Annotated in this window: 62 protein-coding genes and 1 riboswitch (1 of these 63 cut by a window edge); of the genes, 21 read left to right on the forward strand and 41 right to left on the reverse strand. The window is 34.9% G+C overall.

Going from position 1 to position 57,671, the window contains the following annotated elements; all coding sequences use genetic code 11:
- From JG29_RS07205 to JG29_RS07220, 4 genes are all read right to left on the reverse strand, one after another.
- Window positions 1–934, reverse strand: the 5' portion of a protein-coding gene (locus tag JG29_RS07205; RefSeq protein ID WP_045923274.1) for an MFS transporter. The gene continues 248 nt to the left of window position 1, outside the view; 934 of the gene's 1,182 nt are visible here — the first part of the coding sequence; it begins with the start codon at window positions 932–934; its stop codon lies off the left edge, out of view.
- A gap of 166 nt (window positions 935–1,100) precedes the next feature.
- Window positions 1,101–1,640, reverse strand: a complete 540-nt coding sequence (locus JG29_RS07210; protein WP_052696332.1) for an NADPH-dependent FMN reductase — start codon at window positions 1,638–1,640, stop codon at window positions 1,101–1,103.
- A 6-nt stretch (window positions 1,641–1,646) separates the two neighbouring features.
- Window positions 1,647–2,105 (reverse strand): flavodoxin domain-containing protein, encoded by a 459-nt coding sequence (locus tag JG29_RS07215; protein ID WP_045923275.1) that lies wholly within the window; start codon window positions 2,103–2,105, stop codon window positions 1,647–1,649.
- 29 nt (window positions 2,106–2,134) lie between these two features.
- The gene (locus JG29_RS07220; protein WP_045923276.1) at window positions 2,135–2,749 is read right to left on the reverse strand and encodes a histidine phosphatase family protein; all 615 of its coding nucleotides are present in this window, start codon (window positions 2,747–2,749) and stop codon (window positions 2,135–2,137) included.
- Between the two features lie 83 nt (window positions 2,750–2,832).
- Here JG29_RS07220 and JG29_RS07225 point away from each other — a divergent pair, with 83 nt between their 5' ends.
- Window positions 2,833–3,912, forward strand: a complete 1,080-nt coding sequence (locus JG29_RS07225) for a helix-turn-helix domain-containing protein (RefSeq protein ID WP_045923277.1) — start codon at window positions 2,833–2,835, stop codon at window positions 3,910–3,912.
- A 31-nt stretch (window positions 3,913–3,943) separates the two neighbouring features.
- On the opposite strand, the gene JG29_RS07230 is transcribed toward JG29_RS07225, so the two are convergent.
- From JG29_RS07230 to JG29_RS07355, 26 genes are all read right to left on the reverse strand, one after another.
- Window positions 3,944–4,753 (reverse strand): tyrosine-protein phosphatase, encoded by an 810-nt coding sequence (locus tag JG29_RS07230; RefSeq protein ID WP_052696333.1) that lies wholly within the window; start codon window positions 4,751–4,753, stop codon window positions 3,944–3,946.
- An 18-nt stretch (window positions 4,754–4,771) separates the two neighbouring features.
- A complete protein-coding gene (locus JG29_RS07235) occupies window positions 4,772–5,212 on the reverse strand; it encodes a EutP/PduV family microcompartment system protein (protein WP_045923278.1) in 441 nt (146 codons plus the stop codon).
- A 41-nt stretch (window positions 5,213–5,253) separates the two neighbouring features.
- Window positions 5,254–6,102 carry an ethanolamine utilization protein EutJ gene (gene eutJ / locus JG29_RS07240; RefSeq protein ID WP_045923279.1) on the reverse strand — a complete coding sequence of 283 codons (849 nt, stop codon included), beginning with the start codon at window positions 6,100–6,102 and terminating at the stop codon, window positions 5,254–5,256.
- 180 nt (window positions 6,103–6,282) lie between these two features.
- Complete coding sequence (locus JG29_RS07245) at window positions 6,283–6,606, reverse strand: BMC domain-containing protein (RefSeq protein WP_198139905.1); 324 nt, start codon at window positions 6,604–6,606, stop codon at window positions 6,283–6,285.
- A gap of 74 nt (window positions 6,607–6,680) precedes the next feature.
- A complete protein-coding gene (locus JG29_RS07250) occupies window positions 6,681–7,124 on the reverse strand; it encodes a cupin domain-containing protein (RefSeq protein WP_045923281.1) in 444 nt (147 codons plus the stop codon).
- A 19-nt stretch (window positions 7,125–7,143) separates the two neighbouring features.
- The gene (eutH, locus tag JG29_RS07255; RefSeq protein ID WP_045923282.1) at window positions 7,144–8,241 is read right to left on the reverse strand and encodes an ethanolamine utilization protein EutH; all 1,098 of its coding nucleotides are present in this window, start codon (window positions 8,239–8,241) and stop codon (window positions 7,144–7,146) included.
- 34 nt (window positions 8,242–8,275) lie between these two features.
- Entirely contained in the window at window positions 8,276–8,887 is a 612-nt protein-coding gene (locus JG29_RS07260) for a hypothetical protein (RefSeq protein WP_045923283.1), read from the reverse strand.
- Window positions 8,888–8,898: 11 nt separating this feature from the next.
- The gene (pduL, locus tag JG29_RS07265) at window positions 8,899–9,468 is read right to left on the reverse strand and encodes a phosphate propanoyltransferase (protein ID WP_045923284.1); all 570 of its coding nucleotides are present in this window, start codon (window positions 9,466–9,468) and stop codon (window positions 8,899–8,901) included.
- A gap of 53 nt (window positions 9,469–9,521) precedes the next feature.
- On the reverse strand, window positions 9,522–10,172 hold the full coding sequence (locus JG29_RS07270) for a hypothetical protein (protein ID WP_045923285.1): 651 nt from the start codon (window positions 10,170–10,172) through the stop codon (window positions 9,522–9,524).
- A 48-nt stretch (window positions 10,173–10,220) separates the two neighbouring features.
- Window positions 10,221–10,529 (reverse strand): BMC domain-containing protein, encoded by a 309-nt coding sequence (locus tag JG29_RS07275; RefSeq protein ID WP_045923286.1) that lies wholly within the window; start codon window positions 10,527–10,529, stop codon window positions 10,221–10,223.
- A 37-nt stretch (window positions 10,530–10,566) separates the two neighbouring features.
- Window positions 10,567–12,039: an acetaldehyde dehydrogenase (acetylating) gene (locus tag JG29_RS07280; protein WP_052696334.1), complete on the reverse strand. Its 1,473-nt coding sequence runs from the start codon at window positions 12,037–12,039 to the stop codon at window positions 10,567–10,569.
- Entirely contained in the window at window positions 12,036–12,656 is a 621-nt protein-coding gene (locus JG29_RS07285) for a BMC domain-containing protein (protein ID WP_045923287.1), read from the reverse strand. Before JG29_RS07285 ends, JG29_RS07280 begins: the two co-directional genes overlap by 4 nt.
- Window positions 12,657–12,670: 14 nt before the next feature.
- A complete protein-coding gene (eutL, locus tag JG29_RS07290) occupies window positions 12,671–13,324 on the reverse strand; it encodes an ethanolamine utilization microcompartment protein EutL (RefSeq protein ID WP_045923288.1) in 654 nt (217 codons plus the stop codon).
- A 32-nt stretch (window positions 13,325–13,356) separates the two neighbouring features.
- A complete protein-coding gene (gene eutC, locus JG29_RS07295) occupies window positions 13,357–14,274 on the reverse strand; it encodes an ethanolamine ammonia-lyase subunit EutC (protein WP_045923289.1) in 918 nt (305 codons plus the stop codon).
- Window positions 14,275–14,290: 16 nt separating this feature from the next.
- A complete protein-coding gene (locus JG29_RS07300) occupies window positions 14,291–15,655 on the reverse strand; it encodes an ethanolamine ammonia-lyase subunit EutB (protein WP_045923290.1) in 1,365 nt (454 codons plus the stop codon).
- 30 nt (window positions 15,656–15,685) lie between these two features.
- On the reverse strand, window positions 15,686–17,119 hold the full coding sequence (gene eutA / locus JG29_RS07305) for an ethanolamine ammonia-lyase reactivating factor EutA (protein ID WP_232297102.1): 1,434 nt from the start codon (window positions 17,117–17,119) through the stop codon (window positions 15,686–15,688).
- Window positions 17,120–17,225: 106 nt separating this feature from the next.
- The gene (locus JG29_RS07310) at window positions 17,226–18,665 is read right to left on the reverse strand and encodes a histidine kinase N-terminal domain-containing protein (protein ID WP_045923292.1); all 1,440 of its coding nucleotides are present in this window, start codon (window positions 18,663–18,665) and stop codon (window positions 17,226–17,228) included.
- 4 nt (window positions 18,666–18,669) lie between these two features.
- Window positions 18,670–19,239: an ANTAR domain-containing response regulator gene (locus tag JG29_RS07315; protein WP_045923293.1), complete on the reverse strand. Its 570-nt coding sequence runs from the start codon at window positions 19,237–19,239 to the stop codon at window positions 18,670–18,672.
- A 77-nt stretch (window positions 19,240–19,316) separates the two neighbouring features.
- Complete coding sequence (locus JG29_RS07320; RefSeq protein ID WP_045923294.1) at window positions 19,317–20,462, reverse strand: 1-propanol dehydrogenase PduQ; 1,146 nt, start codon at window positions 20,460–20,462, stop codon at window positions 19,317–19,319.
- 477 nt (window positions 20,463–20,939) lie between these two features.
- Window positions 20,940–21,088: riboswitch (adenosylcobalamin (AdoCbl) riboswitch) on the reverse strand.
- A gap of 41 nt (window positions 21,089–21,129) precedes the next feature.
- Window positions 21,130–21,687, reverse strand: a complete 558-nt coding sequence (locus JG29_RS07325) for a cob(I)yrinic acid a,c-diamide adenosyltransferase (protein WP_045923295.1) — start codon at window positions 21,685–21,687, stop codon at window positions 21,130–21,132.
- Between the two features lie 67 nt (window positions 21,688–21,754).
- On the reverse strand, window positions 21,755–22,027 hold the full coding sequence (locus tag JG29_RS07330) for a EutN/CcmL family microcompartment protein (RefSeq protein WP_045923296.1): 273 nt from the start codon (window positions 22,025–22,027) through the stop codon (window positions 21,755–21,757).
- A 29-nt stretch (window positions 22,028–22,056) separates the two neighbouring features.
- The gene (locus JG29_RS07335) at window positions 22,057–22,347 is read right to left on the reverse strand and encodes a BMC domain-containing protein (protein ID WP_045923297.1); all 291 of its coding nucleotides are present in this window, start codon (window positions 22,345–22,347) and stop codon (window positions 22,057–22,059) included.
- A gap of 301 nt (window positions 22,348–22,648) precedes the next feature.
- Window positions 22,649–23,302, reverse strand: coding sequence for an amino acid ABC transporter permease (locus tag JG29_RS07340; RefSeq protein WP_045923298.1), 654 nt, complete (start codon window positions 23,300–23,302; stop codon window positions 22,649–22,651).
- A 12-nt stretch (window positions 23,303–23,314) separates the two neighbouring features.
- A complete protein-coding gene (locus JG29_RS07345) occupies window positions 23,315–23,953 on the reverse strand; it encodes an amino acid ABC transporter permease (RefSeq protein WP_045923299.1) in 639 nt (212 codons plus the stop codon).
- Complete coding sequence (locus tag JG29_RS07350; protein WP_045923300.1) at window positions 23,950–24,765, reverse strand: glutamate ABC transporter substrate-binding protein; 816 nt, start codon at window positions 24,763–24,765, stop codon at window positions 23,950–23,952. Before JG29_RS07350 ends, JG29_RS07345 begins: the two co-directional genes overlap by 4 nt.
- A 13-nt stretch (window positions 24,766–24,778) precedes the next feature.
- The gene (locus tag JG29_RS07355) at window positions 24,779–25,516 is read right to left on the reverse strand and encodes an amino acid ABC transporter ATP-binding protein (RefSeq protein ID WP_045923301.1); all 738 of its coding nucleotides are present in this window, start codon (window positions 25,514–25,516) and stop codon (window positions 24,779–24,781) included.
- A 711-nt stretch (window positions 25,517–26,227) separates the two neighbouring features.
- Between JG29_RS07355 and JG29_RS07360 the strand changes: the two genes are divergently transcribed.
- Window positions 26,228–27,523: a glycosyltransferase family protein gene (locus tag JG29_RS07360; RefSeq protein WP_345787372.1), complete on the forward strand. Its 1,296-nt coding sequence runs from the start codon at window positions 26,228–26,230 to the stop codon at window positions 27,521–27,523.
- On the opposite strand, the gene JG29_RS07365 is transcribed toward JG29_RS07360, so the two are convergent.
- On the reverse strand, window positions 27,520–28,335 hold the full coding sequence (locus JG29_RS07365; protein WP_045923303.1) for a glutamate ABC transporter substrate-binding protein: 816 nt from the start codon (window positions 28,333–28,335) through the stop codon (window positions 27,520–27,522). The genes JG29_RS07360 and JG29_RS07365 overlap by 4 nt on opposite strands.
- A gap of 623 nt (window positions 28,336–28,958) precedes the next feature.
- On the opposite strand from JG29_RS07365, the gene JG29_RS07370 reads away from it, so the two are divergent.
- The 9 genes from JG29_RS07370 (at window position 28,959) to JG29_RS07410 (ending at window position 40,299) form a co-directional block, all read left to right on the forward strand.
- A complete protein-coding gene (locus tag JG29_RS07370) occupies window positions 28,959–30,407 on the forward strand; it encodes an APC family permease (RefSeq protein ID WP_045923304.1) in 1,449 nt (482 codons plus the stop codon).
- A 75-nt stretch (window positions 30,408–30,482) separates the two neighbouring features.
- Window positions 30,483–31,739, forward strand: coding sequence for a GTPase HflX (hflX, locus tag JG29_RS07375; RefSeq protein ID WP_156961647.1), 1,257 nt, complete (start codon window positions 30,483–30,485; stop codon window positions 31,737–31,739).
- A gap of 114 nt (window positions 31,740–31,853) precedes the next feature.
- A complete protein-coding gene (locus tag JG29_RS07380) occupies window positions 31,854–33,500 on the forward strand; it encodes a peptide ABC transporter substrate-binding protein (protein ID WP_045923305.1) in 1,647 nt (548 codons plus the stop codon).
- A 79-nt stretch (window positions 33,501–33,579) separates the two neighbouring features.
- Entirely contained in the window at window positions 33,580–34,512 is a 933-nt protein-coding gene (gene opp3b, locus JG29_RS07385; protein WP_045923306.1) for an oligopeptide ABC transporter permease, read from the forward strand.
- 2 nt (window positions 34,513–34,514) lie between these two features.
- Window positions 34,515–35,534, forward strand: coding sequence for an ABC transporter permease (locus JG29_RS07390; RefSeq protein ID WP_045923307.1), 1,020 nt, complete (start codon window positions 34,515–34,517; stop codon window positions 35,532–35,534).
- Between the two features lie 18 nt (window positions 35,535–35,552).
- Window positions 35,553–36,629: an ABC transporter ATP-binding protein gene (locus JG29_RS07395; RefSeq protein ID WP_045923308.1), complete on the forward strand. Its 1,077-nt coding sequence runs from the start codon at window positions 35,553–35,555 to the stop codon at window positions 36,627–36,629.
- A 1-nt stretch (window position 36,630) separates the two neighbouring features.
- Window positions 36,631–37,578, forward strand: coding sequence for an ABC transporter ATP-binding protein (locus JG29_RS07400; RefSeq protein WP_045923309.1), 948 nt, complete (start codon window positions 36,631–36,633; stop codon window positions 37,576–37,578).
- A gap of 191 nt (window positions 37,579–37,769) precedes the next feature.
- Complete coding sequence (locus JG29_RS07405; RefSeq protein ID WP_045923310.1) at window positions 37,770–39,413, forward strand: peptide ABC transporter substrate-binding protein; 1,644 nt, start codon at window positions 37,770–37,772, stop codon at window positions 39,411–39,413.
- A 130-nt stretch (window positions 39,414–39,543) separates the two neighbouring features.
- Window positions 39,544–40,299: an NAD(P)H-dependent oxidoreductase gene (locus tag JG29_RS07410; RefSeq protein ID WP_052696335.1), complete on the forward strand. Its 756-nt coding sequence runs from the start codon at window positions 39,544–39,546 to the stop codon at window positions 40,297–40,299.
- Here JG29_RS07410 and JG29_RS07415 read toward each other — a convergent pair.
- From JG29_RS07415 to JG29_RS07425, 3 genes are all read right to left on the reverse strand, one after another.
- On the reverse strand, window positions 40,292–41,233 hold the full coding sequence (locus JG29_RS07415) for a DNA/RNA non-specific endonuclease (RefSeq protein WP_045923312.1): 942 nt from the start codon (window positions 41,231–41,233) through the stop codon (window positions 40,292–40,294). The two genes, JG29_RS07410 and JG29_RS07415, sit on opposite strands and share 8 nt — an antisense overlap.
- 205 nt (window positions 41,234–41,438) lie before the next feature.
- Entirely contained in the window at window positions 41,439–42,185 is a 747-nt protein-coding gene (locus JG29_RS07420) for an NADPH-dependent oxidoreductase (protein WP_045923313.1), read from the reverse strand.
- Between the two features lie 15 nt (window positions 42,186–42,200).
- The gene (locus JG29_RS07425) at window positions 42,201–42,776 is read right to left on the reverse strand and encodes an SOS response-associated peptidase (RefSeq protein WP_045923314.1); all 576 of its coding nucleotides are present in this window, start codon (window positions 42,774–42,776) and stop codon (window positions 42,201–42,203) included.
- A gap of 170 nt (window positions 42,777–42,946) precedes the next feature.
- Here JG29_RS07425 and pnuC point away from each other — a divergent pair, with 170 nt between their 5' ends.
- Complete coding sequence (pnuC, locus tag JG29_RS07430) at window positions 42,947–43,684, forward strand: nicotinamide riboside transporter PnuC (RefSeq protein WP_045923315.1); 738 nt, start codon at window positions 42,947–42,949, stop codon at window positions 43,682–43,684.
- A gap of 131 nt (window positions 43,685–43,815) precedes the next feature.
- On the opposite strand, the gene JG29_RS08975 is transcribed toward pnuC, so the two are convergent.
- Complete coding sequence (locus tag JG29_RS08975; RefSeq protein WP_045923316.1) at window positions 43,816–44,505, reverse strand: C40 family peptidase; 690 nt, start codon at window positions 44,503–44,505, stop codon at window positions 43,816–43,818.
- 193 nt (window positions 44,506–44,698) lie between these two features.
- Window positions 44,699–45,253 carry a guanylate kinase gene (locus JG29_RS07440; protein WP_045923317.1) on the reverse strand — a complete coding sequence of 185 codons (555 nt, stop codon included), beginning with the start codon at window positions 45,251–45,253 and terminating at the stop codon, window positions 44,699–44,701.
- A gap of 79 nt (window positions 45,254–45,332) precedes the next feature.
- Between JG29_RS07440 and JG29_RS07445 the strand changes: the two genes are divergently transcribed.
- Entirely contained in the window at window positions 45,333–45,563 is a 231-nt protein-coding gene (locus JG29_RS07445; RefSeq protein ID WP_045923318.1) for a hypothetical protein, read from the forward strand.
- A 92-nt stretch (window positions 45,564–45,655) separates the two neighbouring features.
- Here JG29_RS07445 and JG29_RS07450 read toward each other — a convergent pair whose 3' ends face one another.
- Window positions 45,656–46,288, reverse strand: a complete 633-nt coding sequence (locus JG29_RS07450) for an LVIS_2131 family protein (RefSeq protein WP_045923319.1) — start codon at window positions 46,286–46,288, stop codon at window positions 45,656–45,658.
- 236 nt (window positions 46,289–46,524) lie between these two features.
- Between JG29_RS07450 and nrdH the strand changes: the two genes are divergently transcribed.
- From nrdH to nrdF, 4 genes are read left to right on the forward strand one after another with little or no spacing between them, the layout of a single operon-like run.
- Window positions 46,525–46,755 carry a glutaredoxin-like protein NrdH gene (gene nrdH, locus JG29_RS07455; protein ID WP_045923320.1) on the forward strand — a complete coding sequence of 77 codons (231 nt, stop codon included), beginning with the start codon at window positions 46,525–46,527 and terminating at the stop codon, window positions 46,753–46,755.
- A complete protein-coding gene (gene nrdI, locus JG29_RS07460; RefSeq protein ID WP_045923321.1) occupies window positions 46,756–47,157 on the forward strand; it encodes a class Ib ribonucleoside-diphosphate reductase assembly flavoprotein NrdI in 402 nt (133 codons plus the stop codon).
- On the forward strand, window positions 47,114–49,288 hold the full coding sequence (gene nrdE / locus JG29_RS07465; protein ID WP_045923322.1) for a class 1b ribonucleoside-diphosphate reductase subunit alpha: 2,175 nt from the start codon (window positions 47,114–47,116) through the stop codon (window positions 49,286–49,288). Before nrdI ends, nrdE begins: the two co-directional genes overlap by 44 nt.
- Window positions 49,289–49,303: 15 nt before the next feature.
- The gene (gene nrdF / locus JG29_RS07470) at window positions 49,304–50,278 is read left to right on the forward strand and encodes a class 1b ribonucleoside-diphosphate reductase subunit beta (protein WP_045923323.1); all 975 of its coding nucleotides are present in this window, start codon (window positions 49,304–49,306) and stop codon (window positions 50,276–50,278) included.
- 88 nt (window positions 50,279–50,366) lie between these two features.
- Here nrdF and JG29_RS07475 read toward each other — a convergent pair whose 3' ends face one another.
- From JG29_RS07475 to JG29_RS07490, 4 genes are read right to left on the reverse strand one after another with little or no spacing between them, the layout of a single operon-like run.
- Complete coding sequence (locus JG29_RS07475; protein WP_045923324.1) at window positions 50,367–51,227, reverse strand: exodeoxyribonuclease III; 861 nt, start codon at window positions 51,225–51,227, stop codon at window positions 50,367–50,369.
- Between the two features lie 25 nt (window positions 51,228–51,252).
- Complete coding sequence (locus tag JG29_RS07480) at window positions 51,253–51,618, reverse strand: DUF1634 domain-containing protein (protein ID WP_045923325.1); 366 nt, start codon at window positions 51,616–51,618, stop codon at window positions 51,253–51,255.
- Window positions 51,619–52,476, reverse strand: a complete 858-nt coding sequence (locus JG29_RS07485; protein ID WP_045923326.1) for a sulfite exporter TauE/SafE family protein — start codon at window positions 52,474–52,476, stop codon at window positions 51,619–51,621.
- Window positions 52,473–52,967: a hypothetical protein gene (locus JG29_RS07490; RefSeq protein ID WP_045923327.1), complete on the reverse strand. Its 495-nt coding sequence runs from the start codon at window positions 52,965–52,967 to the stop codon at window positions 52,473–52,475. Before JG29_RS07490 ends, JG29_RS07485 begins: the two co-directional genes overlap by 4 nt.
- 120 nt (window positions 52,968–53,087) lie before the next feature.
- On the opposite strand from JG29_RS07490, the gene dsdA reads away from it, so the two are divergent.
- The 4 genes from dsdA (at window position 53,088) to JG29_RS07510 (ending at window position 57,648) form a co-directional block, all read left to right on the forward strand.
- Complete coding sequence (gene dsdA / locus JG29_RS07495; RefSeq protein WP_045923328.1) at window positions 53,088–54,404, forward strand: D-serine ammonia-lyase; 1,317 nt, start codon at window positions 53,088–53,090, stop codon at window positions 54,402–54,404.
- 169 nt (window positions 54,405–54,573) lie between these two features.
- Entirely contained in the window at window positions 54,574–55,902 is a 1,329-nt protein-coding gene (locus tag JG29_RS07500) for an amino acid permease (RefSeq protein ID WP_045923329.1), read from the forward strand.
- Between the two features lie 228 nt (window positions 55,903–56,130).
- Window positions 56,131–57,189, forward strand: a complete 1,059-nt coding sequence (locus JG29_RS07505; RefSeq protein ID WP_045923330.1) for a 2,3-butanediol dehydrogenase — start codon at window positions 56,131–56,133, stop codon at window positions 57,187–57,189.
- Window positions 57,190–57,327: 138 nt separating this feature from the next.
- Entirely contained in the window at window positions 57,328–57,648 is a 321-nt protein-coding gene (locus JG29_RS07510; protein WP_045923331.1) for a DMT family transporter, read from the forward strand.
- Window positions 57,649–57,671 lie beyond the last annotated feature (23 nt).

Raw genomic sequence — 57,671 nt, forward strand, 5'->3', positions numbered from 1 at the left:
GAACTGCTATTCCGAAACCGCTACCAGCTAAAAACACGCCTATAAAGACCCATAATAAATTGATACTATAGGCAACAACACCTATTCCGATAGTTTGCAGAAATATTCCTAATAATAGCGTTTTTTGGCGCAAATGTTTTTTCATCTTACCATAAATTATTCCTACCGGAATTCCCATGAGCGTGGTAACTCCGGAAATCATTGCTACTTGAGACATATTACCGATTTTTTCACTAAGCACTAATTGAGGTAATTTAAACGAAATTGGCAAGAAAAACAAATGTATGAAAAACATTAGTATGATAATCTCAATTACTGATGAATTAATTCTGAAATTTTTTAAATTGGAATTATGTGGAGCATTACTATTAGTAGCAGGAATCACTATGACAAGACCAAATATTATTAATATGGGTAAAGCACAAATATAAATCCAAAAAACAGAATGCCAGCCAAAATTTATTAAATAGCTCACAGTAAAAGAGAATATTGCTGCACCGATACTACTGGTAGCATTCTGTAATCCTAACATTGTATCTAATTCACTTTTTTGATAGAAACGATAAAGCAGACTAACTGCTAGGGAATTAAATAATCCAATTCCTAATCCTAAAAGAAAGCGCGATAACAAAAGAGGTCCATAAAAATTACAGTAAATTGGAAAAGTTCCAGCTATTAAGACCATCACTAGACCAATAATAACTGTACCTTTTATCTGCAAAATTCTGATTAAAAATTGATTGCCTAACAGACCCACAACAATACCTATATTAGGAATTGTAATTAGAGTTTCTACCGCTGTACGTGAAAAACCAGAAAAAAAGTTATACATCAAAGGTAAGGCTGCAGATACTTGTGAAGAACTCATTAACAATAAAGATAGCGAGAGTAAAGCTAGTTTGAATTTTGGATTATTGGGTTTGATATCTCTCATTAAACATCTCCAATGCATATAATAAAATCTTTTTAGTAATTATTAAGAACACCTACAAATAAAACAACAATAAATATTAGTTAAAAGGCCAAAAATCTGATCTCATTGAGCAGTTTCTTTAATACACTAATACTTTGAAAATCCTTATTTAACAGATAAAAATTTACTAAGTATGCTTAATAAAATCATAAAACTCCGTAACATTAGCAATCAAAAAATCTCGTGAGCTTTGATCGATCAATTCATCTTGATCATTAAACAGTTCTTGCACTTTACTCAACGTCACTTCATTGTTAAATACGCGCATACCAAGCATTCTTAGAACTTGTTGTAATTGCAAGTTAGCAATTAGACCGCCCCGATTTCCTGAAGAATCTGTAATAATCATAGTCGGTTTATCAATTAAAAGATCTTCAGTATCAGCTCCAGATAAAATATCAAGTGCGTTTTTCAAACCTCCAGGAATAGAATAATTATACTCAGGAGTAACAAATAACAAAGCATTAAATTTTCTAATAGCCAGTCGAAATGCCTGCCAATTGATGGGGCAATTAGTAACTTCTAAATCCGGATCATATAAAGATAATTGTCGATAATTTAATTCCATAAAAGCAATATTAGGAAAACTGTTCACAATAAATTGCGCTATTTTACGGCTATAAGATTTCTGACTTAAACTACCAATTAATATACCAATTTTCATCATGCCTACTTACCTCTCAAGGTTATTCGTTACTTTGACGATATTCTTAACTGCTTTATTCAAAATTTCAATATCCGCCTCTGCCGGCTCTAAATTAATTTTAATATTTTTAAATCCTTGAATTGCTCCCTGATGTTTAAAAACATCCGAAAACATATCTACCACTAAGTTATAATATTCACCATAAGATTTGTCACCCGAACCAGCAACGCCAAAAACTTTATTAGTGAGATCGGTCGTTTTTAAATCTTCATAAAAATCTCTACATTCTTCTGGCAAACTGCCTTCATCATAGGTATAAGCACAAACAATTAAAAGATCTGATTTAACAAAATCAAACACATCAGTTTGTGAGATCTCAGTTTCTGTTACCTGTATCTCAGGTCCATCTAATAACTCACTGATAATATCAGCAATTTCTTCATTATTGCCTGTAATCGTGGCAAAAACAACATGTGCCAAAATCATTTATTCAACACCCCATAACTAATTTCGAGTCAAAGAAAAAGGCGATCATAAAATACTAATTTAAAATTATTCTGCTTTCTATCAATTAAAAATTTGGTCAAACTTAAATTTCTAGGATTAAACTGAGCCGCTTTACAATTATCATTCCAATATATTGCAATAAAATTTTTTATAATCCAGCCATGCGTAACCAACAGAACCCGATTATTCGGAAAGCGGAAGGAAATTTCATTAACAAAACTTTTAATCCTCTGTTGTCCCTGCTCAAAAGACTCACCTTGACTGATAGACATCGAACTAGAAGAAACTTCTTGAGTTTTCAAATTAACATAATTACAATAATTATCAATTAAGTAACTCCAGCTTTTTCCATTCCATTTGCCATAGGACAATTCTCTTAAACGTTGATCTATTGTAAATGGTGCGCGATTATCACAAATAATCTCAGTCGTATCAAACGCTCTATTGAGAGGACTTGTATAAACCAGATCAATTCGATATCGACTTAATAATTTTTGTAGTTGTGTAATTTCAACTTTACTTTGAGGAGTTAAAAACGTTTTAGAATTTTCCAAAGTACCTTGAAGTAAATTTAATTTATTCGCATAAGTCAATCCATGACGTAATAAAAAAAGCGCTGTCATTAAAATCCTCTTCAACTTTATTAAATTAACACTATAATAACAGAACATTCAAGCTAGTATTTCAATAGATAGGGGCCTTCACTATGGATTTTATCAATTATCAATTTAACATAAAAGAAATTATTGAAAAAACTATCCAGTCATTCTCATCTATTACTGATATTATATTTATCAACCAAAAATTGGACATCCTATCAAATTCTACCGATATCAAGGCTTTCCAAGATCTTATCCGCTTGGAGCCTAATTTAAAAAATAAATATATTTATGCCTATCCCTTAATTTTTAATTATGGATTAGAGGGAATTTTCATATTATTTGATGAAGAAAAAATAGCAGCAGAGAATTTATATTTATATAGGGGTTACTTAGAAGTCGCTGTTAAAACTTTTCTCAAAGATCACAATCAAGAGGTTTTATTACTTAAGCCACTGTATATAAAAAATCTCCGCAAAATACTCAATTTTATCGTTGAATACCGCTTATTACAAAAAAATGACAACAATCACCCCAAAAATCCACATCACCTAAGTAATCAAAGTAATAATAATGATACTACTCTTGATATTATTAAGCTAGCACGGCAATATATTTTAGAAAATATCACAAACGAGTTATCTCTTAAAAAAGTAGCACAAACCCTCTACATCTCTCCTGATTACTTGAGCAGAATTTTTAAAGAACACCTGCACATTAATTTTATAGATTATATTAATATGAATAAAGTAGCGGTTGCTCAAAGAGAACTGTTATCAGATAATGCCCCCATAAAGTATTTATCCCAAAAATTAGGTTTTAGTCAATCCAGTTATTTTTCAAAAGTTTTTAAACAAAAAACTCATTTATCACCCTTACAATTTCGAAAGCAGAATTCCCGCATCAAAAAAATATACACTATACCCCGAGATTTAACTTGGAATCATCATATATCTGTATATGATATTTCTAAAAAATTTTTTGCAGACAATAACATTGATTTTAAAATACATAATATTAACGGTTACCCTTATGTTTATTCAATTAATTATTTAAAAAATAATCAAATTAACGGAGGCTGGATTTATACTGTGGACTTTCTTCAGCCGATAAAGACATCTAATGAAATTTTTGTTAATGATAAAACTATCATTCAATGGCTGTATACTGATAGAGCTCTTGAATAGGTATCGCAATCGTTCTATTTAGGTGGAATCTTTAAAGATAGGCCTTATCCAATGAAGTAAGATAAATTTTTTGGAGGTCAGATATTTCTTTGGTAGTAATTCCAACTTCGTTACACAGAAATTGACCCACGCCGCCATATTCATCATCAATAATATCTAGGGCTCGCTTTAAATAAGCTTCATGCACCACTGAAAGATCATAGATGGAACGAATAAAATTCTCATTTCCTCCGTTAGCCTTGGCCTCCATAATCCGCGCATATATCCGGTTAATGGACAATTTATTAGTTAATAGATAATCCTCATACACCACTTGCCGATCTACTCCTAAGGCCAATAAGACTAAAGCGCAAACTAATCCGGTGCGATCTTTGCCGGCACTGCAATGAATAATAACAGCTTCGTCTGTTTTATTCTCTAAAAGATATTTAAAAATTTCATAATAAGCTAATTGAGATTTTTTACTAATAACCAGTTGTTCATATGAATTAATCATTTCTATATAACCGCCCCGTGGGGTTTCAGAATAAAATTTTTGTAAAGCATTGATAAAGTTACCATCTTCTAAAACTGAATTATCAGAAAGAGGAATAATTAGATATTTAGTCTGCAATTGTAGACTATCCGGCCATTTTTCAATCTCCGAATAAGAACGTAAATCAATAATTGTTTTAATTCTATGATCACAAAAATAATTATGATCTGCAGAATCTAGTTTATTTAAGAGGCCTGATCTGATTAGTTTACACCATTTAACAATTCGGCCATCTTTAGTAGGATAGCCACCTAAGTCCCGAATATTATTAACATGTGGTGTCCTTTCGCCTTGATCTGCCAACAATAGCTTGTTCTCCCCCTTTTATATAATTTCTAAATATTGGCTTAATTCTTCTATCCCAATGTTGTTTTTTGCTGAAACCTTAAAAATTTTTTCTGCTCCTGCTGACTTTAATTGCTGCGCGGCCCAGTCAATGTCTTCTGGAGTATCACTCAAATCTATTTTTGTAACCACACCGATTTTTTCCTTTGTAAACATACTGCCAAAACCAGGCGCAAAGCTTTGCCGCTTATCAACTACGCTCTGTAAGAAAATCACTACATCAGAGTCTACCGAAGTGGTCATTAAAGCGCTGTATAAATTTCTATGCTCCATAAATTCACCCGGAGTATCAATTAAATTTTTATTTTGGTAGTATTGAATTACTTGCGTTTTATTATAGGTGATCGCTTTTCCTTGTAACCTCTGACATAAGGTTGTCTTCCCACAACCAATGGCCCCAATAAAAATCGGTTTTTTCAAAGAAACATCTCCTTATAAAATTTAATACCCCCGCATATTATTTAACTATCACACATTGCAATTCCTAAGGGAGTTACAAATTGCGGATAAAGGGGCTTTATTGCTGGTATTCCTAGTATCTTACTAAAAGTAGGAATAAAATCTTTAAAATTGATGGCTCCCCCAACTATAATTACCGGTTCATATATTTTATCTTTCATTACATTCTTAGTGATTATAGCCATTTTCTCTACAACGGGTTGAATAATGTGAAAAATCTCATCTTCATTTTTATGTTCACGCTTGATTACTTCCGCTTTATCTGAATTAATCTGATATGCTCCCGCAATAACCAAAGTCATATGAATCCCGCCGGTAGGCTCATCTATAATTTGAACCAATTTATTATTATTAAAAACACTAATCCCCGTTGTACCGCCACCAATATCGACCACTGTACCAGTTTTTATCTGAAGAAATTTAGCTGCTGCTGTGGGCTCTGCTACAACTTGCCGACAGCTAAAACCTGCAGCTTCAATCACGTTAGTCACTACTTTACTGCCACTACCACTATCTACATCCGGTGGAATAGCACCACAGGCAGTTATTAACGGCCTTTCTAAAACTTGTTCGGCCTGCTGCTTTAGATTTTTTAGAATTTTTACTGAGTCCATAAAATCAACAATTATTCCATCGCGAATGGCATTATCATACTCAAAAGTACAATAGAGAGGCTCATTTTGACTATCCAAAACCGTTAAAACAATTGAAGAGGTTCCTAAATCAACTCCGACCCGTAAAGGCTCATCCTTATTCGGCTTTCTTACGGATCGATTTTTATTAACGACTTTAATTAATTGCTGTAACTTCTTATTGGGGCCATTTAAAATATTTTTTTGTTTATAATTCATTACTATTCTCCATTTATTATGATTCTCTTCTATCAATCATTACATATTTAAGCCAATTAAGTAGATTTTCAGATGAAAAACATAAAAAGAAGTCACTTTAGCAGAGAAAAGACGCAAAGCTTAACTACTGACAATAGTTATCACTGAGCGCCTACTAGATAATAAACAATATTACTTACTTTACGTTCTTGTAATATCACAAATAGTAAAGTCCAAAATATCTTTTAATTTGATAACTACTTGTTTTAATGCAGCTTCAACTTCCGAAACCTCACCACTTACAACAACTGAGCCGCTAAAACGATCAATAAACTCTAATTCCACGTTCCCAGACTTAGTAGCAATGTCACTAGCAATCATTGAAGCTTCACTAGGCGTTATTGTTAAAATACCTAATGCTGAATTATGAGAACTCAAACCTAATTTTGTAAAAATATTCTTATCAGGATTGGCAATAATGTGTGCTAAAGTTATTTGTTTACCTGGAACGTATTCTTGAATCATTCTTTCTGGTTCAGTTCTACGAGCATGTTTATTATCTGACATTAGACATACTTCCTTCTATTTAAAGAAAATAATTAAGATTGATTAGCCCAATCAGCTGGATAAGTAATATATATAAATCGTGCCTCCGTAGGGGCAGAGAACTTAATTTTACTACCCTTGGGAATTAAAATGGACTGTCCCGGTTCTGCAGTAACTGTACCTTGAGAGCCAATAACACTCAGTGTTCCTGCGATAACATAGTCAAATTCGTCATAATTTAACTGCCAATCAAAAGTACTGGCTTTCATCACCATTAATCCCGCTCCCAAACGTGGGCTTTGTTTTAAATCAAAAAAGTCCTTAGTATACACATGATCATTGGCATTACCGGTATCCATTCTATCCTGCTCACTTACTTCTAAATCGGGGATATCTACCATCATTAAACCGTCTGCTGTGGAAGTCTTATAGGCCCCTAATTTTTCAGTCAAAATTTGCCTAACAATTTTTTCAACTTCTTCGCGCTCGATATTCATAGGTTTTCCTCACTTTCAATTAACCTTCTTGAGAATTCTTTTTCAAAACACGATCAGCCATAAACATAGCCACAGCAATAGCAGTAATACCAGCAACAAGTTTACTAATGATCATCGGAAATATCATTTGTTTAGCCACACCAGCAACAAAGCCTAAATGATCTCCGAAAACAAAGGCTGCAGATACTGCAAAGGCTACATTAATAATTTTGCCGCGATCATCCATATCTTTCATCATTTCAAACATCGGAATATTATTGGCCAAAGTTGCTACTAGTCCTGCAGCTGCTGTTTCGTTCATTCCTAATAACTTTCCTAATTTTAACAAGGGTTTTTTAAAGACTTTTGTTATTACAAAAACTAAAGTAAAAGCACCAGCTAAAGTCATCGCAATACTTCCCACTGTTTGAATAGCCCCTTTAACATTACCAATACCAGGAATAATTTTGACACCAATCATCGATTGAACAGCACCTAAAGCCAAACCAAAGGTTCCAATGATGACAATTGCTTGACCAAAAACAGAGAATCCTTTAATCATTGCCTCTGGTTTAAACCAAAGACCCAAGGCTATTAATACCGCAAATAATATAATCGGAATTAAATTCATCAAAACTGACATTAAAGGCATACCCATCATAAGACCCCCGACAAAACAACCAATTGGTATTGTAATCATGCCGGATAAAACTCCTGTAGCCAAAAAGCGGTGATCTTTTTTATCTATAATCCCTAGTGCGACTGGTATGGAGAATACAATGGTAGGTCCCATCATTGATCCTAGAATAACACCTGCAAATAATCCAGCTTGTGTATTTATGGCCATTTGCTGTGCTAGTTGAAAGCCTCCCATATCAATAGCAATTAAGCTTGTGGCAAACATCGAAGGATCAGCCCCCAAGGCCCGATAAAGTGGAACAATTAAAGGTGACAAAATCTTTGCTAAAATGGGTGCTAACACAATAATCCCTACCATGGACATAGCTAAGGACCCCATCGACATAATTCCTTCTTCAAATTTGGCTCCTAAGCCAAACTTGTCTCCTAGCATTTTATCTAAGGCACCTAAAGCCATAAAAAATACCATGATATACATAATTATTTCATTTATTCCCATTAGTAGCCCTCCTTTCTAAACTAAACAAACACTCTTATAACCTCAAATCTTTACTACGAGCCCAATCCTTGGCTAAATCTGTCATTTTTTCATTATCTTGCAACAATTGTTGATGATTTTTCAATCTTTCCTGCAATTTAGTCAGTGTGACGTATTTATATTTAGTATTTACAACCTTATTAGTCTTACTTAAAGCTTGCAGGTGCAAATTAAAAGAACTGTTATCATAAATAAAATGAATGTTATAATGTTCTAATTTTTGAAGAGCATCTTGGATTTCTTTCCAAACACCATATCTAGTTTGTCTTTGATATTCTATGATTTGAGGTTTTTTACTAAAAATCCAAACAGGTTTGTCTTGAAGCAAAAAGTCTAATACTTGATCAGTTAACTCATCTGTACTTATCAAATGTGCAAGTGTTACTATTTGCTTAGTTGTTATCTTACTAAGACAAAGCAGGGCAGCATTGCTACCCTGCTTTTTTTCATATATAAGCTCATAATTTTGGGAAAGCACATCAATGTATGAGGCAGGATAATATTTCAGCGGATCTCTTAAAATTATATGGGGTTTAAACTGGCCAAGCTGTTCCATAACCCTATTGGTAACTACTTGAACTAATTGTTCTATTTCGTCAGATTTCATATACAAGACACCTACTTTTTATAAAGAGTTCCACGCATGCCCTTCACAAAACCGCAAGCATTAGCCTCATCAAAATCAATATGCATTCTTGTAGCAAATTTCTCACTAACGCGAATAACCACATCATTAAATATCACGGAACGCTTCCCACTAGTTTTTACACTGACAATATCATTATTCTGAACACCAAAAATTTTAGCATCTTCTGGTGTGATATGAATATGTCTTTGGGCAATGATAACACCACTATTTAAGTTAACACTATTATTTCCATTAATTAATGTGATTCCCGGAGTCTGGTCTAAATGGCCACTTTCTCTAATAGGAGGATCAACGCCCAAGCTCAAAGCATCTGTAATTGATAATTCAACTTGTGAGTGCTCTCTAGCAGGTCCTAAAACTGAAACATTATTAATCTGCCCTTTAGGGCCTTTAAGAATCACTTTCTCTTTGCTAACATATTGACCCGGTTGTGATAGAGGTCGAACTGGTGTCAATTTATAATTAAAACCAAATAACTGAGCAATAGTATCATTTGATAAATGAACGTGACGAGCAGATGCTTCAATTTCAAATGACATTCGCTTTTTCAATTCAGTAATAACATCATCTACAATATTATTTAAATTTTGCGTTATTCTTCACCCTCTTTTAAAATGCTACGAACCCAAGCCTGCATCTCATCTTCTAGATTAACGATTAATTGATAAAAATGTGCTTGCTTAAAATCAGGATATACTATCAAACAATCTGCTAACTGAATAGCCACTCTTTCTAAGCTTAATAACATAAATTGAATAATTATTTCATGTGAACATTTAATTTTTAATTTATTAATTTGTAAATCAACCGTTGCTAAGTTATCTAGTTTATTCAATTGTGCAGGTTCAAGAACTATTAACGTATTAAATAATTCAAGGACATTATTAACAAGATTACGATTTAGCTCAAAATCCTGCTCTTTTAAGATCTTCAAAAACAGTAACGCTTGCTCTCGTAAAGCTGACTGTAATTTGAAGAAAGGTGTTCGATAATTGTCCAATTGTTGAAAATCAATTTCATTTTGTTTGATTGTAAAGGAATCCAGCCATGAGTTATGATTATCGGATCTTAATTTGCCATCTTTCAAGACTGTAGATTTAAATTTTATTTGATGCTCAGCTAAAAAACTTTTAGCAGATGGTGTTAAAATAGTACCTCTTGGCAAAGATATTGAATCTTTATCAAATAGTTCCTTTTGTTTAAACATTTGACGAACATCATCTTCTGTTAGTAGTTTACCCAAGAGGCACCTCCTTTCAATAAAAGACCGCAATCATCACTTGCCTACTTTTTAATCATCCTCCATATTGGCCTTTTCTCCCAACATGTGTGGTAAAATTGCATCCACTTCACTATGCGGACGAGGAATAACATGAACTGAAATTAATTCACCAACTTTTTCACTTGCAGCTGCACCAGCATCAGTAGCTGCTTTTACAGCTCCAACATCACCACGAACCATAACTGTAACTAATCCTGCTCCAATTTGCTCTTTACCAATTAAAGTTACATTCGCAGCTTTAACCATTGCATCAGCAGCTTCGATAGCTCCAACTAATCCTTTAGTTTCAATCATTCCCAAGGCATTTGTATTTGACATAATTCATTTCCTCCTAATAGTATCTCTTCTATTTATTTTATTGAATTTTTTCTAAAACCTGTTTTACTAATTCATCAATTAGTTGTTGTCTATTATCTTCTAAACCTTCAGAAACATTATTCATTCCTGACTGCTTACGGACATCTTCCAATTCACATTTACCAACAGCAATATGTTTAATATTTAACAGATTCATTGGTCCAACATTATCTGATAAGGAACTTCCCCCAATAGCACCACATCCCAGTGTTAAAGCAGGATTCAAACAAGTTGTGGCCCCTATTCCTCCGAGAGCTCCAGGTGAATTAACAATTACTCTTGAAGCCGGGACTAAGGAAGAATATTCACGAATAACTTCTTGGTTTTCCGAATGTAAAATGGCAGTATGACCAGCGCCTTCATTCATTAAAAGTTTTTGTGTGACAGAAGCAGCTTCCTTACAATCTTCAACTTCATAATATGCCAAAATTGGTGTTAATTTCTCACGGGAATACGGATTATTTTGACCAATATTGTTACTATAATCAGGAGCAATTAAGACTTTAGTTCCTGTTGGAATCTTAATATCCGCCATTTTTGCTAATCTATCTGCGGATTTTCCTACAATCTGCGGATTCATTGTGTTATCAGAACGCAAGAGAAACTTCGACAGCTTATCTTTTTCATCATTATCTAAGAAATATGCTCCCTGTTTTACTAGTTCTTCATGAACCGCATCTTTATTAGATCTTTCTACAATAATAGATTGCTCAGAAGCACAAATTGTTCCATTATCAAAAGTTTCTGAATCCATGATTCTTTTTACTGCTAATGCCGGATCAGCACTTCTTTCAATATAAGCAGAACCATTTCCAGGTCCAACACCTATTGCGGGGGTCCCAGAAGAATAGGCCGCGTGAACCATTGCTCCACCACCGGTCGCAATGATCATCTTAGTCTCTTTATTACCCATTAACTCATCTGTTCCTTCTAAGGATAAAATGGTCATACCAGATATTAATCCTTCCGGAGCACCAGCTTTAATGGCAGCTTCATTGGCAATTTTGATAGCTTCTAAAATGCATTTTTTAGCATTGGGGTGTGGAGAAAATACGATGGCATTTCCAGCCTTTAGAGCAATTATTGATTTATAAAACACGGACGATGTAGGATTAGTAGAAGGAATCAGCCCTGCTACAACTCCTACGGGCACTGCCATATCAACAGTTTTATTTTCAACATTTTCATCAATAATTCCTACGGTCTTTAGATTCTTATAACGTTCATTAACGGTTTTAGAGGCAAAGATATTCTTTAAAGTTTTATCCTGCCAATTGCCAAAACCTGTTTCTTCTTGTGCCATCTTGGCCAATTTTTTACTATTAGCTACACCAGCATCGGCAATAGCTTGACAAACTTTATCAATTTGCTCTTGTGAAAAATCACGATAAATTTTTTGTGCTTTCGTTGCCTTATGCAGTAAAATTCGTACTTCCTGCATTGAAAGTAAATCTACATCAGTTAAAGTCAATTATCTTTTCCCTCCTTTAATTCATCTAAAATAGCCTGAATTAGGGTTTTCTTATTTCCCATCTTTATTTGTTTCTTAGTTAAAGTGCTTAAATTCATTTTGTAGGCTTGTTTTCTTAAATCTACAACGCGCATTTTTTCTAAAGATTCACGATCACTGACCCAAGTTTGAGGATCATCACTTGGTGAATTGGGCGTTAATGATTTTGTTGGTTCTTTGGCTATATTATTATTTAATGTTTCATTGAAATTGCTATTTTCTGGATTTTCTTGAACAGTTTTATCTTCTAATTCTTTTTTGAAAGATGAACTAGATTGAATATCTTTTATTACGGGATGGGAATGTTTATATTGAGTTAAGCGTTCTGTTTGCTGGTCCAATCTTGCTATAACAAAATGAGAAATTAAACATTTTAAATTTTCGATACTTGAGATTCCTGCATCCACTGCAGCATTAACAGCTGCAACATCACCAATTAATAATACTGTGACTAATCCTCCACGCGTTATTTCTAAATCTAATAAAGAAACATCGCTTGCTTTTAAAGCAGCATCCGCAGAAACGACAGCTCCCAGAAATCCTTTTACTTCAATCATTCCTAGACTTTCTATCGCCATTATTAATCACATCCTCATTTAATAGTAGGATTATCTGCTACTGCTTTTACGGCTCCAGCAAAGGCATCACAAGCAGCTTTACATGCCGATTGGCTACCAATTAATAGTCCCCCACCAAAATTCGTTTCCGATGGTGGACCATATAAGATGCCAATATCTACATCCGCTGCTTTTATAGCCGCATCGACTCCGTAAATTGATTCTAAAGGCGGTGCAATTAAATAAGCAATAGCTCCACCTTCTGTAACTCCGGCTATTTTTGATAAATAACTACCCGTTCTGGAAATGGTATGAGCAAAATAGACAATACTATCATCTTCATTAGCACTAATAAAATGGGCTTCTTTTTCAATTACACTAATGCATCTATCTAAGCCGCTCCGCACTTCAGCTGGATTTGGTCCACCTAAAATGCCAATAACTTCACCTGCCAATTTTGTATTTGCATTATCGGCACCAGCATACATACTTTTGCCATATACAACTTCTACATCAGCGGTCTTCGTGGCTTCATCCAACGCAACATAGGTTACATCATCACTATCAGCTGTAATAAGACCCAGACTTTTAATGCTGGATTTTAGATGTAAAGCCTGTGCTAATGAATGATCTACATTAGGAATTAAACGAGTGCTTAAAACATTAGCTTTTACAATACTGTCCTTCACATTAAATCCCCCTTTCACCTAAATTATTATGACTAATTTTCAGATGTTTTAAGATCTATTCCTGACTTCTTTAAACGCAGAATTTTATCCAAAAGCTCAGCAATATATGCTCCGGCCTCAACAGCCGCCATACCTCCATCATGAATATTAGAAACAACTGTTCGGTTAACTTCTGGCATTCCAACTGTAGGTTTATAAGCTATATAAGCACTCATTGATTTAGCTGTTACTAATCCTGGACGTTCACCTACTAGCATACAGACAACATCTGCACCTGTAATTTCACCAATTTGATCTTCTATCCCGACACGAGCATATTTTACAAAGATGACATCTTTTGTTTCAAAACTTAAGTTATAAGTGCGTAATCCTTGTTGAATCGCTGGAATAATATCCGGAACGTTGGCTTCAATAGCAGCAGAGCTTAATCCATCTCCTACCACTAATTGAATTTTAGGATTTGCTGTGACATTATCTTTAATTTTTTTAATCATTTCATCAGAAAATTGCCGGCCATGATCTGGGCGTGTTAGATACTCATCCTTAGATTGACAAGTCGTCTGCGTCTCTAAAAAGCCCATCTTCTTCGGTAATTCTTCATCTACATCACTAAACACAGCATCTTGCGCTGCAGCATGATCAGCACGAAAGCGTAAAACTGATGCAGTTTTATAACGACAGCCCGCTCGCCACATACCCAAACGAGCCGGTGTAAATGACTTCATTTTTAAATAACCCTCTTTATCATGAGGATGAGGAACTAAAAACTGCTTTTTTAAATCAATTTGTGTAATATCATCTAAAACTTCTCCCGATTCCTTATTATCATTATTTGTGTTATCAGCATTATCATTCTTTGATAAGTTGGTCTTAGCAGAAGCTTGAGGATCTTTAGAAGTCATATCCGTCAAAATATTTTCAATCATCGACTTAAGCTCTTGTTCATTCATTTAATCACCTTCTCTATTAATCCAAGAAAATTGATGCATCACCAGCAATTTCTGTCAATTTTCCATCTTTAGAAATGCCCATTTTTTCCATCCATTCTTCAAATTCTTTAATAGGATGATAACCAAATATTTCCCTGATTGTAGCTGTTTCTTGATATCCAGTAGATTGGTAATTTAACATGACATCATCAGCATGCGGAATCCCCATTATATAATTGCAGCCAGCTGCACCTAATAAAACCGCTAAATTTTCAGCATCATTTTGATCTGCTTTCATATGATTGGTATAACAAACATCACACCCCATCGAAATTCCTTGTAACTTACCCATAAAGTGATCTTCCAAACCAGCGCGAATAACCTGTTTTGAATTATATAGGTATTCAGGTCCAATAAATCCGACCACTGTGTTCACAATATAAGGATCAAATTTTTTAGCAAAGCCATAGCATCTAGATTCCATCGTTAATTCATCAGCACCAAAGTTGGCATCAGATGAAAGCTCAGAACCCTCTCCAGTTTCAAAGTACATCACATTAGGTCCGGGACATTGTCCTTGTTGCAGTGCTAAAGCACGCGCCTCGCTAATCATATTAGCATCAATCCCAAACGACTTATTTCCTTTTTCAGAACCAGCAATAGATTGAAATATTAAGCCCGCTGGTGCTCCTCGTTTTACAGCTTCCATCTGGGTAGTAACATGGGCCAAAACTGCACATTGAGTAGGAATATTCCAATGAGAACGAAACTCTTCAAATTTATTTAATATTTTAGATACATTATCTACAGAATCGTCATTAGGATTAAGGCCAATAACAGCATCACCGATACCCATACTTAACCCTTCCATTACTTCTGCCATAATGCCATCAATATTATCACTAGGATGATTGGGTTGTAGACGAGAAGAAAAAGTTCCCGGTTTACCAATCGTAGTATTGGCAGTTTTTTCAACAATAATTTTCTTAGCTGCTACTACTAAATCCATATTAGTCATTAATTTGGCCACTGCAGCTGCCACTTCCGATGTAATACCAGCACGAATACGTTTAATGTCATGATTAGTTGTATTATCATCTAACAACCATTCTCTTAAATCAGAAATAGTCCAATTCTTAATCTCATTAAATATTCTCTGATTGACCCCATCGATAATAATACGGGTAACTTCGTCTTCCTCATAAGGAACAGCTGGATTATTGTAAATATCATTTATTGTGAGCTGACTTAAAACAACTTTTGCAGCCACTCTTTCAGTGGCATCCTTAGCAGCGACACCTGCCAATTCATCCCCTGATTTTACTTCGTTTGCTTTAGCCATAACATCTTTGACTGAATTAAAACTGTACAAATTATTTGCTAATTTCGTTTGTAAAATCATCATTTACCTCCTTTAAGATATTTTTTAAAATTACCCAAAAATTAGCGTTTTTACTATCACTGGTAAGACCTCACCACCAGCAATGGGCTCACCGATATCAATGTAATCACCATTTTCTACTTTCACACTATCAATACAGACAAATGGATAATGTGAAGGTAGTAAGGTGAAAAGGCTATGACCTAAAGCCTTAGCCATATCTTCATGGACCATAACAATTAAAGGATAATTTTTATCAACTAAAACTTTTGTCCCCTTAACAATTGCTTGAGCATATTGCTGAACGCTCTTAAAACTCGGACTCTTTTGACCATTAAATGCCAAAGCAACATTATTTAATTCGTTTTGAACTTTATACCAATCCAGCATTTCTAAAATTTTGGCAGATAATTTTTCACTATCTAAATCTTCATATTGCTTAGGAATTTTTAGAATGGGGAGATTACGAATTGGCAATACATTTTCTGTATAGGCAATTGTACTTCCTGTAACATCTATCGTATGGGATCCAGCTCCCACAACCGTAGCACGAATAGTTTCTACCGACGGATAAACTATCATTTTCTGGAAAATAAGAGAATGCCTTATAGAGTTCCCTAAAAGTAGTCCAATATCGCCATAACGAAAAATATCTTTTGGCAACCGTTCATCCAAGCAATCTGCCACACCGCCAGAAAAAGTTACGCCATCTATACGATTGTCCAAATTTAGTGGATGGTTGGTTACAAAGAATTCAAAGTAGGGACTGGGTTCACCTAAGCCAACACTATTTTCTAGAACATGTGTTAAACACTCGATTATTGGTGCCAATTGCTTTTCATCAGTAACCGCACCCTCTGTAATATCTAAATTAAGGTTGTCGATTAATTTTTTTATCTTAGGTGAAATATACGTGATCTTATGCTCATTAGGTGTTATTTTAATTAAACGACCTCCGATATCAAAGCAGGCTGTACTTAAGACATCATTACTACTAAACAAGCCTAAATTGCTTGTACCTCCACCAATATCCATATTGACGATATTCTGACGATGTTTTTTAGAGACAATATTAGTACCAGCGCCTTTTCCAGCAATTATACTTTCCAAATCTGGCCCTGCAGTAGCTACTACAAAATCACCAGCGTATCCACTTAAAGCATTCGTCACGGCACTAGAATTATCTTTCCGAGCAGTTTCTCCCGTGATAATAACAGCACCCATTTGGATATCCTCTTTATTAATCTGTGCCTTCTTGTATTGTTCAGAAACAAACTGTTCAATTGCTTGAGAATCAATTTGAGTTGATGATTTTAAAGGTGTGAAAATAATATCACTTTGGAAAATAACTTCTTTTTTTGAAATGTTAATACGCGGTACTGAAAACGCAGATGCAAAATTTTTAACTGTTAAACGTGATAATATCAATTGTGTCGTAGATGTACCTAAATCAATGCCCACACTCAGAACTTGATCATCATCCACCCAGCATCGCCTCCTTTCCATGTAATTAAAAAGAGCTCAAAGAACTTCTCCATTACCAATAAAAGTAATAAAGAATTCCTTTGAGCTTCATTGCTCATTTACAACCTCAATGTTGTAACTTTTGTTTAAATGAAAAACTAATTTTAGTACCTTTTTTTGAAGAGCTTATCTTTAAGCGACCTGACAATTTATCTTTTACATAACTATTTATAATGGCTAATCCGAGACTATCTTTCTTAACTTTAGTAGTATCAAATCCCACACCATTATCTTCCACAGTTATGGTAATGATATTATCAACAATTTTAGCTTCAATTTGGACATATTTTTTTATTTTTTGACTGCCATTAAAGGCATGAGATACAACATTTTGTAAGATTTCATTAATAATAATTGCTAAAGATACAATTTGATCACTATTAACAAAAATTTGAGGATCGATTTTCAGTTCAATATAAAACTTCATATTTTGTTCATTCAATTGAACAAAGTTAGAAATAAACAACTTAATAAAAGCTTTTAAATTAGTAGTGCTTACTAATTGTTTGGACATTAATTCATAAGTAGAGGCAATAGCCATGATGCGGCTGATGCTCTCAGCTAATGCCCTTTTAGCCTCATTATTATTTAAACGATGCTGTTGCAATCTCAGCAATGATATTACTGACTGTAGGTTATTTTTAATTCGATGATTTGTTTCACGAATAGTAATAGATTTAGAATTAATTTCATCTTCTTTAGCCTTTATATCAGTTCTATCTTGAATTAAGAGAATTAATTGATCTTTATTCGTATTCCATAACTTCTTTTCTTTAAAATAGTAATTAAGATAATTAAAATTATTAGTAATCATATTTTTATGGTTATGTTTAAAATATGAGACAATTTTTAAAAAATCTACACCATCTAGAGAAAGATTGTCATAGGTTAGACCGATTATATTATCAAAGTATCCTAATTGTTTATACAAATTAATGGCAACCTTATTTGATAATACTAAATAACCCTCTTTATTAAAAACTAAAATTGCATCAGCTAATTGATCAATAATATCATTCCCTAATTGTCCAAATAGTTTAAGAGCGGAAGAAATATCATCATAAACAGTCTTATCATTAGCACCTTCAAAACCATCCAGGACTGTTCGCGAAACATCAGATTCGACAATAGTAACGCCTATTGCTTCATTATTATCATTAAGAATAGGATAAGTCCTTTGCCTAATAATCCTTCTTTCTTGAGATCTAGCTAACAAATCTACAGAGTTAAGTTTTGTTTCTAACGTATGAAACACAGCTGGTTCATTATACTGTAAAACTTTTTTACCCACAATTTGTTCTCGATAAAGTGAGGCCTTTGTTTTAGGAGGTTTATGAAACACAACTAAAGCTAAATTATTATAAACATTCCAAACATCAATAAATACATCTAACTCTTGATATTCGGGAGTATCAGCAATTATCCTTGATTGTTCTGTTAAAAGAGAAATATCCGTCTTTGATAAATCTGTATAACGGGAACACAAATTTTCTAATTCACTAAGCATTTAACTAATCATCCGCTACAATTAATTTGGCAATAATATCCATGGATTTTCTTTTGGACATACTCAAATTGCGTAATAACTTATAAGCGTCATTTTCTGAAAGATTGTTTTCTTCCATTAAAATGCCTTTAGCTCGTTCAATTAATTTACGATTATCTAATTGTGTTGCAAGTTTTTTGATTTTTTGGGTTAACTCCTGTTGCTTTTTACTATTGGCTAAACCAATTTTGATTGTTGTGAGTAAAGATCGTTCCGATATTGGTTTCACCAAGTATCCTGCGGCACCCATTTTTTCAGCTGCTCTAGTATCGTCTAGATCACTATAAGCAGATAAATAAATTATCGCTGAAGCTAAATTTTTTTCAATAATTCTTTTACCCGCTTTAAGACCATCTAAAACCGGCATTCTAATATCCATAATGGCAACGTCTGGCAACTCTTTTTGACAAATATCGATTGCCTCAAATCCATCCGTGCCTTCGCCAACTACTGAGTAACCAGCATTTTCAACAATGTCACGAATATCCATTCTTGTGATGGGTTCATCATCAATGACAACAATTCGCTCATTCATGACAAAATTCTCCTTAATATTAAATAATCAAGTTAATAATCTTATAATTAATTGATGAACATATAAGAAATCTATAACTAAATATAACTATCCTCAAGAATTTTTTCAACTTCAGCTTGACTCGGCTGACGTGGATTAGTTGTTGTTGTTCCGTCTTTTAAGGCAGCTGAACTAATAGAAGCTTTTGTTTCTTCAAAAAAGTCTTGTTTAACACCACATTCGCTAAGCGTTGCGGGCATTTTAAGACGCTTACGTAATTGCACAATTGCGTTGATTAAACTTCTGACAGCAATTTTAGGGTTAGCTACATGAATTCCTATTAACCTTGCCAAATTAGCATACTTTTTCGCCGCTCGATTAGGTTCTTTCATAACGCCGGTTTCCATTTCTGCATTATAAGAAATTATATGTGGCATCAATATAGTATTTAATCTACCATGCGCAATATGATATTGTGCGCCAGCTGCGTGGGCAATCCCATGGTTTAAGCCTAAGTTAACGAGATTAAAGGCCATTCCCGCAATACAAGAGGCATTATGCATTTTCCTACGGGCTTCCATATCTGATCCATTTTCACTAACTCTTTCTAGATAAGTAAAGACCATTTGAAATCCCTTTTCTGCTAATGCATCAGAAAAATCGTTAGCATTAATAGAGACATAGGACTCCAAACAATGGGTTAAAACATCCATTCCTGTATCAACAGTTACTTTTTGGGGAGCAGATTCTACTAAATTTGCATCTAAAATTGCTATTTGCGGCAAAATTTCATCAGTTACTAAAGGATATTTAACACCTTTTTCATCATTTGTGATAACTGCAAAATTGGTAACCTCTGATCCAGTTCCGCTCGTAGTAGGAATGACAATAAGATCTAATTTAGAATTATCTTTAACAGCATGGGCTACAAAAAATTTCATAGCTTTTGTAGCATCAATGGCCGATCCACCACCTACTGCAATCAGTAAATCAGCTTTAAATTCTTTTAACGCTTCAATTCCTACTACTATCTCAGAAATAGGTGGATCCGGTTTGATTTGAGAAAATATTTTCACTTCATTGTTATCATCTATATGCTTAGTTATCTGTTCGATGTTATTGGATTCGACCATAAAAGGATCTGTAACTAAAAAAATACGTTTGCCCTTTATTTCATCTAACCCATCTAAAGCGCTTTCTCCAGTCCAAATTTGCGTCCCAAATTGTATTTTATCTACCGGCATAAAAACCTCCTTTTTTACCTAATAAAAAATAAAACCAAAACGAGATAAAACTATGTACGCCATTGTACTGAACATTTTTACTTACATAGTGAATTATAATACTTGTTAATAACATCGTCAATTACAATTAAGTAATAAACAAAAACCGCTTACAATAATTCCTGAATTAATGATAGCTAATTGATCAAAAATTAACTAAAAATTTTACTTTTCATCTTGCTAATAATCTGATTATACAATAAATCTAGAAAATGAGCCTAAACAAAAAATGCTTATAAATAGCTATAAATACAAGGCTAATAAAACTCTTAATTAAAATTTATGTAGTTTTCAAATTAAATTCATCAAGTAATCACTAATTAATTAGAAAATAGGCTACTATAAAGCAACAAAAAAATCGCAGTCATAAAAAACTGCGATTTTTATAGACGCCATTGTCTTAATATAGGTACATCATTGTACTATTGAGATTGAAGGGAAAAGCACTCTGACCAACCCACGGGACAGAATGCTTAACGTGTCATCTATTGAAAAGATCTGACTGATAGCACTTCGACTAATCACAGTGGCGGGACCGTACCAGAATTACGCTGGTTTCCATTCAATAAATGCCCTATTCAATTTCTATATTGATTCTAGCACAAGTACAATAATATAACAATGATAATTAATGAAAAACTCTGTTTCCATGTTCATAAAAAATTTCATTTTTATCTAATCGGTAATTCATCACTCGCGCTAAAGCATAAAAATAATCGGACAGGCGATTAATAAATATTAAAATTTTAGCTGGCAAATTAACACTTCTGTTTAAAGTAACTACTTGTCTTTCTAAGCGTCTTGTTATTGTACGACATACTTGTAATAATGCTGCTTGCTTGCTTCCACCCGGAAGAATGAATTGTGTTATTTCTTCAGGTTCGTCTTGATAAGCATCAATTCGACTTTCTATCCAATCAATATATTTGTCATCAAAAGCATCATTATCCTGATCTAATTTAGGATTAGCTAAGTCTGTTCCCATATCAAATAAACAGCTCTGTAATTGGATCAATTCTTGTCTGATTGTTTCTTGGCTTTCAATCTCTGCAACAGTTAAACCAATAAAAGAATTTAACTCATCAACAGTCCCATAAGCCCATACTCGGTCGGAATCTTTACTAACCTTTCCACCACCGATTAGCTGGGTCATACCCTTATCGCCAACTTTAGTATATAACTGCATGCTGCGCCCCTAATCTAATAAAAACTATTACTTTTCAACTTTTTATATATAAAATTATTTTTCAAAATCATTGATCAAAACGATCGATAATCCCCACAATTGCGCAGTCACTAACATTACTTACATTCTTATTCACCTGTATGGCATGACGAGCTCCAGCTCCGCGTGACAGCAAGACGTATTCACCGATACCTGCGCCTACAGAATCTGACGCAACTTCTTGTGAGCGAATAAAATGTCCTTGAGCATCAATAGGTTGGACTATCATTAATTTTTGACCCACTAATGAACTATCTTTTTGTGTTGATACAATACTTCCAATTACTTTAGCCATATACATGTTATCTCAATCCCTATTATCAATAATTATTAACTTTTTTTCAGTTCAATATCTTTCGGCAAAATATTTTCAATCTCAGAATGTGGGCGCGGAATAACGTAAGAACTATACACGTTACCAACTTTTTCGGCAGCCGCTACTCCTGCATCAACTGCTGCTTTTACAGCACCAACATCTCCTCTAACCATTACAGTAACTAAGCCGCTGCCAATTTTCTCATAACCCTCTAAATCAACATTGGCCGCTTTAACCATGGAATCAGCTGCTTCAATAGCTGGTACAAGTCCTTTAGTTTCAATCATTCCTAATGCATTATTCATTTAAAACCCCTCCAATGAATATATCACATGATTAAATATAAGAATTTAAATAACATAAACAAGTAAAACGATTCCAGTTCACAGTGATAATATAACATCAAGTCAAAATTAATACAATGAATCCTTATTAAATAAATATTAGTACACCTTGACAATAACCATTAGCTGCATTAATTAGTTAGACGATTATATTAGAATAATTAAAAATAACTTTTATATTATTGAAAAAGATCTTCAAGATAAATAACAAGAAGGTATTTTTAATAGCTTCTATATTATCCAAATTAATGTAAGGGGCTTATCAGGCCATTCTCTTATCTATATGATTCCCTAATACTGATAAACTAAAGCAAACAATAAAGTAAAGCACTGCTAGTGCCGCAAACATTGGCAAAATATAGTTGGCATTTTGTCCGTAAATTACTTGTGCATGCTGCATTAATTCCGGAACCACAATAATCGTAGCTAACGAAGTATCTTTAATCAAAGAAACAAATTGGCTAATAATTGCCGGAATCATCTTTTTATATGCCTGCGGCAAAATTATGTGCCATAAAGCCTGTAAAAAGGTCATTCCTACCGATCGTGCCCCTTCCATTTGCCCGATATCAACCGCATTTAAACCGGACCGCACAATTTCTGCAATCATAGAAGATTCAAAAATTGTCATTGCCATAATAGCTGCCGGTATAGTTTCTGGTTTAAAGCCAAAATTCGGCAATCCAAAATAGGTAAAGAAAATAATTAATAGGAGCGGCAGGTTACGAATTAAATCAATTACAAAGCCAAAAATCGCGGAAACATATTTTATTTTAGAGTATCTGATAATACCTAAAATAGACCCAAAAATAAAACTCAAAACTACTGAAATAACGGAAATATAAACTGTAACACCTAACCCCATCAATAAAAATCTAAGATTAATTAAGGAATAGGCATGAATCCAATTTTGCAATGCTGTCACCTCCTAGGCCACTCTTTTTTCTAAATAACGCATATAATAACTTAAAGGCATTGTCACAATTAAATACATAATTCCGACTACAAAATAACTGTTTATTGTATCAAAAGTTATTGAAGCAATCGAATTAGCTTGATACATCAAATCAAAACCTGCCACAAAAGCTAATACCGAAGAATTTTTGACTAAATTAATAAATTGGTTGCCTAAAGGAGGAATAACAATCTTAAAAGCTTGCGGTAAAATAATATTCCGCATCGCCTGCCAATAGGTCATTCCGACTGAACGAGCACCTTCCATTTGTCCAATATCTACTGATTGAATACCGGAACGGATGGTTTCAGCAATAAAAGCGGAAGTATAAAGTGTCAAACCAATAGTTCCAGCTGTGAAGCCATTAATTTTCACAAAATAGAGCGGAATAACTAGATAAAAGAACATAGTAATAACTAATAAAGGAATATTCCGTAAAATTTCTACATAAGCCCGGCCAATTATCCGGGCGGTTTTATTGGGCACTACTTCCATAATTGCAAAAAAAGAGCCAATAATTAAACTAAAAAATAACGCTAAAACACTGGAGAGCACTGTCCAGCCTAAGCCAATTAGTAATTGATGCCCATAATGAGTAATAATATTAATCATTTGCGATACAACTCCTTATAGTTAAATCCTGGTACGTTACCGAACCATTTTTTAATTAATTCATTATATTCACCACTTTGTTGCATTTCATCTAAGGCTTTATTAATGGCTTTAACAAAGTCTTTTTGATTTTTATTTACTGCAACTCCGTATGGCTCTTTAGTAAAGGTTCCTCCAACCACTTTATAACCAGGATTTTGAACTGCTAACCCATATAAAATACCATTATCTGTCGTTAAAGCCTCTCCTTGACCAGATTTTAAGGCATTCATCGCTTGAGCATAATCTTGTAATTCAATAACATGGGCTTTAGGTGAAGCCTTTTTTATATTTTGAACGGAGTTTGCACCCACTACACCAATAATGGTATGCCCATTTAAATGGTAGGCATCTTTGATTTTGGAATTATTGGGAACTAGTAAAGACTGCCCCGCATCAAAATACGATCTGGAAAAATCCAAAATTTTCTGACGCTCAGGTGTAATTGTCATTGTCGCGACCACAGCATCGACATTACCATTTTTTAAAAGTGGTGTCCGTGATTGTGAAGTCACAGTCACAAAAGTGGCTCGGCCTTTTGGTCCTAAGATATGCTTCGTTAAGTGTTTGGCAATATCAACATCAAAACCTTTTTGTTGACCATCATGGACATCAATAAGTCCAAATAAGCTGACATCGCCTTTTACACCCCAAGTAATAGTATTAGCCTGTTGTGCATTTTTTAAAACTGATTGGGTTGCTAGGCTACTACCACAACCAGCCAATAAAAAAACACTTGCTAATAAGGAGAAAAGTAAAAACTTTTTTTTCATAACTAGTTCCCCCTTAATGAGTAATAATTTTACTCAAAAACTTTCTTGCTCTTTCAGTTTTTGGCTGTTGGAAAAAGGACTCTTTTTGATCATCTTCAACAATCTGTCCAGCATCCATAAAAATAACCCGATTAGCAACTTCTTTAGCAAAACCCATTTCGTGAGTAACAATTAAGGAAGTCATATCACTTACTGATGTAACTCGTTTAATAACCTGCAAAACATCATCAATCATTTCCGGATCTAATGCTGAGGTGGGTTCATCAAAAAGTAATAGTCGCGGTTTCATTGCTAAAGAACGGGCAATAGCTACCCGTTGTTGTTGCCCGCCAGAAATTTGTGAAGGCATATTGTTAGCCTTCTCTTTCAATCCTACCATGTCTAATAATTTCAAAGCTTCAGTTCGATTTTGCTCTTCCGGCATTTTTAACACAATTCGCGGTGCCAGCATAATATTTTCTAGAACTGTTTTATTGGCATATAAATAAAAATGTTGAAATACCATTCCTACGTCGCGTCGTAAAATATCAAAATTAGTATTTGGAGAAGATAAATCATGATTATTAACGATTAATTTACCTGCCTGAATTCGTTCCAGACCATTAATTGTTCTGACTAAGGTACTTTTTCCTGACCCTGAGGGTCCTATCAAAACGACAGTTTCTCCCTTGTCAATTTCCAAATTTATATCTATCAAAGCATGAAAATGTTCGTAATATTTTTGGACATCATGAAACTCAATCATTGACATAATCATCGCTCCTTAAATTTAATTAAAGTATATTTTATACTCAAACATTAATAATATGCAATTCTTTTAATAAAAAAAGCCTTAATTTATTTCGAAAAACATTATTTCAATAGCAACTAGCCCCTAAAAATCACCCAAATTGATAAATTTCTAATTACTTACGAAGTTATTATCAAATAAGAAAATTTTAATCAAAAAATAGTCGTGACTGTTTTAAAAAATTTACTATACTTGCTTACAATAAATAAATCACGAACTATAGTAAGAATTATTATTATTTTAATTCATTCTTTAGTTAATTATTTGTTCCAAAAACAAACATTTAGCCTTTAATAAAAAGATAAAAATAAAAGAACTGTTATTTTGCCCCTCGCTTTAGGTATCATTAGGATTTTAATTAAATTATTTTTATGATAGCATGAACTTAGAATCACTATGAGGAGTTTAATTAAAATGAAGTATTTTACATATTTATTTAAATATTTAGCGTATTTATTTTTAACCGGTATGGCGATCTCGGCTATTATCAATCTAATAATCAGCCTTACAAAGGCAAATGATCACTTATTGTTAGAAATCGTCATAATATTACTTTATATACTTATCGTTAGTATATTCGGATTCCTATTTTATTTTCATAAAAAAAGTATTTGGCAATTTTTGTCAGTACCCAAAAAACGGCGTCTATTATATCTTATTGGCACCGTTATCTTGATTATTTGGCAAATAGTTATGATTATCAATTTGACTACCTATGTCGGGTGGGATCCACAGCAAACCCTTCTGTCTGTTGTTGCCCGCCCTCATATGCAAGGTTGGTTATATGATTATTTATCCTATTGCCCCAATAATCTATCATTATATTATTTATTTGTTTTTATTCGTAAATTTTGTTCTATAACCCATTTGCCTTTTTCAATGCTGACCATTAATTACTTCAACATGATAATTATGGATATCGCTTTTTTGCTTTTAATATTGGCCATAAAATACTTCACCAATAATCGAATTATTTCCTTACTTGGTTTTGCAACAATTTTCTTTTTACTAGGATTTTCTCCTTGGATTATTGTTACCTACACAGATACCTTGAGTTTATTGCCAGTTAGTTTAGGTTTATTAGCACTAGCACTTCTAATTAGGAAAAGAAACTATTATACAGCCATTTTATTTGGCTTATCTGGAAGCTTGTGCTTCTTTGTCAAACCTTCCAGTAGTATTTATTATATTGCCGCTATTATTATATTAATATTAGTTTCAATAATACATAAAAATTGGGCAAATATTATTCTAACGGCACTGGCTTGTCTCACCACTTTTTTAGTTTCTATCAGTATTCAACTGTTTAATACTCATCAAACGATGTATCCTATTGATTCTAGTGTGGCTCTTCCTGCTACTCATTATTTAATGATGGGAGCTCAAGGAAATGGCAGTTACAACTTACAAGATGTACTTTCCGATATTAATGACCCGGATAAAGCCAATTTGCCGCACAAAAATATTACTAAGTATTGTCAAAGGGTTAAAAAAATGGGAATTATCGGCTATTCTAAATTTTTAATAAATAAATTTTATTGGACAAATAATGATGGTTCTTTGGGCTGGGGTGTTGAAGGCGGCCCGGATTTTATTAATCAAACTATCCGGCCTTATTCTGCTGACTTTGGAGGATTATTACGCCGTTTTTACTGGCCTTTAGGCAATTGGTCGTGGATGTTTTATGCAATAGCACAGTTAATCTGGATAAGTGCTACTATTCTCCTAGTCTTTTCTTTTCGGGCTGTTGATTATTTATCAGAAATCACTAAAAATTGGCTTTATTTAACCATTTTTGGCAACAATCTATTTCTTCTATTGTTTGAGGCTGGGCGAAGTAGATTTTTGATTCAATTCTTACCGATTCTTATTTTTATAATTGCGCTATCTTTATATTTTTTACTATTCAAAGATCAATCGCTTTCTCATAAGTCAGTAGATTCTAATTATTCAGTAAAAATAAATTAATGACGGTATAAAGCGCGATAATCAAAGCCCGGAACATTCTTAAACCATTTTTTAATTAATTGATTATACTCGCCATCTGCTTCCATCTCGCTTAAGGCTTTATTGACAGCTTGAACAAAATCCTTTTGGTTTTTATTTAAGGCAACCCCATACGGTTCATAAGTAAAAGTTCCTCCGACCACACGGTATCCGGGGTTTTGGACTGCTAAACCATATAAAATACTATTATCAGTAGTTAAAGCCTCGCCTTGACCTGATTTAAGGGCATTCATTGCCTGGGCATAATCCTGCAGTTCTAATACATGAGCCTTGGGAGAAATTTTTTTAATGTTCTGCGCGGAACTCGCTCCGACAACCCCAATGACCGTATGTCCATTTAAATGGTGGGCATCTTTAATCGACGAATTTTTAGGTACTAATAATGATTGGCCCGCATCAAAGTAAGATTTAGAGAAATCTACCACCTTTTTTCGTTCAGGTGTAATGTTCATCGTTGCGATCATAGCGTCAACATTTCCATTTTTTAATAACGGTGTCCGCGATTGTGACGTCACAGTTAAAAATTTAGCCTTCCCTTGGGGTCCTAAAATATGCTTTGTTAAATGTTGTGCCATATCCACATCAAAACCCTTTTGACGGCCGTCGTGAACATCAATTAAACCAAAAAGTTTAACATCTCCTTTAACTCCCCAAGTAATGGTATTAGTCTTACGAGCATTTTCTAAAACTGATTGTTGCGCTACACTTTTACCACAGCCAGCAAACATTAATAAACTAACTAATAAGCATGTTATTAATAATTTTTTTTTCATTTTACAGTCATCCTTTAGCTTGAAGCCCTATCGTATTAATTTTGTTTATAACAGTCTTCTTATTAATCATGCACAATTACTATTTTAGAAGTATTTATAAAAATTTACAAAATGATACCCGATAATCAAGGAAATAAAAATAAAATATTTTATAATCTTAAATTTTGAATTGCTTATTTTCAGTTTTTGGAAAAACGAATTCTAAATTAGAGTTTCTCAAAAATGTCTTGGTAAGCCTAATACAACAGTAATAAAAATTTAGAAGTTTCGCTTCCCGTTTCAGTTATTTTACATATTCTTGAAATAGGCAAAACTTTAATAAGTATTCAACCCACAAACTAATAGAGTATATTCAATTCAATATAAAATCAAGAACATCAATAATCTTTAGGCTGTTTATAAATCTAGATCCACTAGAAATTAATGAAAGCTTTTGAACAAAAGAATTATCTTACTTATTCTTTATCATCACAGCTTATATTTAATTTTTTTATCTTTTACCCCTATTTAACAGTCACAACTATTAAACAAATAATAATTTTTTACTTTCAGGAGAATTTTTATTATTTTAAGCGTATAATACTGAATGTTTTGTTACATTTAGTTTAGGGGATGTTGACCAGATGAACGAATTAAATCCTGAAAAAAACAAGTTTATTAGTTGGCCGGTAGTGGCTTTAATGGACTTTGTCACCGTTATTGGCTTTGATGACATTATTTATAATTTCCAAAATCAAGGTTTAGCTGTGGTTACTACTTGGATTTTAATGCTCTTCGTCTTTGTAGTACCTTATGAAATGATTGTTGGTCATCTCGGCTCAGTTTTTAGTCACGATGGTGGTGGGATGACCTCTTGGGTTCGCCATACAAGTGGTGATTTATGGGGCTATATCTGTGCTTGGACCTATTGGGTATCGGGTTTGCCTTATATCGTTGATGTTGCTAATTCAATGGTGATTTCTTTTGGGTGGATGATTTATGGTAATAATTCTTTATCCAGCAAGATGAGTAATGCCATGTTTGCTCTTTTAACAGCGATCATCTTTACAATTTTTATTTTTATTCAACACCGTTTAAAAAATTCACTGCAGGTTTTTAGTGTGATTGGCGGTGGGGCCATGTTTTTGATGACCGTTTTATATGTAATTATGACAATGGTTTACTTAGGAAAAGGCGGAGCTCCACATACCCAGCCCTTTAGTTTACAGGCTTTTGTTCCGCATGTAGATATGAAATATCTAGCTTCTTTTGCTTTAATCATTTTTGCAATGAATGGTTCTGAATTTGCTGCTCCTTACGTCACGGAAATGCAAGATGCTAAACGTGATTTCCCTAAAGCCATGTGGATGTTGGCAATCATGACGGGCTTTTTAACAGTTTTAGGCTCATTTGCTTTAGGAATCTTTTTCAATGCCCATCATTTACCCAATGATCTAAAAATGAATGGTTCTTACTATGCTTTTCAAAAAATGGGAGCTGAATTTGGCTGTGGTCAATTCTTCCTTTATGCTTTTGCCATTACCCAAGCCATTTATATGATGGCTCAGTTGGCAGTTCTATTAGATGGCGGTACCAGAATGTTTTTATCTGATACAGCCAAAAAATATCTCCCGGCTTCTCTCACTAAATTAGATGAACGGGGACTGCCAATTAATGGTTATTGGCTGACTACCGCAATCTGCACCTTCATTATGGTAGCCAGTGCGACCTTACCGAATATGAATTCAATTTTTAATCAATTATTAAATCTTAATGGAATTGTTTCTCCTTATACTACTTGTTTTTTGTTCTCTTCCTTTATACTGGTCCGGCTTCATAATGATGATTATCCGACTGATTTTGTTTATATTAAAAATAATAAGTTAGCCATTGCCGTAGGAACTTGGTGTTTTCTTATTACCTTTTTATTTGCTACTTTAGGTATTTGGCCAGTCGATGAAAAACCAGGCACCAAAACTTTTTATCATGTGCTAACCTTAAACATCGTCGAACCTTTAGTAATGCTGCTGATTGGGGGAATTTTACCGCTAATTGCTAAATATCAGCGTACACATCAAAACTCTCATATTTAAAACAGTTCACAGCCTCTCAACAGGCTGTTTTTTTGTATAATAAAAACAAGAATCTAAACAAAGGAGTTAAAGTTTTTGCAAATAACGCAAAATGTGATTATTGCTGGAGTCAGTCATTTACAGGAAAACTTTGATTATTCGATGGAAGAATTGGTTCATTTAGCTGCTGCCGATAACTTAAAGGTTGTAACTCAAGTTCGGCAGCATTTAGATCATATTAATAATCAATTCTATTTTGGTCAGGGTAAAGTTCAAGAAATTAAGCATTTGGCTCAATACTATAATGTACAGTTGGTTATTGTTAATGATGAATTATCACCAGCCCAAGTTCGTAACTTGGAAAAGGCAACCCAGCTACAGTTTTTAGACCGTACTGAACTAATTCTGCAAGTCTTTGCTCAGCGTGCTCATAGTCGCCAAGCCCAATTGCAAGTTGCAATTGCCCAGTTACAATACCAATTGCCCCGAATTCACCCTTCTGGTAATCCTTTAGATCAGCAACGTGGACATGGAGGTTTGGCTAACCGCGGTGCAGGTGAAAGTCAATTGGAATTAAATCGCCGAACCATTCGCCAACAAATTAATAAACTGCAACAAGACTTGCGTCATGTTCGGCAAACCTTAAATATTCAAAGTAACCGCCGTCAAAATGCTCATCTTCCTCAAGTAGCATTGGTGGGCTATACCAATGCAGGTAAATCAACCACTATGAATGGCTTATTATCTTTGGCTAAGGAATCTGCAGATAAACAAGTTTTAGTGAAAGATCAATTATTTGCGACGTTAGACACTTCTATTCGTAAAATCTCGCTGCCGCAGATGCCGGATTTTTTAATATCTGATACCGTCGGCTTTATTAGCAAATTGCCTCATAACTTGATTGAAGCATTTCGCTCTACTTTAGCCGAGGCTCAAACTGCGGATTTATTAATTCAAGTTGTAGATGCCTCATCTTCCCAATTACCACAAATGTTAGATACAACCCAACAAGCTTTAACCGCTATTGGCATTCACAACAAACCCATGATTTATGCTTACAACAAAGCAGATCGTACCACCAATTTTGTTAAACCTGAAATCATTGGTAATAGTATCTATTATTCTGCTCTGCAAACCAGCTCTTTGAAAACTCTCATAAATTTAATTTACAAACACTTGTTCAAACAATATCATGTAATCAAAGTTCTTATTCCTTTTGCCGATAAAAAGTTGCATCACTATATTCATCAACTGACCATTCAACGACAAGAATACACATTTGCAGGTACTATTTATCAACTTTTTGTCAGTCCGCAACAAGCCCTGAAACTGCAAAAATATCAGCTTAATTAAATTGTAAAATAGTTTCCACAATTAGCTTTTTCTCATATTTCTATTTACTTTTAATGCTGAAAATTGTAAACTATACTCAATATTTTAAAAAATGTGCCATAAGGAGAGGTTCAAATGAAGTTTAAAAAGCTCTTAATTACTGGAGCTACGGTAATACTCAGTGCAACCGCACTAGCTGGCTGCGGTTCCTCATCTTCCAAAAGTCAAGCGCCCAAAAATACGGTACGTATTTCTGAAAAGGACGTTATTGCAACAATGGATTCTTCAATGAATACAGATGTCATTGGCGCGCAAAATTTAACTAATACAATGGAGGGATTATATCGCTACAAAGGTAAGGACATTAAGCCTGCTTTAGCCACCAAGGTAGTCAAACCTACTAATAATGGTTTAACTTATACTTTTTCTTTAAGAAAAAATGCTAAATGGTCTAATGGTGATCCTGTAACAGCAAATGATTTTGTTTATGCTTGGCGTAGAACTGTTAATCCCAAAACCAAATCACAATACGCTTATATCTATGAAGGTATTGCTAATGCTAAAGATATTACCGCTGGAAAAAAACCAGTAGATTCTTTAGGTGTTAAAGCGGTAAATGACCATACTTTACAGGTCAACTTAGAAAAACCTATTCCGTATTTTAGTCAATTAATGACTTCTTCGACTTTCTATCCGCAAAATCCACGGACCGTTAATAAATGGGGTAAAAAGTATGGAACTAATTCTAAAACTTTAGTCTTCAATGGCCCGTATAAATTAGTTAAATGGAGCGGAGCTGATAATAGTTGGACTGAAGTTAAAAACAACAGCTACTGGAATGCTAAAGATGTCAAAGTTCAAAAAATTCAGTATCAGGTTGTCAAAGATCCTTCTACTTCTCTCAATCTCTATCAAAGTAATAAGTTAGATCGAGCATCACTTACAGGAGATATCGCTAAACAGATGAAGAAGTCCAAGGGCTACGGTATAATTAAGAGAAATGCTACTTTTTACATTACGCCGAATATGAAAAAACAACCAGTCTTCAAAAACGAAAAAATTCGGCAGGCAATTTCTCTATCCATTAATCGCCCGCAGCTAACTAAACGCGTTTTAGGTGATGGTTCTGTCGCTACTAATTCATTTACGGCAAGTAACATGGCTTTTGATCCGCAAGATAAATCTAAAGACTTCGTTAAAGAAACCAATGCTTCTGCTAATAAATATGCCAAATATGACCCTACTGAAGCGAAAAAGCTTTGGAAACAGGGTCTAGCAGAAACAGGCAACACTGGTAAAAAGTTTAACTTTACTTTATTAGGTGATGATACCGACACTGCCAAAAAACAAAATGAATTCCTGCAAAATCAACTAGAAAAACTCCCTGGAGTTAAAGTTACTTTAAACAATGTACCTTTTAAGAGCCGACTCAGTCGCTCAGACAATGGTGATTTTGATATGGTAGTTACAGCTTGGAATGCTGATTTCCCAGATCCAATTAATTTCTTAACCTTGTTTACTTCTGATTCCAGCTATAATTATGGTAAATGGAATAATCCAGAATTCGATGCATTAGTCAATAAGAGTTTAACTGATGATGCTAATAATCCGGCAGTCCGTTGGAAAGACATGATAGATGCTCAAAATATTGCTAATGAGCAACAACCTGTAATTCCATTGTATCAGCAAGGTGAAGCCTGGATGACACATGCACGAGTTAAGGACTTAGATTTTGGCCCAGCAGGATCATACAATATGGTTTCACTTCGTATTAAAGACTAATAAAAATCAATTAATAAAGGTGAAGTTCAAATATAGGTAAAAGCTTCGCCTTTATTTTGTTATAAAGGAGTCGGCCACAATGACCAAATATATAATTAAACGTATTTTTTATATGATCTTAACTTTGTTCATCGTTGCCAGCGTAACATTTTTTATGATGAAATTAATGCCGGGAACTCCTTTTACAAATCAGGATAAACTCTCGGCAGCACAATTAAAAATCATGAATCAACAATATGGACTTAATAAGCCCATATGGCAACAATATGTCATTTATATTGTGAATCTTCTTCACGGTGATTTTGGAACCTCTTTCCAATTTAATAATCAACCAGTATCTTCGTTAATTATGACGCGTTTACAGCCCTCCATGCTGATTGGAGCTCAAGCAATGATTATGGGTTCCATTTTAGGCATTTTGTTGGGTGCTGTAGCTGCAATTAATAAGAACACTTGGATTGATAGTTTAGCAACTTTTGTTTCTATTTTAGGTATCTCCGTACCCAGCTTTGTTCTCGGTGTTTTATTACAATTTTATTTAGCCTTTAAGTGGCATATTTTCCCGATTGCTCTATGGAACGGCTGGCAATCTAGTATCTTACCATCCATCGCTTTGGCAGTTTCTCCACTCGCACAAATTGCTCGTTTTATGCGGACAGAGATGGTGGATGTTTTAAATAGCGATTATATTGAATTATCCAAAGCTAAGGGTAATACGCGTTGGCAAACAGTAGTTAAACATACTCTTCGTAATTCTTTAATTCCTGTTATTACTATTATTGGACCTTTAACAGCTAATATTTTAACCGGTTCTTTAGTTGTAGAAAATATTTTCTCTATTCCCGGAATTGGTGAACAATTCGTCAAGTCAATTATGACAAACGATTATCCTACAATTATGGGCTTAACTATTTTTTACTCAATTATGTTTATGGTCATGTTATTAATTACCGATATTTTATATAGTATTATTGATCCAAGAATTCGGCTAACAAACAAGGAGGGTAACTAATTATGGCTGATATTAAAATTACCGCTGATAGTTTTAAGAAGATTAACGGCGATCAATCAGAAAATCAAGAAAAAATTAGTGCACCTTCATTGACCTTCTTTCAAGATGCTATTCGCCGGCTGCGTAAAGATAAAGTGGCAGTTGTTTCCTTTTTTGTTTTAATCTTTATAATGATTGTTGCTTTTGCTGCCCCAATTTTGTCACCACGAGATCCGAATGCTCAAAATCCTGACTATGCTAATTTACCTCCTCGTATTGCCAACACAGATATTCCAGGCTTTCGAGGACGTATCAAAAATAGTGCCGGCATTGTCACTAATCCTTATGAAACCAACAATGTACCTAAAAATCGTACTTACGTTTTAGGTACTGACTATTTAGGTAGAGATTTATTTTCTCGAATTCTGTATGGTACACGTTTATCATTAATAATTGCCTTTATTGCTACTTTGGTTGATTTAATTATTGGCCTGCCATATGGTATTGTTTCAGGCTGGAAAGGTGGCACAGTGGATATTATTTTACAAAGAATTATCGAAATTATTTCTTCTGTGCCGAATCTGATCGTTGCTATTTTATTACTTTTGATTTTAAAGCCTGGATTGACTTCCATTATTTTAGCCATCGCTTTTAGTAGTTGGGTCACTATGGCCCGATTGATTCGGGCTCAGACCTTACAATTAAAAGAGCAGGAATATATTTTAGCATCCATCACCATTGGGGAATCTCCTTTGCGAATTGCTCGCAAACATTTGATTCCTAATCTATCCTCTACGATTATCATTCAAACCATGTTTTCCATTCCTAGTGCCATTTTCTTCGAAGCTTTCTTAAGCTTTATTGGAATTGGTATTCCTGCACCTAATGCTTCATTAGGAACTTTATTATCCGATGGACAAAAGGCTTTCCGCTTTTTACCTTATCAAATGTGGTATCCGGCACTAGTACTCTGTATTTTAATGATTGCCTTTAATCTCTTTGCCGATGGCTTACGAGATGCCTTTGATCCAAAATCCGAATAACAGAAGGAGGTTTATACAATGGCTCAAAAAATTCTCGAAGTGAATCATCTGAAAATTAATTTTCAAACCTTTGCAGGTACCGTTCAAGCTATTCGTGATGTCAGTTTTAATCTGAAAAAGGGCGAAACCCTTGCTATTGTTGGTGAATCAGGCTCAGGAAAATCAGTAACCACGAGAAGTATTATGGGACTTTTAGCTTCCAATGCAAAAATTGTCAGTGGTGAAATTAAATATAAGGGTCAAGATCTTTTATTAGAAACTGAAAAACAAATGGACGACCATCGGGGAAATGATATCTCCATGATCTTTCAAGATCCGATGACTTCTTTAGATCCTACAATGCCGATTGGCAAGCAAGTAGCGGAACCTTTACTCATTCATGGTAAAATTTCTAAAGAAAAAGCTTTAACCAGAGCGCAAGAAGTTTTGGAATTAGTAGGTATCCCTAACGCCGCTACGCGGATGAAAGACTATCCTCATCAATTTTCCGGCGGGCAACGTCAAAGAATTGTTATTGCAATTGCTATTGTCAACTATCCTGAAATCTTAATTGCTGATGAACCTACTACGGCCTTAGATGTTACAGTTCAAGCACAAATTATTGACTTGATGCGTGAGCTCCAAGAAAAATTGGAAACTTCAATTATTTTTATTACCCATGACCTAGGAGTAGTAGCTGGAATTGCTGACCGTGTGGCAGTTATGTACGCTGGTAAAATTGTGGAATACGGCACAGTTGATGATATTTTTTATAAGCCTAAACATCCTTATACTTGGGGTTTACTCAGCTCAATGCCGACTTTAGACATTGGCAGTGGTAAATTAGCTTCTATTCCAGGTACTCCTCCTGATTTATTAGATCCACCAAAAGGAGATGCCTTTGCTCCCAGAAACCCTTATGCTATGCAAATTGATTTAGAGGCTCAACCGCCCTTTTTCCAAGTCAGTCCAACTCATTATGCAGCAACTTGGCTTTTACATCCGGATGCGCCTAAAGTGGAGCCACCAGCGGCTATTAAAAAACGTTCTGAAGAGTACGACCGATTAATGAAAGCAGGTCAAATCAGTAATCCTGTGGAAGGGAGCTTGAATTAAAATGGCTCAAACTGAAAAAATAGTTCAAGTTCAACATCTAAAACAATACTTTAGCCCTGGTAAAGCTAATGAAGTCAAAGCTGTAGATGATATCAGTTTTGATATTTATAAGGGCGAAACTTTTGGTTTAGTCGGTGAATCCGGTTCTGGCAAAAGTACCACCGGCCGCAGTATTATTCGTCTTTATAATCCGACGGGCGGCAAAATTATTTTTGATGGTCAAGATATTAGTCAAATTAAAAATCATAGTTCGAAAATGTTAGAATTTCGCCGTGAGGTGCAAATGATTTTCCAAGATCCTTATGCTTCTTTGGATCCACGTATGAAAGTCAAGGATATTATTGCTGAAGGTTTAGATGTCCATCATCTGGTAAAAAATGATACTGAACGTAATGCCCGAGTGGAGGAATTACTCCAAATCGTTGGCCTCAATCCCGATCATGCCACACGTTATCCGCATGAATTTTCGGGTGGTCAAAGACAAAGAATCGGTATTGCTCGCGCTTTAGCCGTAGATCCTAAATTTATTATTGCTGATGAACCTATTTCTGCTTTGGATGTTTCTATTCAGGCTCAAGTGGTTAATTTAATGAAAGATATTCAACGTAAAAATAATCTGACGTATTTATTCATTGCCCATGATTTGTCAATGGTTAAATATATTAGTGATCGCATTGCGGTAATGCATCAGGGGCGTCTTATGGAAATGGGAACTGCTGATGAAGTTTATAACCATCCACTGCATCCTTATACTAAAAGCTTATTATCTGCGGTTCCTTTGCCTGATCCCGAATTAGAAAGACAACGTCAGCGTATTCCATATGATGCTTCTATTGAAAAAAATGGTAACAAAACTCATCAGTTAAGAGAGATCGTTCCCGGTCATTTCGTTTATAGTACCGAATCAGAAATTGATCAATATCGCACCGCAGCTCTCCAACAAGCTTAAAATAATTAATAAAAAGCAGCTACTAAAGTAGCTGCTTTTTTGCTTTTATATTTAGTAATAGGCAAAGGCTTCAAGTAGCATATTGAAACTGCTATTATTAGTTTTTATTAATCATTTTTAATTTTTTCTTTACAATAATTAATTAACAGTGTAGACTAAGACAAATAATAGTAGAAAAGGAAGTGTTTTCAATGAAGTTGAAAAAGTTGTTCGTCGCTAATGTTTTGGCATTATTCAGTACCGTTATTTTAGTAGGGTGTGGCTCCACTTCTTCACAAAAGTCGGCTCCTAAAGGGACAGTGCGGATTTCTTCCAAGGACATCATTTCAACCATGGATCCTTCCTTGAATACTGATGTAATCGGTGCCCAAAATCTTAATAATACTATGGAAGGTCTTTATCGTTTTAAGGGAAAAAATATTAAACCGGCACTAGCTACCAATTTGGCTAAACCTACTAATAATGGTTTAACTTATACTTTTAAATTGCGCCCCAATGCCAAGTGGAGTAATGGTGATCCGATTACCGCTTCTGATTTTGTCTACTCGTGGCGCAGAACTGTTGATCCGAAAACAAAATCTACCTATTCCTATATCTTTGAAGGGATTACGAATGCTAAAGACATCAGTGCTGGAAAAAAGCCGGTTAATTCCTTAGGTATTAAAGCTTTAAATAAACATACTTTACAAGTTGATCTTGAAAAGCCGGTACCATACTTTAATACCCTTTTGACTTCTCCAACCTTTTTCCCGCAAAACAAAAAGGTTATTACTAAATGGGGCAAGAAATATGGTACTAATTCGCAAACTTTAGTTTCTAATGGACCTTTCAAATTAGTAAAATGGAATAGTCCTGATAATAGTTGGACCGAAGTTAAAAATGATAAGTATTGGGACGCTAAAGATGTTAAAGTTCAAAAGCTGCAATATCAAGTAGTTAAAGATGCTTCTACTGCACTTAATCTTTATCAATCCAATAAGCTGGATCGTGTCTTATTAACCGGTGATAGTGCTAAACAAATGAAAAACGCCAAAGATTACAAAATACAAAAAGAAAGTACTACTTTTTATGTTGCTCCTAATATTAAAAAAGTCGCTCTCTTTAATAATACTAAAATTCGCCAAGCCCTCTCGATGTCAGTTAACCGCCAACAACTAACTAAAAAAGTTTTAGGCGATGGCAAAGTTGCCTCACTTTCAACTTTTCCGGCCAAAATGACTTTCAATCCGGAAACTAAAGTTGATTTTGCTAAGGAAACTCAGGCATCCGCAGTTGCTACAAACGCCTATAATCCAACTAAGGCTAAACAACTGTGGCAAGAAGGTCTTAGTGAGACAAACAATAAGGGCAAGAAATTCAGTTTTACTTTATTAGGTGATGATAGTGATGTTGCTAAAAAACAAGCTGAATTTCTCCAAAATCAATTTGAAAAATTACCGGGACTGAAGATTAATGTAACAAATGTGCCGTTCAAAAGCCGGCTTGCTCGCGCTAAAAGTGGTGATTTCGACCTATTAGTAACAGGCTGGAGTGCTGATTTCCCTGACCCGATTACTTTTTTGACACTCTTTAATACTGATTCCAGTAATAATGACGGTAAATGGTCCAATACCGAATATGATAATTTAGTTAATAAGAGTTTAAACGAAGACGCTAATAACCCGATGGCTCGCTGGCAAGATATGAAGGCTGCACAAAATCTGTCCAATCGTGAAGTCCCAGCTATTCCACTATATCAAAATGGTGAGGCGTGGCTAACAAAATCCCGTGTGAAAAATTTAGATTACGGACCGACTGGTGCTTACAATATGATATCTTTGCGTCTTAAAGATTAACTGTTAATCACTTTTATAGCAGGGCTAAATTTCCTTGGATCATAGCTTTTTAGTTATGATCCTTTTTTATTTGCAGAATAGTTGTGAATGAACTATACATATAATTAGATCCACAAAGGAGTTGAACATTTTGGATTCATTAACAATTAAAATTTTACAAAAAAAGATCCCTACTTCTGCTACCATTATCCCCAAAGAGCTCAGGCAAAAATATCAACCACAAGGTTTTACTAACAACACCTCCCAAATAAAAGTCTTATTTGTGACAGGAGAGCCGCGTAAGTACAGTTTAACTTATGATTTGATTTATACTGCAATGAAGTTTTTCGAACAAAATCATTGTGCAGTCGCATTAAGAGATTTATATAATATCGGGTTTGACCCTGTTTTGCGAGCGGAAGAATTTTATTATGTTAAAGATGGTTTAGGGCATCGACCGCATTATTTAGCCCAGGAACAAGCACTGATCAAACAGGCAGATATTCTCATCTTTGCTTATCCTAACTGGCATGATGCTCCAGTAGCGATTGTCAAAGGCTATATCGAAAAAGTTTTTGCTAAAAACTTTGCTTATAAAGATACGGAGAAAGGACCGGTTGGTTTATTAACAGGCAAACAATTATACACAATTATGAATTGTGGCTACTTAGGTGGTGGTCAAGGTTATATTGGCGATGGAATTGGACAAAATGATGCTTTATGGGATAAATATATGCAAGCATTTAAAGTATTTGATGATGATACCGCCCAGTTTTGGGGAATGCGCAACGCTGGTCGTTTTGTCAATGATCAAAATCCCAGCAATTTTGGGCCTAACTATGCCGCTAAGTTAAAACAGATTCGTCATGTCCTCTGTGAGCATTTACAACGTGACTTGCTCAATTAGCCAACATTTTCCCAGTTTGATAACTGATTTTGACTCCCGGTTGAGTATTAAAAGTCCAGACATTAATTTGTAAAGCCTGCGGATCATGCACCGACTGGGCTAAAACATGTACCCCTCGAGGAACCAATTCCGTTCCCGCATATACTGGAATAGCTTGATAGAAAATTACTTCTTGCGGATGAGTTTTTAAAAAATTGCGCACCCTGGTTTCAGAATAGGCCATTCCCCCCGGATCACTTTGATTATTAGTACCTACATTTTGTGCGCGGGTTCCCAGCACCACATTATTAGTTGCCATGGTTCCACCTAAAGACCACGCTAATAAATGGCTTTTATTATACAAATAACCATGATAATTTGCTAATTGCACTAACCGATTATTAGATTGACTCCCAAACCAGCGCTGTTGTTCACTATTATATTGTCCATCGGCATATTCTCCCGAAACGTGGGTAGCAGAAGGAAAAGGCGGACGTTCCATGACCCGACTGGAATGTTTTACTACATCACGATAACGCACAAAACTAGTAACTGCCTGTGTTCGCCCTAAATAGTCTAAATTGTTATATAAAGTATCCTGTTGATTACTGTGCTGCTTTAAATAAACTTGTAAATTATTTCCAGCGCGCATTATCCGGAGCCTTTTTTGGGCCTGAGCGGAAAATTCAGGTTGATTATTATTAATAATGGCATAATTTTGGGGATATTTATGCTGATCGAATGATAAATTAATTAATTCCTGATTATTGCTACTATTGATTTTTACTTTATTACTCTGAAATAAGGAAATAGGATTAAAACCCTGCTTATTGTTTAAAACAGCATTTAATTGGCCTGATTTACCGCTACCAGCAATTAATAAAATAATAATTACTAATAACCAAAGCCAAGATGAATTGGTTGCTTGTGAATTACGGGATTTTTTTTTCGCCATGGGTTTTCTCCTCAAAAAACATTTCTCATTAAAATAAAAGGGGTAGGACAAAATTGTCACAACCCTTTTTTAAATTACCCTATTCTTAATTTAATTATCATTATACATTTTATCACCATTTTTGATGATAAATATACCTGATTCTAAAATTATTAGTATAATCACCATTAGTGATCATCTTCAAGCTGTCAGCAGCAATTCGCCCTTATTTTAAACATAAGCCTTGTTGATGCAATACCTTGCCGATTTGGTCGCGTTTAGCAGTACTTTGACTCAATTTAGTAGCTATTTGGTGGGTAAAAGTATCAATGCGCCGATTGGCATCACGTAAATCATAATAAGTATGCACAACTTGATCATAATCTTTTAAGTCATCTAAATGATAATGATAATCATAGCTATTTTCAAAAGTCCGAAATTGTAGCGGTAAACGTGGTTTTAACTGCGGCTCTTGATTAGGAATACCTACTTGTAAACCCAGTAAAGGAAAAGTTAACTGAGGTAACTTTAAAAGCTCAATCATTTTTTGAGCATCGTTTTGAACACTGCCTAAAAACACACAGCCTAAGCCCATACTTTCTGCGGCGGTAGTTACATTTTGAATTGCTAAAACTGTATCCTCTACTGCTTGTAAGAAGAGATCTGTATTATGAAGAACTCCATCATCCAAACCTTTTTCTTGGCGGATTTGCTGATTGCGATAAAGATCAGCGACAAAAATAAATAAGTCCCCATTGGCTCCCACATAATTTTGAGCCGTTATCTCCCGAATTTGAGCGCGAATTTGGGGATCCGTCACATGAATAAATGAAGATTGCTGCCAAAAATTAGAAGTTGCTGTGTGTTGGGCTACCTCCATCAAAGTTTGCACTTGCTCTGCAGTTAATGTTTGCGCTTTAAATGCTCTGATCGTCCGTCGTTGTAATAAAAGTTGCAAAGTTGAATTCTCCATAAATAAAAATCCCTTCTATGTTTTAGCCGCTTGTACAATTGCTGTTAAAAGCGGCTGGGTTTGCGTCAGTAATTGGCGCGCCTGTGTCATATTGGTCAGCCAAGGAATAATTTGCTTTTTCTGCAATAATAAGGGCATTCGATTATGCACAGAGGCTACCGTCTGATTGGGAGCAGTAGTAATAATAATACCATGCGGTTGTTTTTGGAAATAATCATAAAAACCGGCAATATATAATGGTTGGGCCTTAGTTGAATAATTAAACCAAAATTTTTCCTTGTTTTGATTCCATTCAAAAAATCCAGTAGTAGGATATACTGCTCTGTAAAATTTAAAAGGACGGGCAAAGAGTGTTTTTTGCTCTAAAGTTTCCGCACGCGCATTAATAATCTTTTGGCCCTTTTTAAATCCGGGAAAGCCCCAATTCATTGTTGTAACTTTAATTTTTTGCTTTTGAGTAATGACCACAGCCGTTAAATCATTAGGAAAAATCTCTCCTGTAGCCGGCTTTTGACCACTTTGACAGGCTAACTGATAAATTTTTTGAATTTCCGAATTAGCTTCCGGTTCAAACATAAAACGACCACACATTATATCCACCTACTTTATCATTAATCATACTACAACCACAAGCAAATTATTATTTCTCTGCTTTGACTCAAAGTCATTTTTTGAGGGCCAATATAGCTGGCGCTTTTTTTATCTACAATTTTGTGTACAATAAGACTGATAAGATTAAAAAAGAGATGGAGGGATTTATCATGCAAGGAGCAAATGGAAACTACTTCAGATGGTTGTACCATCAATTAAAAGGCTGGCCGCAACAAAATTATTACTTATTTTGGTTTTCTCTCGGTTGTCAAGTCATGACCTTAGTTGATCACCCCATTACTCCAGTAGCTGTTATCACTTTTATTGGTACTACGCTCGGAGTGCTTTGTGTTTTAGCTATTAATGCGACTAAAGCTGTCAATGGTTGGCTCGGACTACTTAGCGCTGCTTGTTTTATTTATGTCGGTTTTGCGGCTAAAAACTATTTATCAATGTTTGAACAAGTGGCTTATGTTTTGACTTTGGATATCCCCATTTTAATTAGTATCCGTACATGGAATGATGATACCAAAAATCATTTAAAGAAGTTCAAGACTAAGGAATGGACAATTTCTATTCTCTTTACTCTCATTGTTTGGGCTTTAAGTTCCTATCTGATTGGACGTTTAACCAATGATCCCCGTCCAATTTATGATGGAATGGCCTTTTCCATTAGTTTAACCGGCGGAATTGTTTGCTTTTTACGTTACAATAATCAGTACTTTTGGTGGCTTACTTCCGGCATTGCCCAACTTATTTTATGGGCTATTACCTTCAGCCAAGGAGATGCCAGTTTAGGTATGGCCATTAATTCCAGTGTCTATGTGATTAATGATATTTTGGCCTTTACCGTCAGTCCTTGGTTTAATGCGGGACGGCGGCGTTTAGGTTTAAAAGAAATTAAGTAAAATTTCGCGCCATTACTATCAACTTAAAAAACAGATCAGGAGCTTAAATACTTCTGATCTGTTTTTTCAAAATTTTTGAATTTTATAAAAAATAAAAAACCAGCTCTAAACTGATTTTTAGGTAAATATCTTTAAATTACACGTACTCCAAAAGAAGGCATGAAGTAACCGGAAATAGTATGAACGCTAACTGTTTGACCCGGTTGCGGAGCATCAATATATTGATTATTGCCAGCATACAAAGCCACATGATAAGTTGCTCCATGAGAACCCCAAAATACCAAGTCCCCTGGTTGTAAATCTTTGATAGCTACACTATAACCTGCAGATTCTTGAGCAACAGTATAACCGCCAATCTCTTTACCTAAAGTTTGTTGAAATACATAGTGCATTAATCCAGAACAATCAAAGGCATTAGGTCCTTTAGCACCCCAAACATAAGGTTTGCCAATTTGGGCTTTAGCTGCATTAATTAAATTCTGGGCTTGTGTAGCAGTATCAACAACATCACTACCCTTAATCCAAGAACTGGCTGCCAAGTTATACCATACTTGACCTTTCGCGTCAGTGGCTACACCAACAACTGCCCAAGCAGTTTTGTCGGCCACATTTTGACCAGTTGAAGCCGCATTATCATCTGGGCTGACCCGTAAAGCTATTTGATTGCCATTAGAATTAACTGTCACTGCTTGACCAACATTAGCAGCCTGGACTACTTGAGGATTATTATTGGTGATATCAGTCTGATTAGCAACACCTAAAGCTGAAATACCGATTACACTAGCAGCAATTAAACTGACAATCCGTTTTTTAGAAATCATATATGAATTTTCTCCTCCATGCAATAAAAGCAAGTTTTAAATTTTAATTTTAAATTATTTATTGTTTAACCTCGGCTAAACAACTTAACAGTAAAAACAATACTCTTTTTTTATTGCAGGAATGTTACAAACAGACAAACAAAGCATTACAATTAGTTGCGCAATTTTGTCATAAAAATCACTTTTTTTGCTTTCAAGGTTCAGATAAGTGCGTTATTAACTGATCTAATTGTTTTTGAGTAGCTAACCAATTATTATTGGTAATTACTGTCGCTTGACCTGTTAAGGCCAAGGGCAAATGTAAATCACGTTGAAATTCGGCACTGGTTATCCGCTGCTGTAAAATAAGCGGATCTAAAGTACGTTGCTGCAAGCGTTGGTATAATTCATCAGGAGCAACTGTAAGAAAAATAATTACCGTTTCTTGCGGATATTTTTGCAAATAAGTAGTTGCTCCGGCTGTATCTAAAACAATACTGACCCAATCATTTTGTCGCCAAGCTTGCTGGAGTCCTTCCACTGAAGAGCCATATAAATAATGTGCATATTGGACTTGTTCAAGATATAAATGCTGTTGAAAACTGGCGGGAGTTTCAAAATAATAATCCACTCCGTTAATTTCTCCCGGACGGCGGGGGCGCGTAGTATGGGTAATGATGGGGGCAATATTATATTTTTTTTGTAGATAGTGATTAACTGTGGTTTTCCCAACACCGCTGGCCCCAGTAATAATTATTATTTTTTTCAAAGAAAAGGCTCCTAAATAATTGTCAAATGAAAGATTATATTCTATTATAATAGAAGTTTGCGCAAAGGAAGGTCAATATATGAAAATAGCTACTATTAACATTGGCGACAAACTTCAAGGTAAAGTCCAAGAAGATTTAGAACATCCCTTTACCGGAACAGTCGAAAAAATCTACAGTAATTCAGTTTTGTTAACAATTGATGATTATGATCCGCGTGACGAAGATAATGTAGCTGAACTTAATCATAAGATAGTTGTTAAAGCACAGTCATTAAAAAAATTTAAAAAGAATGACTCCACTGCTAAATAAAGATTTTTCAAGATAAATAATTACGGGGTTGAGGCTTTTTCAGGCCTCAACCCCTTTATATTTGAAAAATTGCGTTATTTCTTCAAAATTACTTATTTGGCTTCTGAGTGAATAATATTTACAAAAGTGCTCGAAGGCACTCGGATTAAAGAATAGTCAGTGGCCACATTGCCCGCATGTAATCCTAAACCATTAATTACATTATTCTTATAACGAGCTACCATAGTCATCACGTAAGCATACTGATATTTCTTGTCATATTTTTCTGCTTGCGGCCACGGATAGTTTTTGGCGTTAAGACTGATCGGCTGGTGTCCATCAGAAATGGAAGCATTATTGCCCGGAACTGTAAATTTAGCTCCTTTGACCCAATAAGTGTAATACTGCATTACATTTTTACTTGGGGATTCTTTAGCTTGGACATAAAATCCCTGGTCATTTTTAGTCTGCATAACTAACGGCTTAACGTCATAATTTAGATAAACCCGTTGTGTATCTTTCACACTGACTTTATTGAGAAAGGTTAGATAAAACATAATACCAATTGCAATTAAAATAATTCCGACTTCTCCAATATCTAGAACACTATTGGGCAAAGAGCGGTGCTTTTTTTGCACAACAATCATTTTTAAATGCCGTTGGCGAATGTTCCAGACCACTGCTACAATCGCCACAATAATCATTATCCAGATGATTAATCCTAAAAAATTCCAATTTAATTGCATTACTTCATACTCTCCCAATTTTTAGAATAACTTGCTGGTGTTTTAATTATAGCTCACTTAGCTACTGCTTAGCCACGAAAATAATCGTTAAAAAAACTTAAACAAGGTCTGATTACTTTTATCTCAGGCTTATTCGAACACATCATAGTGTGTTTAATTTTTTACAAGACACAATATGTTGTATTTGAGTATCGAAGACGCTATAATTAGTTACAGCTTAGCAAGGGGGTATTTTTATGAACAAAGCACTTACTATTTTCACTAAAAACGGCTGTATTCAATGCAAAATGACTAAAAGATTTCTCACCGAACATAATATAGCTTTTGAAGAACATAACATTAATAACCAACCGCAATACTTGGATTATTTAAAACAGCAGGGTTTTCAAAGTGTACCAGTAGTTATGAGTCAGAGTGCTACTGTCGTCGGCTTTCGCCCAGATGCCTTAAAGGAGTTGGCACAATAAATGAAAATTGCTTTTTACTCTATAACCGGTCAAACCAAACGTTTTATCAAAAAAACAGAGCTGCAGGCTTATGAAATTAGTGATACCGACCCTGACTACGAAATGGGAGCTCCTTACGTATTAGTTGTACCTGCCTATGATGATGACATGATGGATGCCGTTATTGATTTTTTAAATTATAAATCTAATGCGCAAAATTTAGTCGGAGTAGCTGGTGGCGGCAATCGTAATTTCAATGATCTCTATATTCATACTGCCAAAGATATCGCCAGGGGATTAAATGTCCCAGTTATTTTTGACTTTGAATTTAATGGTACTGATTCAGATGTTAAAAATTTTCGGAAAGTAGTGGAGCAACTTGAGTCTAAACAATCTCGATATCGCCAAAGTAACATACTTTAAATTAAATAATGAATTAAATATACCTGTAGATGGTCATATTCCTTTAGATCGTGATCATGCCGCTTTAGCGGCATTTTTTAAAGAAAATGTCATTCCTAATACTAAACTAGCGGCGACTTTAAAAGAGCATTTGACCAATCTCATAGATCAGGGATATCTGGAAAGCGACTTTTTACAACAATATTCGTGGGATTTTATTCAAGATTTATACGACTATTTAAAAAGTCAGCACTTTCAATTTAAATCCTTTATGGCAGCATATAAATTTTATAATCAATATGCTCTTAAAAGTAATAATGGCGACTATTATCTAGAAAATTATGAATTACGAGTTTTATTTAATGCGCTCTATTTTGCTGGAGGCAATACCCAACTAGCCCAACAATTAGCAACGGAAATGATTCACCAACGCTATCAGCCTGCCACGCCTTCTTTTTTGAATGCAGGCAAAAAACGTCGCGGAGAGTTTGTGTCTTGTTTTCTATTGCAGATTACTGACGATATGAATTCTATCGGCCGGGCTATAAATAGTGCCTTACAGCTATCACGTATTGGTGGCGGCGTGGGTTTAACTTTATCTAATCTGCGCGAAGCCGGTTCACCTATTAAGGGTATTAAAGGCGCTTCCAGTGGGGTATTACCGGTGATGAAACTTCTGGAAGATAGCTTTAGTTATAGTAATCAGTTAGGTCAACGTCAAGGAGCGGGCGCAGTTTATTTAAATATTTTTCATCCTGATATTATGGATTTTCTCTCCGCTAAAAAGGAAAATGCTGACGAGAAAATTCGCGTCAAAACTCTTTCTTTAGGAGTTATTGTTCCGGATAAATTTTATGAATTAGTCAGAAATAACGCGGACATGTATTTGTTTAGCCCCTATGATGTTGAACGAGTATATGGAGTTCCCTTTTCTTATGTCGACATTACCAAGGAATATGACAAGATGGTAGCTAATGATCAAATTACCAAATATAAAATTCCGGCCCGCGAAGTAGAACTGGAAATTAGTAAATTACAACAAGAATCAGGCTATCCTTATATTTTAAATATTGATACGGCTAATCGTGCTAACCCAATAGCTGGGAAAATTATTATGAGCAATCTTTGTTCTGAAATTCAACAAGTACAAATTCCTTCCACGCTCAACGATCGGCAAGATTATGTACAAATGGGAACTGATGTGAGTTGTAATTTGGGTTCAACGAATATTCCTAATTTAATGACCAGTCCGGATTTTGGCCGCTCAGTCCGGGCAATGACGCGGGCTTTGACCTTTGTTTCGGACCATTCTAATATTGAAGCAGTGCCTTCTATTCAAAAAGGAAATCATCTTAATCATGCTATTGGTCTCGGCGCCATGGGACTGCATACTTATTTGGCAATCAATCAAATTGAGTATGGCTCACCTACAGCCTTAGAATTTACTAGTGTTTATTTCATGCTCTTGAATTATTGGACTTTGGTGGAAAGTAACAATATTGCTCAAGAGCGCCAGCAAACTTTTGCGAATTTTAGTCAATCTCGCTATGCTGATGGCAGTTATTTTTCTCAATATATAGAACATGATTTTCGGCCGCGCAATCCACAAGTTCAAAAACTCTTTCAAAATATTTTTGTACCCGGGCCGCAAGATTGGTTGCGCCTAAAAAATAAAGTTCAAAAAGATGGTTTATATAATGCTTACCGTTTGGCAGTAGCCCCAACTGGTTCTATTTCTTACATTAACGATACCAGTGCCAGCTTGCAGCCCATCACTTGGCTGGTAGAGGAGCGTCAAGAAAAGAAAAATGGTAAATTGTATTATCCAGCGCCCCACTTAAGCAATGAAACCATCCCTTATTATAAGTCTGCTTATGATACAGATATGCGCAAAGTTATTGATACTTACGCTGCGGCTCAACAACATGTCGATCAAGGTATGAGCTTGACTTTGTTTGTCCGTTCATCAATTCCAGAAGGATTATACGAATGGAAAACCTCCGATGAAGAAGGTAAGCAAACTACACGTGATCTGACGATTTTACGTAATTATGCTTATTATAAGGGAATTAAGTCGTTATACTACGTGCGGACTTTTACCGACGATAGTACTGAAGTCGGCGTTAACGAATGTGAAAGCTGTACAATCTAATTAAAGGAGTAAAATATGGTTGAAACTTATTATAAGGCAATTAATTGGAATCAAATAGAAGATAAAGTCGATAAAGCAACTTGGGAAAAACTGACGGAACAATTTTGGTTGGATACTAGAATTCCTCTATCCAACGATCGTGACGATTGGCGGCAATTATCTGAAGTGGAACATACTTTAGTCGGACGGGTTTTTGGAGGCTTAACTTTATTAGATACACTTCAATCACAAGATGGAATGGATCAATTACGCCGAGATACCCGGACCCAAGAAGAAATGGCCGTTTTTAATAATATTCAATTTATGGAATCAGTTCATGCTAAAAGTTATTCTTCGATTTTCAGTACTTTGAATACTACCGAAGAAATTGAGGAAATTTTTGACTGGACTAATCACAACCAATATTTACAGCATAAAGCCGAAGTCATTAATGAAATTTATCAAAACGGAAAACCTCTAGAAAAAAAAGTTGCTTCAGTTTTTTTAGAAACCTTCCTTTTTTATTCCGGTTTTTACACACCTCTGTATTATTTAGGGAATAATAAACTTACCAATGTTGCCGAGATCATTAAATTAATCATTCGTGATGAGTCCGTTCATGGTACGTATATTGGTTATAAATTTCAATTAGGTTTTAATGAATTAAGTCAATCAGATCAACAAAAACTACAAGATTGGATGTATGATTTATTATATAGTCTTTATGATAATGAAGAAAAATATACTTCTTTACTCTATGATGATATTGGTTGGACAGATGATGTAAATAAGTTTTTACGCTATAATGCTAATAAAGCCCTCATGAACTTAGGGCAAAATCCTCTCTTTGCTGACGGCAATGCAGAAAATGTCAATCCAATTGTTATGAATGGGATTTCGACTGGTACTAACAACCATGATTTCTTCTCTCAGGTAGGAAATGGTTATCTGCTCGGCAAAGTAGCTGCTATGAAAGATTCAGATTATAATATTGGTTTAGATAAAAAATAATATTTTTCTAAATCCAAAAAGACCACCAATTGAGCCTTACGACTCTAATATTGGTGGTCTTTTTTAGACTAATTCAATTAATGGGCTTTCATAAATCTATTTGTAATAGTATTGGCAAATGATCCTGCCGTTCACCTGTAGTTAAAGGGACACAGGACTTAATTTTACTTGTTAAAGTTTTTGATAAGACCCAATAATCTATCCTCCAGCCTGAATTATTTTTTTTACTGGTTTTTACTCGTTGGGGAAACCAAGTATACAGACTGCAATTTTCTTGATAATATCCTGTAGCTTGAGGATAAATTTCTCGAAAAGCATCAATAAATCCGGCCTCTAATAATTGGGAGAATTTTTGTCGCTCTTCATCAGTAAAACCGGCCGTTTGATGATTATTAGCAGGATGAGCGAGATCATTTTCTTGATGCGCCACATTAAAATCGCCACAAGCCAAAACCGGTTTTGTTTGGGTCAAACTCATTAAATATGCACGATATTTATCATCCCAAATTTGCCGCAAAGAAAGTCGCTCCAAATGTTGTCCAGAATTGGGCGTATACACAGTAGAAACAAAAAAATCAGGAAATTCTAAGGTGATAATTCGTCCTTCATCATCCATGGTTTCCGGAGCATTAATATGGGGATAACTACTTTGCGGCTGGGGTAAAGTTTGTAAGTATAAAATCATTGTCCCTGCATAACCCTTACGTGCCGGAGGTTGCGAAGAGCGATAAACTACTTGATAATCAGGAAAATATTCTGTCACCAGCTGTAATAACTTCTTTACTTTATTAGGATCAGCGGGCATTTTAGTTTCTTGAAGCGCTACAATATCCGGGTGGATCTGAATAATTTTTTGTAGAACTTTTCTGGTTAAAATACTGCGGGGACTTTTACTAGTTAGGGCCGCATTTAAGGAATCAATATTCCAACTAATCAACTGATATTCCATAGCCATTTCTCCCTTCACTATTTAGTTAGCGTCCGATCCAATAACCGGCAATCATTGCACCTAGCAAAATAATTAAGACAAACGTTGTAATATAAGTATACAAATAATCATGTTCTTTAAAAAAAGCATAAATTGAAACTACTACCCGCAACACTGGAGTTAAGATCAACAAAAAAACACCCAACATTAAAACAGCATCTGGTTTCAGAGCTAATAATCCTTGTCCAATTGCCTTAAAACTTGTGGGAAACTGATTAGCAGAGTAGCCGCCATTGCCCTCAATCATTAACATTAATAGCCCGATAATCATAACGGCCACCGAAATAATGACTCCAATCCGCAAAATTTTGCCAATGATCAGTTCAATTTCATTCATTTCCTGTTTATTCATTTAAATGTTCACCCCAAACCCCTTCAAAATCATTTGTAAACCTAAATATAATAAAATAGGAATAAAAATAATCCGAATAACTTTCGGCCGTAAATGTTGCATAATTCGACTTCCCAACATAGCTCCAAATACTACTCCAACAGATAAAGGCACTGCAATATGAGGCACAATAGTCCCATTAAAAAAATAGACCGTAGCACTGGCGGCGGCAGTAACTCCCATCATTAAATTACTAGTAGCACTAGATGGTTTAAGTGGCATTTTCATAATATTATCCATAGCGATTACTTTAAAAGCACCACTGCCAATACCTAAAAGTCCACTGGCTAACCCAGCAACGAGCATCATTAAAAAACCGCCAGGAACATTTTGAACTTGATAGTTAACTTCTTTTTTCGTGGCTTTATCATAATAACTGCCATCTAAACGTAATTTTTGAGCTAAAGTATCCCCCTGGACAGCCTGGGTAGTTGCATCCTTAGTCTTACCCAGTAACTTCTTGATCATTGTATAACTGGAATTCAAAACTAATAGACCGAATAAAATATATAAAATAGCCTTGGGTATCACGCCATTTAAAGCCGCCCCACTGACCGCTCCAATTGTCGTTGCAATCTCTAAAAACATGGCAACACGTAAATTCAACATTTCATCTTTCAGAAAAGAAATTGTTGCCCCTGAGCTGGTAGCAATAACGACAATAATACTGGCCCCAATAGCATATTTAATATCTAGGCCCATAGCCACGGTTAAAATCGGTGTGACAATCATTCCCCCGCCAATTCCTAAAACCGCTCCTAAAATTCCAGCTAACAGTCCAGTAATTAACATCAATAATAAATTATTAGCAGTAATCATTTATCTTTTGCTTCCTTTTGTGGTTGTTGAATCTGATTATCATAATTTGATAAAGCTTGTTGCAGATTATCATGCACCATTTTTACAATTTCTGATATTTGAGTTTCTGCCTGACTAGGATCAGCCAGAATCTGATCAATCCTTAAATGTGAAGCGTTAATAAACTCACTGAAAGTAACCAAATATAAATGGATTTCTGTTCTTTGCTCAGGTTCGAAAAAGTTACTAACTTTTTGATAATCCTGAAATGGTAAGTTAATAATCCCGGTTTGCAAAGCGAAGGTAATGGGAAAAGGTAAGCCGCTAATTATTAACTGCCCCTGAGCTAAATAACCACTTGCCACTGCATCTTGGATTTGTTGACATAATTGTTTTAAGGAATCTTGTAATTTCGTTTGAGCCAAGCGGCGGGTTAATTTTAATTCGAGAGTGAAATTTTGATAAGATTCTGCCGCAATTTTAGTTTGATACTGTTTAACTTCGATTTCCATAAACTAACCTCACATTTCTTATCATGCCACCATAATACTCTTGCTGGAGTCTTGTTTCAAATGTTCAAATGGTTTAAATTATATTCAAACATTTAAAAATAAAGTTAAGGAGAAAAAACTATGACTAAGCCTAAAAGTAGTTCTCAATTAAGTCAACAGTTTCCTATGATTACACAGTTAAAAGAATATCAACCACTTTTTTGGCGCAACCCAGATTACGGTCAGACAGATCCGCATTTGCCTTTTACTTCGGAGTACATTTTTGATGCTGTAGCTCGTTGGGAACGCTTTGCTCCCTACTTAGCAGTAGTTTTCCCGGAAACGGCCCATCTAAACGGTATTATTGAATCTCCTTTAACTAGAATTGAGCGGATGCAAAGTTCCTGGTCTCAATATAACAATTGGACTTTACCAGGTTCTTTATATCTTAAACAAGATAATGTACTGCCTATTTCCGGATCTATTAAATCACGTGGTGGTATTTATGAAGTGCTCAAGTTTGCTGAACATATCGCTTTAACCCAGGGTGATTTAACATATATGGATGATTATTCTATCCTTGCTACACCGCGTTATCATCAATTATTTTCTCATTACGGCATTACTGCTGGTTCAACCGGTAATTTGGGTTTAAGTATTGGCATTGCAGCGGCCAGCTTTGGCTTTCAAACTACTATTCATATGTCACATGATGCCCGTTCATGGAAAAAAGCTAAATTAAGAGCAAACGGTGTTCATGTCATTGAACATGATGCCGATTGTAATTTTGCCGTAGAACAAGCCAGAAAACAAGCAGCTCAAGATAAATATACTTATTTTATTGATGATGAAGGCTCGGCCGATCTCTTTTTAGGATATGCAGTAGCGGCAGTGCGGCTGCAAAAACAATTAGCCGATCAACATATTCCTCTGGATCGACAACATCCGGTTTTTGTTTATTTGCCTGCGGGTGTAGGTGGCAGTCCCAGCGGCGTAACTTTTGGATTGAAAAAGATTATGGGACCTTATATTCACGGAATTTTTGCTGAACCTACTCATGTCCCTTCGGTAACTTTAGGAATGCTTACCGGTTTAAATCATGATATTTCCGTTTATGATATCGGTTTAGATGGCAAAACAGCGGCTGATGGCTTAGCAGTCAGTCGACCTTCATTTTTGGCAGGTAAGATGATGAAAACTTTATTATTAGGCTGTGCAACTTTTAGCGATAATGAAATTTTTAAATATTTAGCACTTTTAGCTGACAGTGAAAATATTAATATTGAACCTTCAGCAGCGGCTGGGTTTGCTGTTATTAAAGAAAGTCTCCAAGCTTTGCAGACTGACTATCCATTGAAGCAAGCTACTCATATTGTTTGGTCTACAGGCGGGAGCATGGTTCCGAAGGCCGATCAGAATAATTTTTATCAAATCGGCAACCGCCTTTTAAATAATTAGCCAATCAGCCTTGACTCTTATTAAGATTGATCAACTGCTCATTTATTTCTCATTTAATTAGTTATTATTTGAGTGATTTTCTAATAAAGTTTTTCATAGCCTTTATTTTATGCTACAATAAAGGCTTAATTATTACGGTTAATTACAATTTGATGAGGAGTTGTTCACTTTGGCAGAAAAAAAATCCTTGTCCCGATCTCTGTCCGCGCGGCATGTTAGTATGATTGCTATTGGCGGCACTATTGGCACTGGTTTATTTCTAGGATCAGGAGAATCCATCCATAAAGCCGGGCCTTTTATTTTAGTTATTTATTTAATTACTGGCCTCTTTGTTTTTCTGATGATGCGAGCTTTAGGTGAATTATTACTTTCTGATACTACAAAAATTATTTTTGTTGATTTCATTAAAAAATATTTGGGTAAACGCATAGGCTATATTATGGGGTGGACTTATTGGTTGGGCTGGCTAGTTATTGCTATGTCGGAATTAACGGCTGTTGGTACTTATATGCAGTTTTGGTTTCCCCGTATTCCCACTTGGATTTGGGAACTCATTTTTTTAGCCGCTTTATATTCGATTAATATAATAGCGGTCTCAGCTTTTGGAGAAACTGAATTTTGGTTTGCTTTAATTAAGATTATTGCTATTTTAGCAATAATTGTAACTGCTATTATTATGCTACTTTTCCAATTTCATACTGCTAAAGGTACCGTCCAGCTTTCCAATTTGTGGAATTATGGCCTGTCTTCCGGTAATAATTGGCAGATTATTGCTGCTTTTCAAATGGCTTTCTTCTCTTTTCTAGGAGTTGAATTTGTGGGAGTTTCAGCGGCTGAAACTAAGGATCCATTAAAAAATATTCCCCACTCCATTAATTCTGTAATCATGAGAATTTTAATTTTTTATATTGGCGCTCTGATGGCTATTATGATTATTCAACCTTGGCCAGATTATAGTGCTGGACATTCTCCTTTTGTTCAGGTTTTCGCAGGTATTGGGATTAAAGCCGCCGCAGGAATTATTAACTTTGTAGTGTTAACTGCAGCTGCATCTTCTTTAAATAGTTCGTTATTTACAACAGGACGCATGCTCTTTTCCCTTGCTAAACCGGATAGTTATTTTGCTCACCTTAATCGGCAATTAATTCCCATGCGTTCCATTACGCTATCTACTGGAATTGTAGCATTAGTTGTCTTTATTAACTATCTATTCCCAGAAGGGGCCTTTAAATTAATCACTTCCGTGGCTTCTGCGGCTTTTTTAATTATTTATATGTTTCTCATGCTGACACATATCAAATACCGAAAATCAGCAGATTACCGTCAGGGTCCTAAATTGTTTCCGTTACCAGCTGCTCCCTATAGTGATTATTTAACCATTATTTTTATGGGGATTATCTTTTTAATTTTATTATTTAATCCGGAAACTACCTTAACTACTGTCATTACAATTGTTTGGTTTGTTTTTATTTATTTGTTAAGTCGACATAAATTTTAGTTCTTGAAGTAATCCAAAATAAAAACATGATTATTAAAATAGTTTATTTATTGAATAACTTTAAACTATGATTAATGATCATGTTTTTATTTATCAGCAGAATAATTCCTAAAATCAATTACTCTTATTAATAAATAATAATTTCACAATTCGGAACTATTGAAATCGTTTTCTTCAACTACTACAATAGAGTTGTAGTTAGATAAAAAGATAGGAGGAATTATTAATATGAAGGCTGTCAGAATTTATGGAGCTAAAGATATCCGGGTAGAAGATATTGATATTGCCGATCCAAAGCCTGATCAAGTTCAAATTAAGATTAAGTACTGTGGTATTTGTGGTAGTGATTTGCACGCTTATACCGATGGTGCCGGTTTACCAATGAAATCGCATCCAGTTACAGGACGTAAAGTCCCAATTACATTGGGCCATGAATTTTCAGGTGAAGTTGCTCAAGTTGGTAGTGCCGTTAATAATTTTCAAGTAGGCGACCGTGTAGTTGTCGAACCTGGTATTGCTTGCGGTAAATGTGCTAATTGTCGGGCAGGTAAGTATAATCTGTGTTTAAACATGCATGTTGAAGACGGTGCCAACTGCCTAGGATTCTCAGATGATGGTGGAATGGCAGAATTTGCTAATATTAATAGCACTTTTGTTTATAAATTGCCTGACACTCTTGATCTGAAAACTGGTGCTTTAACTGAACCTACAGCAGTAGCTTATGAAGCTATCAAAAAGAGTGGTTTAATTGCTGGCCAGACCGTTGCAATTATGGGTGCTGGCCCTATTGGTTTACTTACAGGTTTATTAGCCAAAACTATGAATTCTACACAAGTATATATTTCCGATATATCAGAAGAGCGTTTAGCTAAAGCTCAAGAATTAGGCTTAAAAACTCTGAATCCATCCAAAGTAGATGTTAATGAAGAAATAAGAAAAGAAGTTCCTGATGGAGTAGATATTACTTTTGAATGTGCAGGAGCACAACCAACATTGGATACAGCTTTTCAAATTACCCGGCGCGGCGGCATTTTGCAAGTTGTTGCTATCTTTGGCAAACCAGCAACTATTAAATTAAGTTTTGCTACCGTCCAAGGATTAAATATCAATACTGTTTTTGGCTATAATAACTCCTTCCCACAAGTAATTGGGATGATCAATAATCATCAAGATTTGTTCAAAAAATTAATTACCAATGAATTAGGATTTGATCAAGCTATTGAAGGAATTAAATCTTTAGCCACTGATAAATCACAAGTAAAAATTATGATTTCCCCCGAATTATAATTGAAACTCTAAATCTATCATTCTTTATTAACCATAAATCTACCGCTAAATTGATTATTATTTCTGCGGTAGATTTATTTTTTATCCTTTTTTGTTAAAATAAATATTATTGACAGCAATTGTAAAGGGAGAATTATCATGAAGGGATATTTTTATTTAGCTTTAGCAATTATCGGTGAAATTATTGGTACTAATTTTTTAAAAGCAACTAATAATTTCCATGCTCTGATCCCTTCCTTAATTTGTGTTGGTTCTTATTGTATTTGTTTTTATTCATTAGCATTAGCTTTAAACTTTATTCCGCTCAATATTGCTTATGCACTGTGGGGAGCTGTCGGCATTATTTTAATTACAGCAACTTCTTATTTCATCTGGAAAGAACCTCTTAATTTACCTACATTAATTGGATTGATTTTGATTATTATCGGGACAGTTTTAGTTGAATATTATCATTCTTAAACCAAAAAGGCCGCCTACTGCAA

This window comes from Bombilactobacillus mellis (genome assembly GCF_000967245.1).
GTDB classification, from domain to species: Bacteria; Bacillota; Bacilli; order Lactobacillales; family Lactobacillaceae; genus Bombilactobacillus; species Bombilactobacillus mellis.

Excerpts from the sequence above, each read along its gene's own strand:
- JG29_RS07450 (WP_045923319.1), bottom strand. The coding sequence starts at position 46,288 with ATGCAATTAAATTGGAATTTTTTAGGATTAATCATCTGGATAATGATT.
- JG29_RS07310 (WP_045923292.1), bottom strand. The coding sequence starts at position 18,665 with ATGCTTAGTGAATTAGAAAATTTGTGTTCCCGTTATACAGATTTATCA.
- JG29_RS07415 (WP_045923312.1), bottom strand. The coding sequence starts at position 41,233 with ATGGCGAAAAAAAAATCCCGTAATTCACAAGCAACCAATTCATCTTGG.
- JG29_RS07405 (WP_045923310.1), top strand. The coding sequence starts at position 37,770 with ATGAAGTTGAAAAAGTTGTTCGTCGCTAATGTTTTGGCATTATTCAGT.
- JG29_RS07395 (WP_045923308.1), top strand. The coding sequence starts at position 35,553 with ATGGCTCAAAAAATTCTCGAAGTGAATCATCTGAAAATTAATTTTCAA.
- JG29_RS07365 (WP_045923303.1), bottom strand. The coding sequence starts at position 28,335 with ATGAAAAAAAAATTATTAATAACATGCTTATTAGTTAGTTTATTAATG.
- JG29_RS07330 (WP_045923296.1), bottom strand. The coding sequence starts at position 22,027 with ATGTATATGGCTAAAGTAATTGGAAGTATTGTATCAACACAAAAAGAT.
- eutJ (WP_045923279.1), bottom strand. The coding sequence starts at position 6,102 with ATGAATTATAAACAAAAAAATATTTTAAATGGCCCCAATAAGAAGTTA.
- JG29_RS07325 (WP_045923295.1), bottom strand. The coding sequence starts at position 21,687 with ATGCAGTTATATACTAAAGTTGGCGATAAGGGTATGACCCAGCTAATC.
- JG29_RS07400 (WP_045923309.1), top strand. The coding sequence starts at position 36,631 with ATGGCTCAAACTGAAAAAATAGTTCAAGTTCAACATCTAAAACAATAC.
- JG29_RS07425 (WP_045923314.1), bottom strand. The coding sequence starts at position 42,776 with ATGTGTGGTCGTTTTATGTTTGAACCGGAAGCTAATTCGGAAATTCAA.
- JG29_RS07215 (WP_045923275.1), bottom strand. The coding sequence starts at position 2,105 with ATGATTTTGGCACATGTTGTTTTTGCCACGATTACAGGCAATAATGAA.
- JG29_RS07320 (WP_045923294.1), bottom strand. The coding sequence starts at position 20,462 with ATGCCGGTAGATAAAATACAATTTGGGACGCAAATTTGGACTGGAGAA.
- JG29_RS07220 (WP_045923276.1), bottom strand. The coding sequence starts at position 2,749 with ATGACAGCGCTTTTTTTATTACGTCATGGATTGACTTATGCGAATAAA.
- JG29_RS07445 (WP_045923318.1), top strand. The coding sequence starts at position 45,333 with ATGAAAATAGCTACTATTAACATTGGCGACAAACTTCAAGGTAAAGTC.
- JG29_RS07275 (WP_045923286.1), bottom strand. The coding sequence starts at position 10,529 with ATGTCAAATACAAATGCCTTGGGAATGATTGAAACTAAAGGATTAGTT.
- pnuC (WP_045923315.1), top strand. The coding sequence starts at position 42,947 with ATGCAAGGAGCAAATGGAAACTACTTCAGATGGTTGTACCATCAATTA.
- JG29_RS07250 (WP_045923281.1), bottom strand. The coding sequence starts at position 7,124 with ATGAATATCGAGCGCGAAGAAGTTGAAAAAATTGTTAGGCAAATTTTG.
- JG29_RS07485 (WP_045923326.1), bottom strand. The coding sequence starts at position 52,476 with ATGATTACTGCTAATAATTTATTATTGATGTTAATTACTGGACTGTTA.
- nrdI (WP_045923321.1), top strand. The coding sequence starts at position 46,756 with ATGAAAATTGCTTTTTACTCTATAACCGGTCAAACCAAACGTTTTATC.
- JG29_RS07335 (WP_045923297.1), bottom strand. The coding sequence starts at position 22,347 with ATGAATAATGCATTAGGAATGATTGAAACTAAAGGACTTGTACCAGCT.
- nrdH (WP_045923320.1), top strand. The coding sequence starts at position 46,525 with ATGAACAAAGCACTTACTATTTTCACTAAAAACGGCTGTATTCAATGC.
- JG29_RS07345 (WP_045923299.1), bottom strand. The coding sequence starts at position 23,953 with ATGATTAATATTATTACTCATTATGGGCATCAATTACTAATTGGCTTA.
- dsdA (WP_045923328.1), top strand. The coding sequence starts at position 53,088 with ATGACTAAGCCTAAAAGTAGTTCTCAATTAAGTCAACAGTTTCCTATG.
- JG29_RS07505 (WP_045923330.1), top strand. The coding sequence starts at position 56,131 with ATGAAGGCTGTCAGAATTTATGGAGCTAAAGATATCCGGGTAGAAGAT.
- JG29_RS07380 (WP_045923305.1), top strand. The coding sequence starts at position 31,854 with ATGAAGTTTAAAAAGCTCTTAATTACTGGAGCTACGGTAATACTCAGT.
- JG29_RS07285 (WP_045923287.1), bottom strand. The coding sequence starts at position 12,656 with ATGGCGATAGAAAGTCTAGGAATGATTGAAGTAAAAGGATTTCTGGGA.
- JG29_RS07490 (WP_045923327.1), bottom strand. The coding sequence starts at position 52,967 with ATGGAAATCGAAGTTAAACAGTATCAAACTAAAATTGCGGCAGAATCT.
- JG29_RS07370 (WP_045923304.1), top strand. The coding sequence starts at position 28,959 with ATGAACGAATTAAATCCTGAAAAAAACAAGTTTATTAGTTGGCCGGTA.
- JG29_RS08975 (WP_045923316.1), bottom strand. The coding sequence starts at position 44,505 with ATGATTTCTAAAAAACGGATTGTCAGTTTAATTGCTGCTAGTGTAATC.
- JG29_RS07480 (WP_045923325.1), bottom strand. The coding sequence starts at position 51,618 with ATGAATAAACAGGAAATGAATGAAATTGAACTGATCATTGGCAAAATT.
- JG29_RS07390 (WP_045923307.1), top strand. The coding sequence starts at position 34,515 with ATGGCTGATATTAAAATTACCGCTGATAGTTTTAAGAAGATTAACGGC.
- opp3b (WP_045923306.1), top strand. The coding sequence starts at position 33,580 with ATGACCAAATATATAATTAAACGTATTTTTTATATGATCTTAACTTTG.
- JG29_RS07315 (WP_045923293.1), bottom strand. The coding sequence starts at position 19,239 with ATGAATGAGCGAATTGTTGTCATTGATGATGAACCCATCACAAGAATG.
- pduL (WP_045923284.1), bottom strand. The coding sequence starts at position 9,468 with ATGTCATTTGAAATTGAAGCATCTGCTCGTCACGTTCATTTATCAAAT.
- JG29_RS07355 (WP_045923301.1), bottom strand. The coding sequence starts at position 25,516 with ATGTCAATGATTGAGTTTCATGATGTCCAAAAATATTACGAACATTTT.
- JG29_RS07300 (WP_045923290.1), bottom strand. The coding sequence starts at position 15,655 with ATGATTTTACAAACGAAATTAGCAAATAATTTGTACAGTTTTAATTCA.
- JG29_RS07225 (WP_045923277.1), top strand. The coding sequence starts at position 2,833 with ATGGATTTTATCAATTATCAATTTAACATAAAAGAAATTATTGAAAAA.
- JG29_RS07210 (WP_052696332.1), bottom strand. The coding sequence starts at position 1,640 with ATGATGAAAATTGGTATATTAATTGGTAGTTTAAGTCAGAAATCTTAT.
- JG29_RS07475 (WP_045923324.1), bottom strand. The coding sequence starts at position 51,227 with ATGGAATATCAGTTGATTAGTTGGAATATTGATTCCTTAAATGCGGCC.
- eutH (WP_045923282.1), bottom strand. The coding sequence starts at position 8,241 with ATGGGAATAAATGAAATAATTATGTATATCATGGTATTTTTTATGGCT.
- JG29_RS07350 (WP_045923300.1), bottom strand. The coding sequence starts at position 24,765 with ATGAAAAAAAAGTTTTTACTTTTCTCCTTATTAGCAAGTGTTTTTTTA.
- JG29_RS07245 (WP_198139905.1), bottom strand. The coding sequence starts at position 6,606 with ATGATTCAAGAATACGTTCCAGGTAAACAAATAACTTTAGCACACATT.
- JG29_RS07510 (WP_045923331.1), top strand. The coding sequence starts at position 57,328 with ATGAAGGGATATTTTTATTTAGCTTTAGCAATTATCGGTGAAATTATT.
- JG29_RS07260 (WP_045923283.1), bottom strand. The coding sequence starts at position 8,887 with ATGAAATCTGACGAAATAGAACAATTAGTTCAAGTAGTTACCAATAGG.
- eutC (WP_045923289.1), bottom strand. The coding sequence starts at position 14,274 with ATGAATGAACAAGAGCTTAAGTCGATGATTGAAAATATTTTGACGGAT.
- JG29_RS07420 (WP_045923313.1), bottom strand. The coding sequence starts at position 42,185 with ATGGAGAATTCAACTTTGCAACTTTTATTACAACGACGGACGATCAGA.
- nrdF (WP_045923323.1), top strand. The coding sequence starts at position 49,304 with ATGGTTGAAACTTATTATAAGGCAATTAATTGGAATCAAATAGAAGAT.